Here is a 57,671-nt window from a genome sequence, read left to right as displayed (position 1 = left end):
GGTTGTAGTGCGGGGACAGGAACCGGTTCAGCAGGTACCCGTGGCCGGCGTGCAGTTCGACGCCGTCGAACCCGGCGGCGACGATCGCCGTGGCGGTGGCGAGGTAGCCGGTCACCAGGTCGTCGATCTCGGCGGCGGTGAGCGCGTGCGGGACGGCTCCGGTGTCGTCGCCCCGTACCTGCGACGGGGCGAGGGCCGGTTGAAAGTTGTCCCAGCCGCGTTCGGCGCCGGGGTGGTGGATCTGGCCGACGGCGAGCGCCCCGCCACCGTGCGCCGCGTCCGCCAGTCCGACCAGTTGCTCGTGGGCCGCCGCGAGCAGCACCTGACGGTGCCGGGGGTCACGGACGTGGAACGAGACCGCGTCGGGGTCGGCGTAGCCGTCCGGGTCACCGGCGCAGGCATCCAGCGGGTAGACCGGGTTGGCGTACACCCCCTGGCCTGCCGGCAGCACGATCATGGCCACCCCGCCGGCCGCGCGCTCGGCCACGTAGCGCCGCAGCCGCCGGGGCGGCAGCCGGCCGAGGTGCGGGGTCATCACCATCCGGTTACGCAGCCGGTGCCGGCCGACGGCCAGCGGTGCGGCCAGCGGGTCGCCGCCCGGCCCGCCGGTCATGTCGGCAGCAGGGTCTGCAGCGCGACGCCGAGCCCACCGTCGACGGCGATCACCTGGCCGGTGACGTAGCGTGCGGCGTCGCCGAGCAGGAAGACCACGACCGGGGCGATGTCCGTCGCGGACCCGGTGCGACCCAGCGGTACGGCGGCACCACGGCGCTGCGCGGCCTGCGGGTCGCGGCTGCTGGCCGAGAAGTTGGTGCCGCTGACGATGCCCGGCGCGACGGCGTTCGCCCGGATGCCGTCCGGACCCCATTCCAGCGCCATCTGCCGGGTCAGCGCGATCACCGCTGCCTTGGCGGCGTTGTAGGCGCCGGCGCCGGGCGCGACGTGGATGCCACACAGCGACGAGATGTTGACGATCGCGCCGCCCGACGTCATCGCGGGCAGGGCGGCCTGGCTGCAGTACAGCGCGCTGGCGCAGTCGATCCGCATGATCGCGTCCCAGTCGTCCGGGCCGACCGACCGCAGTGCGCCGCCGCGTACCACGCCGACGTTGTTGACCAGGCCGGTGAGGCGGCCGAGCCGGTCGACGGCGGCGGCCACGACGGCCGCGGCGGCCCGTGGGTCGGCCACGTCCCCGGCGACGGGGTAGGCGGTGCCGCCGTCAGCGACGATCGCGGCGGCGGCGGCCCGGGCGGCGGCCGGGTCGAGGTCGTTGACGGCGACCGCCGCGCCGGCCGCCGCGACCTGCCGGGCGGTCGCCGCCCCGATCCCCGATCCGGCGCCGGTTACCAGCACCGCTCCACCCGCCAGTGTCGTCATCCCGATCCCTCTTTCCCGCCACCCGACGGTCCGCCGGGCGCGCTCATTCGTCGATCGCCAGCAGTACGTTCTTGACCCGGCTGAACTCCAGCAGTCCGGCGAGCCCGCCGACCTTGCCGTAGCCGCTCTGTTTCACCCCGCCAAACGGCGCGAACGGCCCTGCGGGCGCACCGGCCCCGTTGACCCCGACGTTGCCGACGGCCAGCGCCGAGGCGACCCGCATCGCCCGGTCGACGTCGCGGGTGTGCACGTAGCCGGCGAGCCCGTACCGGCTGGCGTTGGCCGCCTCGACCGCCTCGGCTTCGCCAACGAACCGGCAGACCGACAGCACCGGGCCGAAGATCTCCTCGGTGGCGAGTTCGCTGTGCGGGTCGACGTCGGAGAAGACGGTCGGGGCGACGTAGTAGCCGTCGGCCAGTTCGCCGCCGAGTCGGTGCCCGCCGAGCACGAGGTGACCGGTGTCGTTCTCCCGGGCCCGGTCGATGGTCCCGACGACCCGCTCGCAGGCGGCCGCGTCGATCAGCGGTCCCATCCCGGCCGCCGGGTCGAACGGGTCGCCGACGGTCACCGCCCGCAGGCCGTCGAGCAGCCGGCCGAGCACCTCGTCGTACACGTCGTCGTGGACGAACATCCGGGTCGGGATGGTGCAGCCCTGGCCGCTGTTGGCGGTGATCAGCAGCGCGAACCGGCAGGCCCGGTCGAGATCGGCGTCCGGGAAGACCAGCGACGCGCTCTTGCCGCCGAGCTCCAGCAGCAGCGGCTTGAGCGTGGGAGCGGCCGCCGCCTGGATCCGGCTCGCCGTCGCCGGACCGCCGACGAATCCGATCTTGTCGACCTCGGGGTGGCGGACCAGGGCGTCGCCGACCGCCGGGCCGCCGGGCAGGACGTTGACCACGCCGGGCGGCAGTCCGGCCTCGGCGCAGAGTCGACCGAACCGCAGCGCCGCGAACGGCGCCTGCTCCGGTGGCTTGACGATGACCGTGCACCCGGCGGCCAGCGCCGGTGCGACGGTGGTGCCGATGTTGGCCAGCGGATGGTTCCAGGTGAGGATCGCGCCGACCACGCCGACCGGTTCCAGCAGGGTCAGGTCCATCGCGCCGGGCATCCGCAACACGTCTCCGGCGGCCTTGTCCAGCCAGCCGGCGTAGTAGTCGAAGAAGGTCTGGCCGGTGGTGTAGCGGCCGTACGACAGGGCCGCCGGGGTGCCGACCTCGAGTGCGTTGATCGCGGCGAGATCGGCGGCGTTGGCCCGGATCAGGTCGCCGAGGCGGGACAGCACCTGGCGACGGCGGTCGACTGGCCAGCTCCGCCAAGTGGGGGCCGCGGCCCCGGCGGCAGCGACGGCCTCGTCGACCTCGGCGGCTCCGGCCAGGGCGAAGCTCTGCTGGACACGCCCGGTGCCCGGGTCGACGTGGTCGCGTCGACCGCCGGTGCCGGTGTCGCGCCACTGTCCGTCGATCAGAATGCCGGGGCGTAGCAGGCCGGTCGGGTCCGCCGGTCGGTCGATCACCGTCATCGACGGCCGCCGGGGGCCGGGATCGGTGTCGGGTCGGCTGACAGCATCACGATCACCTCACAAGCGCTTGCTTGGCAATCGACCCTACCCCATCCCGCACCGCTGCGAAACCCGTGGTCAGTCCGGTGGCCGGAACGCCGTCACGCCGTCCGCCCGGTGCGACACCAACCGCCCCTGCTCGACCAGCAGGTCGAGATGCAGTGCCGTCTCGTTGACCGCCAGCATCCGGTGGTACGGCGGCAGATCGTCGAGCGCCCGGCGACGTCGGGTCCAGGGCAGGGTCCGCGCCACCTGGTACGCGGTCCGCGCGCCGGCACCGACCGCGGCCGCCATCTCGGCCAACCGGTCCCGGTGGTGGGCCAGCAGTTCGTCCACCCGTCGGTGGACGCTGTCGCCCACCGGCCCGTGCGCCGGCAGCAGCAGCGCGTCCGGCAACGCGCGCACCGCCCGCAGCGACTCCAGATACCGGCCCAGCGGGCGGTGCGCCGCCACCGCCTCGAAGCCGACCGACGGGGTGATGCCCGGCAGCACGTGGTCACCGGCGAAGAGCAACCCGGCCTGCGGGTCACGGAAGACGTAGTGCCCGGCGGTGTGGCCCGGGGTCGGCAATGCCCGCAGCCGGCGGCCGGACAACGCCACCTCGCGCTCACCGGAGAGCCACTCGTCCGGCGGTTGCCAGTCGAGTTCCGGCTGCTCCGCGTCGGTGGTCAGCCGCTGCACCCGGTCGGCGAGGTCGGCCGCCCCGGCGTCGCGCAACTTGGCCAGCGGGGCGGCGTACGGCTCGTCGGTGCCGGCCGCCATGAACTCCAGGCTGGGTCGCTCGCCCGCCCCGAGCGCGATCGGCACCCCTGTTTCCCGCCGGATCGCGACCGCCTGTGAATAGTGGTCCTGATGGATGTGGGTGACCAGGAACCGGCGGATCGCGGCGAGGTCGTGCCCACGGTCACCGAGCGCGGCCTCGAGAGCCGTACGGGCGGCGGGCACCGCCCAGCCGGCGTCGACGAGGACCAGCCCGGCGTCGTCCTCGATCGCGTAGACGTTGACCGCCCGCAGCGCGTCGTCGGGCATCGGCAGCGGAATCCGGTACACCCCGTCCGCGACCGGGTGCGCCCCCGGCGTCATCCAGTCCGACACCGTCGTCATCGGGCACCCCTTCGCGCTGGCCAACCAGCCACCGACCATACCGGTCGCTTGCTCGGTTGGGGATGGCCTCACTCGCTCGGCACCGGTGATCGTGCCCACTTGACTCGGGCGCGGCGGGTCAGTAGCCGCGCCACGCCTGACGGGTGTACTCCAGCACGCGGGGCTCCAGCAACGTCGACGGTGGCACCTGCACCGGACCCCGGTCCGGTGGGAACACCTGCGCCGCCGCCAGGACCTGCGGATGCAGGAACCGCAGCGACGGGGCGTCGGCCGGCACCCGCAACGACGGTGCGGTGACGGTCGGCGACGGCAGACCCGCCAGCACGAAACCCCAGTCGCCGAACGACGGCACGTCCACGTGGTAGGGGCGGGTCACCAGGCCGGCGGCGCGCACCGACGTCTCGATGCACCAGTACGCGTACTGGGCGAAGTACGGCGAACCGGCCTGCACGACGAGCCTGGACTCCGGGCCGAGCACACCGCGCACCAGGCCGTAGAACTCCACCGAGTACAACTTGGCAGTCGCGGTCTGATCCGGATCGGGCAGGTCGACGATCACCACGTCGAAAGGGTCCGGCGCCGTGCGCAGCCAGGCGAACGCATCGGCGTGCACCAGGCGTACCCGTGGGTCGTCGAACGCCGCGGCGTTGAGCGTACGGATCTGCGGCTCGCTGCGCGCCAGTGCCACCACCGCCGGGTCCAACTCGACGACCGTCACCGAGGTGACGTCCGGGTAGCGCAGCACCTCCCGCAGACCGAGCCCGTCACCGCCGCCGAGCAGCAGCACCGTGCCCCGTGGGCCGGCCATCGCCGGGTGGACCAGGGCCTCGTGGTAGCGGTACTCGTCGACCGAGCTGAACTGCAGGTCGCCGTCGAGGAAGAGCCGCAGGTCGGGCTCACCGGCGACCGGTGAGAGCGCTCGGGTGAGGACGATCTCCTGGTACCGGCTGCGCTCGGCGTGGACCACCGGATCCCGGTAGAGCTGCTGGCGGGCCGTGACCTCGAAGTCCTCGGCGACCGTGAAGGCACCGACGAGCACGACCCCGACCAGCGTCGCCGCGACGGCCACCGCCGCCCGGGCGCGTCGGCCCAGATCGGCCCGGAACACGGTGCCGACCAGCAGGACGCCGGCCAGGGCGTTCACCACCCCGACCAGCAGCGCCCCCCGGAGCTGACCGAAGAACGGGATCAGCAGGAACGGGAAGGCCAGGCCACCCAGCAGGGCACCGACGTAGTCGGCGGCGAACAGGTCGGCGACCGCGCTGCCCGCCGACTGCGCCCGGATCCGCTGCAGCAGCACCATCAGCAGCGGAATCTCCGCCCCGATCAGCAGCCCGAGGACGAACGCGGTGACGACCAGCGCCGGCGCGTACAGGTCGAGCCAGGCGAAGGCTGCGTAGAGCAGCAGCACCGACAGACCACCGAGCAGCGCCAGGACCAGTTCGACGGCGGCGAAGGCGACGACGGCGTACCGCTGCAGCGGCTTCGCGGCCAGCGCGCCGACGCCCATCGCGAAGACCATCACCCCCAGCACGATCGACGCCTGCCCGACCGTGTCGCCGATCAGGTAGCTGCCGAGCGCGACCAGGGCGAGTTCGTACACCAGGCCGCAGGCCGCACAGACGAAGACCGCAGCCAGCACCGCCGGCCGGGCGATCCGGGCGTAGCGGCGGCCGGTGCCGGTGCCGGTGGTCCCCGGTGCGGCCACCGGCGGCCCGGATGCGTCGTCCGGTGCCGCCGCCGTGGCGGCGGCGCTCATCAGCTGATCGCCGCCGCCACGATGGCGCCGGTGGCCAGGTGCACGACGGCGCTGACCCAGACCGCTGGGTGCGGTTCACGGTCGACCAGGATGTCCCCGAGGCGTCCCGGGGTGACGGCGTCGAGCAGGACGAAGGAGACCGCCATGACGGCCAGCCCGAGCAGGCCGTACGCAGTGGTGCCGACCAGCCCGGTGACGAAGCTGTTCTCCCCGGCGGTGATGGCGGCGACCACGATGATGCCCACCGCCACCAGGTTCGACGCGAGCAGGATGGTGGCGTTGCGGTTGCGCTCGACCCAGATCAGCTGGTGCAGCTTGCCCGGGGTGACCACGTCGACCAGCAGGTATCCGAGGGCCATCAGCGCCAGCCCGACACCGCCGTAGGCGAGGGTCAGCAGCAGATCGACGACAAGGGTGCGGAACATGTGCGAACTCCTGAGGGGAAAGGGGGTTACTTGCCGGTACCCGGGCCGCCGCCCCGGGTGGTGCTGCCACGCTGCCAGTTCCACGAGTTACCCACAGTGGAGCGGTAGCGTGGATAGGCGGTCACCATCCGCTCGACGAGGATCAGGGAGCCGACGGCGGCCGGCAGGATCACCACCGAGTCGTCGCCGTAGCGCAGGTAGAACCGCTCGCCGTCGCGGTGCTGGTCCTCCGGTCGGAAGCTGCGGCGCAACTCCTCGGCGACCTGCGCCGGCGGCCGTTCGGACCGGAAACCCTTGGCGGAGGATCCGATGTCGTCGCTCACCGAACGGGCGTAGGTGCGTTCGACGTAGCCGCGCGCCGAGAAGGTCCCGGCCGCCAGGCCGCAGCAGGACACGATCACGCCGACCAGGGCGAGCACCACGCCGCCCACGATCCACTTACGGGAAGTCACCGTAACCTCACCACCGTCTCGGTCTCGACCAACTCGCCTGTCTGTGGGTACGCGTGCCAGGTGGACCACCGGATCCGGTGGTCGTCGAAGTCGGCCCGCAGCGCGGTGAGCGCGTCGGGGCTGCCGGGAAAGACGCCGACCAACGCCTGCGGATCGTCGGTCAGCCGGCGACGCAGCCCGCCGACCTCGGCGGCGACATCGACCGGCGACAGCCGCCGTACCCGCGCGGCGAACCGGTAGCCGTCGGCATCGTCGACCGCCGCCGGCAGGTCACGGGGCAGGCCGGGCAGGCAGGCCACCGTCTCGACCAGCACACTGTCACCGGTACGCAGAACGGCCTGGTGGGACGCGCCGAGCAGGCGCAGCCGCAGCACACCTGTGGCGGGCCCGCCGACGCTCGCCGGCAGCGGCAGGTCGAGCACGTGCAGGGCGGGCTGCTCCGGCAGACCGAGGGCGAAGCACAGATCGGCGGCCGTGGTGTCGACGTACGGCGTGTCGAGGGTGACCAGCACGTCACACCGTCCGACCGGCCGACCCCGGACCGCCGGCGGGATAGATCATCACCTCGGCGCGGTGCAGCACCTCACCGAGCCCGATCTCCCACCGGGGCGAGTCGCCGTAGCCCTCGAAGGACAACCGGGCGTCGTCCGGCGCGACGTAGTCGTGGTAGCGCACGCTCCCGCTCGGTGCCAGCCCGGTGGCCCCGACGCTGGTGAACCTCGCCTGGCCGGACTCGTCGAGCCGGTAGCGGCGACCGGCCACGTCGAGCGACCGGGCACCCGGGGTCGGCGCCAGGTCCGCGGGGGCCGACCGCCAGAGCACCAGCTCCAGGTCCGGATCCGACTCCACCGACAGCCACAGCTTGTCGCCGCGCGCGTCGTCGAGGAAGTGTTCGCTCCAGGTCCAGCTGCCCTCGGTGAAGTGCACGCTGCCCCGTACGGCGTACGACTGGCCCCGGAACTCGACGATGTCGCCCGGCCCGAGCCGGCGGGGATCTCCGCGCACCGCGTCGGTGTCGCCGGTGTGGAACGGGTCGACCGGTCGGCCCTTGGCCGCTCCGCCGCCGGCAGTGCCGGAGCGGACCTTCGCCCGCCAGACGCCGACCGCCACGGCCGCGATCCCGGCGACTGCGATCAGACATCCCAGCCCGGTCACCAGGTACGCCACTGTCCCGTTCATTCCTGCCGTCCTCCAGTCGGTCCACCGGTCGACGACCGTAACAAGTGCGTGCACCCCCACCTGCGGGAGATCAATCCGGTGACCAGGGCGTCACGGTGCGCCGTGGCGACCGTGGTGCCGGAGCGTCGGCGGACCGAATACGGTGGGTCGGTGACTACGGCGGACCACCGGGTCGACGCCGTCCGCGCCGCCGTGACCGCCGCCCTCGGCGGCCGGCCGGTCCGGACGGTGACCCTGATCGGCAACGGACTCGACCACGACTGCTACGAGGTCGACGGCGATCTGATCGTGCGGGTGCCGAAGCAGCCGGATCCGGTGGCGACCGACCGTGAGGCACGCCTGCTCGACGCCGTCGCCGGGCTCGCTACGGTGCCGGTACCCCGTCCGGTGCTGCGTACCGGCGACGGCTGGCTGGGCTACCGCAGGCTCGCCGGGACCGCGCTGTCGGACCTGCCGGGGCCGGTACGGCACCGCCACGCGACCACGGTCGCCGCCGCCCTCGGCACGCTGCTCGCCCGGCTGCACACGGCACCGGCGCGTATCTGGGTCGGACTGGCCGAGCCCGACGACCAGCCGCTCGACCTGTGGCGGCAGGAGGCCGCCGGGTACGTCGATGCGCTGGCCGAGGTGCTCCCGCCCGCCCGGCGCGCCGCGATCGGAGCATTCCTGGCGGCGACGCCGCCGTCTCGGCCGCCTCAGCTGGTGTTCAGCCACAACGACCTCGGCATCGAACATGTCCTGGTCGATCCGGACACCGGCGCGGTCACCGGGGTCATCGACTGGAGTGACGCCGCGCTGGTCGATCCGGCGGCCGACTTCGGGCTGATCTACCGGGACCTCGGGCCGGAGGCGCTCGACGCCGCGATGGGCAGCTACCGTGCCGCCGGTGCCGGTGCCGGTGCCGGGCTGCGCCGGCGGGCCGAGTTCCACGGCCGCTGCCGGGTCTTCGAGGACCTCGCGTACGGCGTGCGCACCGGGCGGGACCGGTACGTCGACACATCCCTGACCGCCCTTGCCTGGTTGTTCCCGGGGTGACGTCGGGTCCTCGCCCGGGGCACGCCGGGACGCGGTCAGCTCAGGTGGGTATCGAACCAGCCGGTGGCCTCGTCGGCGACCCGGTCCAAGGTGCCCGGCTCGGCGAACAGATGCCCGGCACCGGGCACCATCCGCAGCTCGTACGGTGCCCGCAGCGCCGTCGCCGCCGTCGCGTTGAGCTGTGCGACCTGCGGGTCGAGTTCCCCGACGAGCAGCAGGGTCGGCGCCCGTACCTGGGCCAGCTGGTCCCCGGCCAGGTCGGGCCGGCCGCCCCGGGACACCACGGCACCGACCTGGTCGGGCCGGGTCGCGGCGGTGCACAGGGCCGCCGCCGCGCCGGTGCTGGCGCCGAAGAGCCCGACCGGCAGTCCGTGCAGCTCCGGCTGCCCGACGGCCCAGTCGACGACCGCGGTCAGCCGCCGGCTCAGCAACGCGATGTCGAACCGCAGCTGTGCGGTGGTTGCGTCGACCTGCTCCTCCTCCTTGGTCAGCAGGTCCGCCAGGACGGTCGCGAGACCGGCACCGTGCAGCCGGCCGGCCACCGCCCGGTTGCGCGGGCTGAGACGGGAACTTCCGCTGCCGTGGGCGAAGAGCACCACCGCGCGGGTCCGGATGGGCACCACCACGTCCGCGTCGAGGACGACGTCGGCGGCGGGTACGCGTACCACGGTTGCCTGATCCACCGGGCCCGCGTACCCGCCGCACGGGCGGTCATGCCTGCACCCACGCGGGTGACCGGTCACCGGACCGACCTGGTCGCCAGTTGGTAGGCGACGAGCAGCGCCCGGGCCTTCAGCATCGTCTCGTCGTACTCGTCGGCCGGATCGGAGTCGAGCACGACGGCGCCGCCGGTGCCGATGGTGACCCCGTCACCGGTCAGCACGGCGGTACGGATCACGATGCTCAGGTCGGCGCCGCCGTCGACGCCGAGGTAGCCGAGGGCACCGGAGTAGATCCCCCGGGCCTGCCGCTCCAGTCCGTCGATGATCTCCATGGTGCGCAGCTTCGGGGCCCCGGTCATCGATCCGCCGGGGAAACACGACCGCACACAGTCGATCACGCTGGCCGACGGGCGCAGCCGTCCTTCGACGGTGGAGACCAGCTGGTGCACGGTGGGATAGGTCTCGGTGGCCAGGAAGCGGGGAACGTGCACCGAGCCGACCTCGCAGACCCGGCCGAGGTCGTTGCGGAGCAGGTCGACGATCATCAGGTTCTCGGCTCGGGTCTTGGCCGAGGTGGTCAACGCCCGGCGCAGCTGCTCGTCGTGGCCGGGGTCGTCGCCGCGCGCCGCGGTGCCCTTGACCGGGCTGGCGTCGACCCGGCCGTCGGGCCGGATCCGCAGGAACCGTTCCGGGGAGGTACTGGCCACGGCGACGTCGTCGAGGCGCAGGTACGCGGCGTACGGAGCGGGGTTGATCCGGCGCAGCGCCCGGAAGTACCCCAGTGGGTCGGGCACCGGCGGCAGCCGCAACTGGTTGGTCAGGCAGATCTCGTAGCTCTCGCCACGGCGCAGCTCGCTCAGGGCCGTGGCGACATCGGCGAGGTAGCGGTCGCGCTCGCGGGCCGGGCTCACCCAGCGCTGCGGATCGGCCGCGCTGCCCGGCGCCGGCGGCGGGTGGGGCGGGACGGGACCCGACGCGCGACGGTGCGGGCCCGGCGGCGTCAGCTGTCGCAGCCGGGTCGCCGTACCCGCCAACCAGTCCTTGGCGGCACGACGCCCGGCGTCGTCGACGCTGAGCGCCACCAGGTAGGTGCGCCGACGCAGGTGGTCGACGGCCACCAACCGGTCGGCGAAGATCCAGACGGCGTCGGGGGTGTCTGCGGGGCGGGCGGTGGTGGGTCCGCAGTCGGCCTTCATCTCGTAACCGAGGTAACCGACGTAGCCGCCGGCGAAGTCGAACGGCAGGTCAGCGGCGGGCAGCCGACGCCGGGCCAACCGCTGGTCGAGCAGGTCGAGCAGACCGCCGGACTCCTGGCGCACCGGCCGGCCGGTGCGGTGCACCTCGACCCGGCCGCTGCCGACCCGGTAGCGCAGCACCTCGGCGAGCGGGCCGCCGGCGTCGCCGAGGAACGAGAACCGGGACCGTCCGGCGGCCACGTCGGCACCGTCGAGCCAGTACGCGTAGCGGGCGTCGGCGTACAACTCCAGGAAAGCCGCCTCGGTGTCGATCTCGCCGTCGACGACCGTGACGTCGCGCCGCCAGCGCGGCCCGCCAGCGGTCACCGGCTGCGCACTCGGCGGCGGTGCCGGCGTGGGCGGCGTGGGCGGCGGTGCCGGGGTGGGCGGGGTGGGCGGACCGCCGGTGGGGGCCGCCGGGCGGGCCATGGCCAGGAAGTTGGTGATCAGCCGGGCGCCGTGCTCGGTGCCGATCGACTCGGGATGGAACTGCACGCCCCACTGGGGCAGCCGCCGGTGCGCCAGCGCCATGACGGTGCCATCGGTGGCCCAGGCCGTCGCGGCGAGGTCCGCCGGTAACGGCTCGCTGACCTGCAACGAGTGGTAGCGGACCGCCGCGAACCCCTGCGGCACGCCGGTGAACAGCCCGTCGCCGGTGTGCCGGATCCGGTCGACCTGGCCGTGCCGGGGCTGACGCTGGTCGACCCGGGCGCCGGCGTGCAACGCGATCGCCTGGTGACCGAGGCAGACCCCGAGCACCGGCAGCTCAGGCCGGCGGTCGAGCAGTTCCCAGCCCCAACCGAGGTCGGTGACCCGGTGCGGTCGGCCGGGGCCGGGCGAGATCACCACGCACCGCACGTCGAGCCGGTCGACGGCGGCGAGCCGGGGGTCGTCGTTGGCCAGCACGGTCGGTTCGCTGCCGGCGACCGCCGCGATCAGCTGGAAGAGGTTGTACGTGTAGGAGTCGTAGTTGTCGACCAGCAGAATGCGCACCCGTCACCTCCGCGCGCCACGGCCACCGTCGAATTGTCCACGATCCGCCACTAGCATGCCCGCTGTGGCCGGTCGTCCGCCGGCACTGCGCCGCAGGAAGGGAAACCGTCATGGCTTTCGACTCCGTCGACGACCTGCGCCACGCGGTCGGCAGCCGCCTTGGACCGGGTCGCTGGATCGAGGTCGACCAGGGTCGGATCGACCGGTTCGCCGCCGCCACCGGCGACCGGCCGTGGACACGCACCGACGCGCCGACGGCCGGTGGGCCTGCCGGTGGCGGCATCGCCCACGGTTCGCTCGTCCTGTCGTTGCTGCCGGCGCTGGTCGCTGGACGGGTCTCGGTGTCCGGGGCGCGGATGTCGGTCAACTACGGGCTCGACCGGGTACGGTTCCCGGCACCGGTGCCGGCCGGGGCCCGGGTCCGGGCGTCGGTCGACATCAACGACGTCGCCGAGGTCACCGGCGGTGTCCAGGTGCGTTACCTGGTCACGGTCGAACGTGACGGCGGCGACGAGCCGGTCTGCCTGGCCGAGGCGGTCACCCGCGTCTATTTGTGACCGGCGCGGGTGGTGGCGGCACCCCGGCGGCGACCCCGGTCTGCCCGCTCACCGGTCGGTGCCCGGCGCGGTGTCGCCGACCAGCCGTTCGACGGTGGCCGGCGCGTACACCCGGGTCCGACCGATCAGAGCGACGACCAGCGGGGCGACGACGGCGACCAGGCCGAGGATCGCGGCCTGCTGGGCATCGGTGAGCGGCAGCCCGAACGCGGTGACGACGGCGAGCACGGCGGTGACTGCGGCGGTGACACCGCCGACCGACCACAGCGGCTCGCAACTGTGCGGACGGGGTGTGACGGTCATGGCGACCTCCAGCTCAGGGTGGATGCCACAGGTGACGCGCCAGCCGGCCCGCCGGTTGACCTGGCTGTCACGCCATGCAGGCGGGCGCGGTCAGTACGCGGTGAGGCTGAACTGGGCGGTCCGGACGGTGCCCGCGTGCTGGAACTCGAAGAACAGTTCGTAGCTGCCCGCCGAGGGGACCTGCACGGCGAAGGCCACCACGGAGCTGGGACTGGCCGCCGGTGCCGGGTGCACGTGCAGGTAACCGAGGTCGCCGTGACGCAACGCGACGAGGTGGCCGTACGCACCGAGGTAACGCTCCAGGTCGAGTACGGGTGTGCCGTCGCGCCCCAACCAGACCAGTACCTGACTGGCCTGACCCGGGCGCAGCCCGCCGTCGAGGGTGACGGTGTAGCCGTCGACGACGACGGTCGCCTCGTCGACCGGGGTGGGCGGGCCGGGTGCCCAGTCTCCGGGCACCAGCAGGTCCGTGCCGAGGGTGACCGGTGTGGTCGCGGCGGCCGGCACGAAGTCGGCGAACATCCGGTAGGCGCCGGCGGTGGGCAGGGTCACCGCGGCCCGCCAGGTGCCGTCGGCGTCGGACTCGGGGTGCAGGTGCTGGTATCCGCGCAGGTCGCGGCCGACCAGCACCAGGTGCAGGTCCCGTTCGTGGTTGGTCCGGTACGCGGTGACCGGCGCGCCGTCCGGGCCGAGGATCGCGAACGCCAGCTCACCGGTGACGCCGGCGGCGGACGGGGCGGACAGCAGGGTGAGTGCGTAACCGTCCTGGGTGACGCCGAGTCCGCCGACGTCGTGTCCGGCGTGCGGGTCGGTACCGGTCGCGGCACGCGCTGCCGACCCGCCGCCGGTGGTGGTCGCTCGACCGGCGACGAAACCGGTGGCGGCGACGAGCACGGCCAGGGTGATCAGCAGGGTGAGCCGGCCAGCGGAGCGGGTCCGGGTGGGCGGTGCGGCGGACCCCGCCGGCGCGGCGGCCGGCGGGGTGGTGTACCGCAGGGGGGACACCGCCATCAGGCGGGTACCCGGCGGTCGACGGTCGTGACGCGTACCGCGTCCGACGACGCCGACCCGTCCAGCGTCGACGGCAGGTTCGGCCGCAGGACGAACAGGCCCTGCTCGATGCCGCTGACCACGACGACGCCGCTGGCGAAGTACGGGTAGACGCTCCACGCGCCGTTCATCGACGCGGTGTTGCTCGACGGGTAGATGTCGAAATAGCCGGCTTCGGTCAGCGTGCCGCTGGCGATGCCGCGCAGGTCGAGGATCCGCAGACCGGCCCGGTAGTTGGCCTGGTAGCTGTAGTTGCCCTTGACGTACTGGTTGTGATCGGTGGCGGCTGCCGACGAGGTGTAGGTGCCGATGTGCCGTGGCGCGTCCAGGTCGTACAGGTCGAAGACGAAGGTCTTCGTCCCTCCTCCGGCGCGGCTCTCGTCGAGCTCGTCGTCGAGGACGAAGTAGCGGTGGTTGTCGGTGAGCCAGCCCTGATGGGTGTACTGCCGGCCGGAGTAGGCGGCCCGGACGATCTGCCGAGGGCTGGTCTTGTTGGTGACGTCGACGATGGTGACGGTGTCCTCGTTGGAGCTGACGCAGATCTCCCGGCCGGTGTAGGCGCTGTCCGGTCCACGGTAGACCACACACTGGGTGTCATGGGTGTAGCCGTCGGAGCTGACGCAGCCGGCGTAGGCGGGCGAGGTCGGGGTCGAGATGTCGACCATGTGCAGGCCGCCGCTGCAGGTGTTCGAGCCGACCGCGTACGCGTACCCGGTCTGTTCGTTGATCGCGATGTTGTGCGAGTTGCCGAACCGGCTGTAGTGCGCGTCGGCGGTGAAGGTCTGCGGGGTGGTGCGGTTGCGCAGCCGGGTCAGGTCGAAAACCTGCATGCCGTGCCCACGCACGTCGGCGACGATGAATGCGTGGTCGCGGTGGACCTTGATGTCGCGCCAGACCGCGCTCCGGTTCTGGTAGGCCGGCAGGTTGCCGAGGTACACCGGTGCCGCCGGGTCGGAGATGTCCACGAAGGAGGTGCCGTTACGGCGCCCGACGATGGCGTACTCCTTGCCGGTCGACGGGTCGGTCCAGCCCCAGATGTCATTGGCCTGGCTGCCGCCCATCTGGCTCAGTGGCAGAAAGGACAACAGGTCGACGTTGCGGCAGGGGTATCCGCTGGCCTGACCGTTGCTGCAGCTGACCTGTGCCATCGCGGCGAGGTCCTGGGTCGGCTCCCGCTGGGCCATGAAGGCCACGGCTGACGACCGGCCGGCGGGAGTGTCCGGGTCGTGCGCCACCGAGGCGCCGGGGAGGCCGGCGAGCAATCCGCCGGCCATGGCGAGGGTGATCGCCGCTGTCGTCCATCGGGTACGCATTCAGGGGCCTCCCGCTGTCGGGGGTGACGACACCCGACGGCCCGGGGCGCGGCGTCACGACCGGCAGCCCAACCCGCACCAAGGCATCGACTCTTGGACATGAGAGTGCATCGTCCGAAGTATCCGGTCAAGGGCAGCGCGATACACCGTTTCGCTCATACCGAACCACCGTTAAGGGGCCACCGCGGCCACCGGCGGGCGACCCACCCGGGCGCGGAACGTCACGGGGTCCAGACCGTACCTCGCGCCTGGTACTCGAGCACCTCCTCGGCGCGCACTGCCAGATCGGCGCCGACCCGACGTCGGACCAGGTGCAGGGCGAGTTCCAATCCGGAGGTGATCCCGGCTGCGGTCACCAGGTCGCCGTCGTCGACCACCCGGGCGTTCTTGACCACTCCCCCTCGGGCGGCCAGCTCCGCCTTGGCACCGTTGTGGGTGGTGCAGGGCCGGCCGCCGGTCAGCCCGGCGGCGGCCAGGACGATCGCTCCGGTGCACAGCGACGAGATGATCAGGCCACGTCGCCGGGCGTCGGCGAGGGCGCGCGGCAGCACTCCCCGGTTGATCTCCGACCAGATGCCCGGGCCGTCCGGGCGGCGGAAGCCGCCACCGGGTACGACGACGACATCGGCGGACCGAGGGGACCAGCCGTGTTCGACGACGACCCTGGTGCCGAACGCGGCCGTCACCGTACGCGGCCCGTCGACGTGGACGTACCGGGTCTGGACGGCACCGCCGCTGAGCCCGCCCGCGAGGGAGAAGACCTCGTACGGGCCGATGAAATCCTGCTCCTCGGCTCCGTCGAACATCACGACGTGCACCCGCAGCGGGTGCTCCGGCGACGGCGTGTGCCGAGGATCGGCGCCTGCCGGGGCGGCGGCCGCCGACGTCGCCCCCGGCACGGCCACTCCGGCGAGCAGTCCGGCGCTGGCGGCGCCCGCCACCCCCAGCAGTTCTCGACGGTCCATCTGCGACCACTCTCCACTGGCTCTCGCCGGCTCGACGTCGGCGGTTGCCGCATCGCTGCCGGCGGCACGACGACCGCCGCACCACCCAGTTGGTCGTCGATGCGACCATATTGGTTCCCGACGATGTCTAGTGGATCGGCCCGGTCGTGGCCGTGGGCAGCCGGACGGTGAACTCGGTGTGCCCGGGCGCGCTGGTCAGCGCCACGGTGCCGCCGTGGGCGGTCACCACCGCGTGCACGATGGCCAGCCCGAGGCCGGTGCTGCCGGCGGCCCGGGACCGGGACGTGTCCCCTCGGGCGAAGCGCTCGAACACGTGCGGCGCCAGCGCGTCCGGGATCCCCGGTCCGGTGTCGACCACCCGCAGCAGCACCATGGCCGGGCCGGTAGGGTCGCCCGCCGGGTCCCGCCCGGTGACCGACACGGTGACCGTGGTGCCGTCCGGGGTGTGGGTACGGGCGTTGGCCAGCAGGTTGACCAGCACCTGCTGCAACCGGGCCGGGTCGCCGGTCACGGTCACCGGCTCGGGTGGCAGGTCGAGCTGCCAGTCGTGGGCAGGGCTGGTGGCGTGCGCGTCGCTGACCGCGTCGACGACCAGCCTGGTCAGGTCGACCGGTTCGGCGACCAGTGGCCGGCCGGTGTCGAGCCGGGCCAGCAGCAGCAGGTCCTCCACCAGCAGGGTCATCCGGCGGGCCTCGGACTCGACCCGGCGCAGCACGTGGGCCGTCTCCGGTGGCGGCACCTCGGCGCTGCGACGGCTCAACTCGGCGTACCCTCGGATCGCCGCCAGTGGGGTGCGCAGTTCGTGGCTGGCGTCGGCGACGAACTGGCGTACCCGGGTCTCGCTGGCGTGCCGGACGGCGAGCGCCTGGCCGACGTGGTCCAGCATCCGGTTGAGCGCCGCGCCGACCTGCCCGACCTCGGTGTGCGGGTCGGTGTCGGCCGGGTCGACCCGGTCCGGCAGCGTCACCTCGCCCCGGTCCAACCGCAGCCGTGACACCCGGCCGGCGGTGGCCGCCATCCGCGACAGCGGGCGCAGCGACCGTCGTACGGTGAGCGTGCCGGTGACGCCGACGAGCAGCAGCACCGCTGCGGTGACCACGGCGACCGTACCGACGACGAGGTAGATCGTGGCCTGTGCATCGGCCAGCGGCAGTCCGGTCACCAGAACCGCGCCGTCGGGCAGTCGCTGCGCGCGCACCCGGTAGTCGCCCCAGGAACCCAGGGAGATGGTCTGTGCTGGCCCGTCGACCGGCACGTCCCCCAGATCCTGCGTGTAGCCACTCAGGTCCGGCTGGTCCTGGCCCTGCTCGACCAGGATCCTGACGTTGGTCTGCCCGTCGCAGAGTCGCGCGGCAAGGGTGCCGATGACCTGACCGGCGGGGAAGTCGGGGGCGCGGTCCGGGTCGCACCCGGTGGCGTCATCGGGCTGCTGGGGTGATGGATAGTCCGGTCCGCCGGGCGGGGCGAGCCCGCGCGGTGCCCGACTGGCGGCCGCGCTCAACTGCTCGTCGATGCTGCCGTACACACTGCGCCGCAGGGTCACCGCCGTGGTCACCCCGACGATCAGGCTGGCGACCGCGAGCAACGTCAGCATGGTGACGACCAGCCGGGTGCGCAGCGACCAGCGACGCACCGACCACCACCGGCGCCGACCGGTCGGGGCCGGATCCGCCACGGCGCGGTCGGTCGGCGGGGGGTCAGTCGGCGGGCTTGAGGACATAGCCCGCGCCGCGCATGGTGTGGATCATCGGCGGACGGCCTGCGTCGATCTTCTTCCGCAGGTACGAGATGTACAGCTCGACGACGTTGGCCTGGCCGCCGAAGTCGTAGTTCCACACCCGGTCGAGGATCTGGGCCTTGCTCAGCACCCGGCGTGGGTTGCGCATCAGGTAGCGCAGGAGCTCGAACTCGGTGGCGGTCAGCGTGATCGATTCGCCGGCCCGGCGTACCTCATGGCTGTCCTCGTCGAGGGTGAGGTCGCCGACGGCGAGGAGGGCGTCCGGCCGCGACCCGACCCCGGCGGTACGGCGCAGCAGGCCGCGCAGCCGGGCGACGACCTCCTCCAGGCTGAACGGTTTGGTGACGTAGTCGTCGCCGCCGGCGGTCAGCCCGGTGATCCGGTCCTCGACGGCGTCCTTGGCGGTGAGGAACAGCACGGGTACCTCGGGGGCGTCGGCGCGCAGCCGCCGCAGCACTTCCAGGCCGTCGATGTCGGGCAGCATGACGTCGAGTACGACGGCGTCGGGGCGGAACTCGCGTGCGGTCCGGACCGCGCCGGTGCCGTCACCGACGCTGCGCACCTCCCAGCCCTCGTACCGCAGGGCCATCGACAGCAGCTCGGCCAGGGTGGGCTCGTCGTCGACCACCAGCACCCGCACCGGGCTGCCGTCGGCCCGCCGCAAGGCGGTACGGCCCTGCGTTCTCGCCATCGTCATGGTTCCGATCATCCAGGTGGTGCCTGTGCCGGCACTTTCCGATCCCTGTGTATCAGCTGTGCGCGGTCCGGCGGCGACATCCGCTCTTGTTGACCGTTCGGTCAACTCCGCGCTACTGTCTTGACCGGAAGGTCAAGACGAGAGGATCGGCGATGGCATCGGACACCCGGCAGCGGCTCGTCACGGTGGCCCGCGAACTGGTGCACCGCTCGTCGTACGCGGCGGTCAGCATCGAGGACGTCTGCAGTACGGCGGGCGTGCACCGGGGCAGTCTCTACCACTTCTTCCCGTCCAAGGAGGCACTCGGCCTGGCCGTCGTGGACGCCAACTGGGTGCTGATGGACGCGATGCTGGCGGAGGCCTTCCGCGACGACGTCGCCCCGCTGGCACGCATCGACCGGTTCGTACACGCTTTCGGCAGCCTGCTCGCGATGACCCGTGAGCAGATGGGCGCCACGCCGGGTTGCCCGTTGGGCAATCTCGCCGCCGAGCTCGCCGGGCACGGCGAGGCGGGGCAGCGGCTGACCGGCATCCTCGATGCCTGGGCCCGGTACTTCACCGCCGCCATCGACGAGGCACGCCGACACGGCGACCTGTCCCGGGCGACGGATCCGGGCGAGGCCGCCCTGCGGGTGCTGGCCTACCTGCAGGGGGTGGCCCTGCTGGCCAAGGCGTACGACCGGCCAGGGCTGGTGGACCAGATGCGGTCCGGGGTGCGGATGCTGCTCGACCCGCCAGCCTGAGCCGCACCGGGACGGCCGCCGGGGGTGTCCGCTCTCCGGCCCGGCCGGCGCAGCACCGTGCCCATCGATTTGACCAATCAGTCAACTACTCAAGGAGAACCACCGTGTCGACCACCGACCCACGGCACCGCACGGCGACGGCCCACGGCACCGCGTACCGCTTCGACCGGTTCCGGCTGCCGCTGCTGCTCGACGACCTGACCTTCGGCCGTACCGCGCCCGGGCCCGGCAACCGGCTGCCCGACTTCGACCTGGCCACGCTCGACGGCGGCCGGTTCCGCAGCGACGCACTCGGCGACCGACCGGTCCTGCTGATCTTCGGCTCCCGTACCTGCCCGGTCACCGAGAGCGCCGGGCCGGCGCTACGGCGGCTGCACGCCGAGTTCGGTACCCAGGTGCGCTTCGTCCTGGTCAACACCAGGGAGGCCCATCCCGGACAGCGGTACCCCCAGCCGCAGACCTTCGACGTCAAGTGGGCACACGCCGAGGAACTGCGCCGCCACCATGAGCTGCCGTTCGAGGTGGCGGTGGACGACATTGACGGCACCCTGCACCGGGCGCTCACTCCCAAACCGAACTCGGCCTACCTGATCCGCTCCGACGCGACGATCCGGTACCGGGCACACTGGGCCAACGACGAGCGGGGGCTGCGTGCCGCGCTCGCCGCCGTCGCCGTCGGCGAGGAACCACCGACGCCGTACGGCAACCGGATGGTCGGCCCCCTGCTGCGCGCCGTCGGACACCTGCCCGGCGTCGTCCGGTTCGCCGGCGGTCAGGTCGAACGGGACGTGTGGCTCGCCGCTGCGCCGCTGGCCATCCTGGGTCGGTTGTCCCGGCTGTTCGGCGCGCTACCGCCCGACGCCCGGGGTCCGGCCGCAGCGCTGCTGGTGGCCTCGGTGGGCCTGGCCGCCAGCGCCGTCGCCGTACTGGGCTGAACCGACGGCGAACCCCCGGTCATCGGCCGGGCACCCGGCTAGGCTCGGCGCGCACGGACCAGACCGACCAGGGCCTTCGTCGGCGTCCCCTGCCGTCGCGACGGTAGGGGACGCCGACGAAGGCGGCATGAAGCAGATCCAGACGGTACGGGGCGGCCTGCACCTGATCCGGCCGGGCGCCCGCGTCGACCGGTTGGAGATCTTCTTCGACCTCGTCTTCGTCTTCGCGTTCTACAACATCACCCGGGTGACCGCCGGTGAGCTCACCGGACACGGTCTCGTCGCGGGAATGCTCCTGCTCGCGTTGCTGTGGTGGGCCTGGTGCTCGCACATGGTGCTGGCGAACCGGATCCGGCTCGGCGAAGGCGTCGCACCACCGGTGATGTTCGTGGCGATGGCGGCGGTCTTCGTCGCCGCGCTGACCCTCCCCCAGGCGTTCAGCGACCAGCCCGGTGGGCTGCCCGGACCGCTGCTCATCGCCGGGTGCTACCTGGCGATCCGGGGACTGCACGTGGCGCTCTACCGGGTGGCGTCGGCCGCCGAACCGGCCGGGCACCCCCGGCTGAGCTCCCTGGCCGTACCGCCGGCGGTCGCCACGGTCCTGCTGGTCGCTGCGGGTCTCGTGCCGTACCTGGGTCAGCCGGCAGGAGTCACGTTCGGTTGGCAGGTCGGCTGCTGGATCGCCGCGCTGGTTGTCGAGTACCCGCCGGCTACACCCTGGCGAGCTCCGGGTGGTCGGTGCTGTCGGCGAACCACTGGGTGGAACGGTTCGAACTGATCCTGATGATCGCGCTCGGTGAGCTGATCATCTCGGTCGGCGTCGGCAGTGACCTGATCGACCGGCCGGTCACCTGGCCGGCCGTGGCCGGTGCCGGCATCGCGGTGGCGATCACCGCCGCCCTGTGGTGGGCGTACTTCGACCTGGTGGCGCCGGCCGCGCTGCAGGTGTTCCACGCCGCCGCGTCCCGCAGCCGTACCGCCCTGGCCCGCGACGCGTACGTCTACCTGCACCTGCCGATGATCGCCGGGCTGATCCTGACCGCACTCGGGCTGGAGGAGGTACTGCACCACCTCGGCACCGCCGAGGTCGACCTCGGCGCACCACTGGGTGGCCCGGCGATGCCGCTGGCCTACGGCGGGGTCGCCGTGTTCCTCCTCGCGCACCTCGGCTTCCAGTTACGGACACTGGGCACGGTGACCCTCACCCGTGTCGCCGCGATCGCCACCCTGGGTACCGTGGTCGGGGTCGCGGTCCGGGTCCCCGCCCTGCTGGGGCTGGGCCTGCTCGGCGCGGTCTGCGTCGCGCTGGTCGGTGTGGAGTTCGTGCTGCTGCGCGGCTCCCGGCGACAACTACGGGAGGCGTCGCTGCGCGAACGGATGACCCACGAGGCACGCGAGTCCGCCTGGCGTCGCCGGCGGTACCAGTGACGGCCGGGTCCCCGCTCCGGCACCGGCGGTGTCGGCGGCTCAGCCCACCTCCCCGGCCGCCATCACCAGCAGCCACTCGAACCGGCGGTCCGGGTCGTCCAGGTCGTCGCCGAGCAGCTCCCGTAACCGCTTGACCCGGTAGCTGACCGTCTGCGGATGCACGAACAGCTCCGCGGCCACGGCCCGGCGGGCGCCCCAGTGCCGCAGCCAGCTGTGCAGGGTCCGCAGCAGCTCGGCGCGCTGGTCGACCGGCAGGGCCGCCAACGGTGCCAGCCGGCGGGCGGTGAGCACCGTCAACGCGTCCGGCTGACCGCCGATCGCCAGCGCGGTGAGGTGGTCCTCGACGAACACGACGTCCACCGGATCGGTGCCGGCGACCGTCGCGGCGAGTTCGGCCAGTCGTACCGCCTGCGGCACCTGTTGCCACGGCAGCGCCGGGCCGACGGCCGCCCCGCGCCCCCGCAGGGTGTCGGCCAGCTCCGGGCGCCCGGTACGGGTACCGGCGCGCAGCAGCACCACGGCATCCCGACCGCGTTCGACCACGATCCCGTCGGCACCGAAGCGGAACCGCGCGTCGCGGGCGTGCCGGGCCGGCAGGACGACCGGGACGACGATGTCGAGGTCCGGCCAGCCGGCGCGGTGCGCGGCGGCCGTCACCACCGGCGGCGCCGTACCTCCGGCGAGCAGAACGTCGGCGAGCCGGCGGCGCAGCCGGTCCCCTTCGCCGGACTGTTCGCGGACCTGCCGGGCGAACCCTTCGGTGCTGGCCGCCGCCAGTTCGTCGACGTACCCGGTGACCGCGTCGGCGGCGTCGACCAGCGCCGCCACGTCGAGGGGTCGCACCTCGGCGAGGGCCGTACCGAGCTCGCGCAGCAGCAGCCGGGACGCCACCCGCAGGGCTGCGAGCAGGGATTCCGGGCCCCGCTGCTCGCGGGCCTCCGCCGCGCCGAGGGCGACGAAGACCTGCCGCACCCCGGGTGGCAGGGCCGGGTCGGCGGTGCCGATCAGGTCGAGGAAGTGATTCAGCGCCACGTCGACGGCAGTGCGTACGTCGGCGCGGAACTTGGCGTCAGTGGCACCGGCGAACCCCGGGGTCAGGTCGGTGACCGCCGCGGCGACGGTGGTGGCCAGCACCGGTAGTCGCGCCCACAGCGCACCGGACAGCTCGGACGGCAGCCGCCGCCAGGGCGTCGCCGTGACTGCCGCTGCCTGCACGCCGTCATCCTGTCATCCGGTGACAACAGCCGGGGCGCGTTGCCAGTACCGACCGACGCGAACCGGCCGACGGATCCCGACTGATTGTCACACAGTGACAAAACGCCGGGCCGATCGTGCTGCCGGCGCGACGGTGGTCCGCCGCCGGTTCCAGGCGAGGATGAAGGACGACACCGCGAACCCGGAGGCCACCGTGACGCAGCACCGCACCTCCCGCCAACACGTCGTCGACATGTGCCGGACCATGCTCGACCGGGGCTACCTGAAGGCCACCGAGGGCAACGTGTCGGTGCGGGTGCCCGGCCACCGGCTCTACGCGGTCACGCCGAGCAACTACGACTACGACCGGATGCGGGTGGAGGACATCTGCCTGGTCGACTTCGACGGTACGCACGTGCCCGACGGCACCGGCGGCGACCTCGCGCCGTCGATCGAGGCCGGGATGCACGCCAACATCTACCGGCAGCGCCCGGACGTCAACGCGATCGTGCACACCCACCAGCCGTACGCCTCGGCCCTGGCCTTCCTGCGTAAACCGATCCCGGCGCTCACCGACGAGCAGGTCCGCTTCCTCGGCCGGGAGGTGGCGATCGTCGACTACGCCCCGTCCGGCACCGGTTTCCTCGCCCGCAACGTGCAGAAGAAGGTCGCCTCCGGCGACAACGCGTTCATCATCGCCAACCACGGCGTCGTCGCGCTGGGCACCGACCCGGACCGCGCGGTGTTCAACATGGCACTGCTGGAGAAGGTCTCGATCGCCTACCTGCTGGCGCTGACCAGCGAAGCCGGCAAGGTCTACACCATCCCGACGGCGATCCGGGAGATCGCCTTCACCAAGCTGCGCAGCGACGAGAAGCGCATCGCCGCGCAGATCACCGAGTCGGTGCCGCCGGTGCGGGTACCGGTCGAGGAGCAGCTACCCAGCGCCGACGCGGCCGCGGCCGAGATCGCCGCGGCCGGCCCGCCGGCCGCCGACACGACCACCGTCGAGACACCGGGCAGCGAGTCCGCGCGACTCGGCTACGCGATCACCGAGTACCTCGACGTCGACGACACGATGCGCCGGCTCAAGGCCCTGGTCGCCCAACCGCTGCGCGGGCTGCGTCACGACGCGATGCTCGATGTGCTCGGCTACTTCAACGACCGTTGCCGGGCCAGCAAGGAGATCACCGACCGGGCGAAGAAGCGGATCCCTGGCGGAGTGCAGCACAACCTGGCCTTCAACTACCCGTTCCCGTTGGCGATCGACGTGGCCGACGGCGCCTACCTGACCGACCGCGACGGCAACACCTACATCGACTTCCTGCAGGCCGGCGGCCCGACGATCCTGGGCAGCAACTACGGCCCGGTCAACGAACAGGTCGCGGCGGTGGTGAAGGAGTCGGGGCCGGTCACCGGGCTGTTCCACGAGTACGAGCTGAAGCTCGCCGAGATCATCCACCGGTACATGCCGCACGTGGAGATGTACCGGTCGCTCGGCTCGGGCACCGAGGCGGTGATGGCGGCGGTCCGCGGTGCCCGCGCCTTCACCGGCAAGCACATGGTGATCAAGGTCGGCGGCGCGTACCACGGCTGGTCCGACACGATGGTGTACGGGCTGCGGGTGCCGGGCACCTACCGGATGAACGCCAAGGGCATCCCGTTCGGCGCCACCGCCAACACCCGCGAGGCGTTCCCGCACGACCTCGGCCAACTGCGCCGCAAACTGATCGAGAACCGGGTACGCGGCGGCACGGCGGCGGTGATCGTCGAACCGCTAGGCCCCGAGTCCGGCACCCGCCCGGTGCCGCACGACTTCAACGCCAAGGTCCGCGCGCTGTGCGACGAGTTCGGCGCGCTGCTCGTCTTCGACGAGGTGGTCACCGGATTCCGGACCGGCCTGGGCGGCGCGGCCGGCTACTTCGGTGTCACCCCCGATCTGACCGTGTTCGGCAAGGCGGTCTCCGGCGGTTACCCGATGGCCGGCGGCGTCGGCGGCCGGTCCGACGTGATGGCGGTCTTCGGCTCCGGACTCGACGGGCGCAGCGGCGCGCACATCCAGGTCGGTGGCACCCTGTCGGCGAATCCGCTGTCCTGCGCGGCCGGCTACTTCGCCATCGCCGAGATGGCCCGGACGAACGCCCCGGTGATCGCCGGACGGGCCGGCGACCGGCTCACCCGGGGACTGCAACGGTTGATCGACAGGTACGGGCTGCCGTACGTGGCGTACAACCAGGGGTCGATCGTGCACCTGGAGTGCAGTGGCGTGATGCTGCTGGACATGCGCAACCCGATCAAGCTGCTGAAGGAGAACAAGGCCCGCAAGCGGCTGATGGAGCAGATCGGGGCGGCGTACACCGCGCACGGGATCATCACCCTGGCCGGCTCCCGGATGTACACCTCGATGGCCGACACCGACGAGGTGATCGACACCGCACTGGAGCGTTTCGACCAGGTGTTCGCACAGGTAGAAGGGGTCTGAGCGGGATGCCGGCCGTCCCGCCGCAGGTGCTGGCGATCGATCTGGGCACCTCCGGGATGAAGGCCGCGCTGGTCGCCGCCGACGGTACGGTGACCGGCTGGGCCGAGCGCCCGGTGCCGCTGCGGGTGCTGCCCGGGGGTGGCGCCGAACAGGATCCGCAGGCGTGGTGGGCCGCGCTGATCGAGGTCGTCGCCGAGCTCGGTCGCGCCCACCCCGAGCACCTGCGGGCGGTCACCACGGTCTGCTCCTCCACCCAGGGTGAGGGCACCATCGCCGTGGACGCCGCCGGGGAGCCGTTGACGCAGTGCATCACCTGGCTGGACATGCGCGGCGCGGCACATCTGCGCCGCCAGTTCGGCGGCTTCCCGGCGTACCAGGGGATGTCGCTGCGGCGGATCGTCCGCTGGCTGCGGCTGACCGGCGGGATGCCTTCGACCACCGGCAAGGACCCGGCCGCGCACATGCTGCTGGTCCGCGACACCATGCCGCAGGTGTACGCGCGGACCGCGACGTTCCTCAACGCGCTGGACTGGATCAACCTCAAGCTGACCGGCCGCACCGTGGCCACCGTCGACTCGATCCTCACCTCCTGGGTGACCGACAACCGGCGGCCGGACCGGATCCGCTACTCCCCCGCGCTGGTCGCCGACTGCGGCATCGACGCCGCCAAGCTGCCGCCGATCGTGGCCTGCACCGAGGTGATCGGCACCCTGGCCCCGGCCGCCGCCGCACAGCTGAATCTGCCGGCGAGCGTGCAGGTGGTGGCCGGGGCGATCGACAACACCGCGGCGGCGATCGGCGCCGGCACCACCGCCGACAACGATCCGCACCTGTACCTGGGCACCTCGTCGTGGATCGCCGCGCACGTGCGCCGGAAGAAGACCGACGTGGCCGCGCAGATCGCCTCGGTGCCCTGCGCGATCGGCGACCGCTACCTGATGACCGCGCTGCAGGCCACCGCCGGGGCGAACCTGACCTGGCTCAAGGACAAGATCGTCGAGTACGACGATCCGCTGGTCGGCGCCGGCCACCTCAGCCGCGACGAGCCGACCATCTTCGACGCGTTCGACGCGATCATCCCGACCGTGCCAGCCGGCGCCAACGGGGTGCTCTACATGCCGTGGCTGTACGGCGAACGCGCCCCGGTCGACGACCCGAACCTGCGCGCCGGGTTCCTCAACATCTCGTTGGACACCAACCGCTCCGATCTGCTCCGGGCGGTTTTCGAGGGGGTCGCGTTGAACACCCGGTGGCTGTCCGGGGCCGTCGACCGGTTCCTCGGCACCCCGGTCGGCTCCCTGACGATCACCGGTGGTGGCGCCCGGTCGGCGGCGTGGTGCCAGATCTTCGCCGACGTGCTCGGCGTCGAGATCGCCCGGGATCTGGCCCCGGTGGCGGTCAACGCCCGCGGTGCCGGCTGGATCGGCGCGGTCGGCGCCGGGATGCTCACCTTCGCCGACATCCCGGGGCTGCTGCGCGTCGACCAGGTCTTCACCCCGAACGCCGCGCACCGCAGCCGCTACGACGAGATCTTCGACATCTACTGTGACCTGCACCGGCGGCTGGCACCGGTGTACCGGCGGCTGCACCGCTGAGGACCGACACGCCGGGCGGTCGGCCCGGTAGTAGCGCAGTCGCCGGGCGGTCGTTCCGCCGGCCGGTCGATCGGCGACGATGGAGCGATGCCACAATCCACAGTCGCCGCCCGCCATGCCGTCGTCATCGGTGGCAGCCTCGCCGGTCTGTGCGCCGCCCGCGCGCTGGTCGACCACGTCGACCGGGTGACCGTCGTCGACCGGGACCGGTTCCCCGACGAGCCGAAGGTGCGCGCCGGTGTCCCGCAGGCGCACCACCTGCACGTGCTGATCACCGCCGGGCAGCGGGCCCTGGACCGGCTCTTCCCTGGGCTGCTGGACGAGTTACGGGCGGCCGGCGCGGTCGAGGTGGCCGCCCCGACCGACGTCATGTATCTGAGCGCGACCGGTTGGCGGGAACGCTTCCCGGCCACCCACCGGATGATCGGGATCAGCCGGGAACGGCTCGACTGGACGGTACGCGAACGGCTGGCCGCCGACCCCAGGGTGCGGTTCCTGCCGGGCCACGAGGCGGTGGGGCTGCTCGGCGCGACCGACCGGGACGCGGTCACCGGCGTCGAGGTGCGCCAGCGTGGCACCAGCGGGCAGGTACTGCGGCTCGACGCCGATCTGGTGGTCGACGCCAGCGGGCGCGGCTCACACTCCCCGCAGTGGCTCGACCGGCTGGGGTACGGGCGCCCGCAGGAGGTCAAGGTCGAGTCAGGGCTCGGGTACGCCAGCCGTCGCTATGTGCTGGCCCCGGAGGTGACCGCCGATTGGAAGAACATCGTGCTGATGCCGCAGCCACCGGACACCGGGCGGGGCGGGGTGATCTATCCGATCGAGAACGACCGGTGGATGGTCACCCTCGGCGGCCTCGGCGGGGACTGCCCACCCACCGACGAGGCCGGCTTCCTGGAGTTCGCCCGAGGGCTACGCAGCCCGGTGCTCTACGAGGCGATCAGGGACGCCACCCCCGACTCGCCCATCCACGGCTTCCGCAACACCGGCAACCACCGTCGCCGTTACGAGTCCATGGACCGCTGGCCGGACGGGTTCGTGGTGGTCGGCGATGCCGCCTGCACGTTCAATCCGGTCTACGGCCAGGGCATGAGCGTCGCCGCCCGGGCCGGCGTGACCCTGGCCGAGCAGCTGCGTACCAGCGGGGGTCGACTCGGCCGCGCGGCGCAGGTGAAGGTGGCGGCCGGCAGCGAAGCGGCGTGGCTGATCGCCACCGGCGCGGACCTGCGGTACCCGACGACCGTCGGCGACCAGCCGGCACGTGGCGGCCGGTTGTCGCGGTGGTATCTCGACCGGGCCGCCGACGTGGCCAACCGGGATCCGTATGTGCTGAAGGTGCTCACCGACGTGTTCCACCTGGTGGAACCGCTGTCGGCGGTGGCGCGACCCGGCGTCGCGCTGCGGGTGCTGCGAGGCCGGCCAGGCCCACGACTGGACACCCCGCCGCCGGCTGCGGTGGCCGGGTAAGGCGGTGGAGTCCCCCCGACGCCGCTGGTTGCTCGTCGCGGCCGCGATCGCCTGGCTGGTCAGCCGCGCCAGCCTGCTCGCCGTACCCGCCGGGTTGATCCCCGGGCTGGACGCCGGTGACGTGTTCGCCGACGTCGAACTCTACCGACGATGGAGCGACGACCTGCGCACCGGGCAGGTGCCGGTCGACGACCCGATGTGGCAGTACCCGCCCGGCGCGGCGGCGCTGTTCGTCGCGATCCGCCACCTCGCTGGCGACTCGGTCCAGGCGTACACCACGGTTTTCGTCCTGTTCGCGCTCTGCGCGGACCTGGCGGTGACGCTCGCCCTGGTCCGCCTTGCCCGTCGGGGTGGCCGGATCGACGGGGTCGTCTACTGGGTGTTCGCCGTACCGTTGCTGACGCTGCTGCCCTACGCCCGGTACGACATCTTCGTCACCGCCCCGGCGGTGGTCGCGTTGGCCCTGCTGGTGCGGCGGCCGGTCCTCGCTGGCGTGGTGCTCGCCGTCGGCGCGCTGGTCAAGGTCTGGCCGGCGATGCTGCTGATCGCCGCCCGGCCGCTGCGCGGGCTACGTCCGGTGGCGGTCGGCTTCGTGGTGGCGCTGGTCGGCCTCGGGGCCGCCCTGACCCTGGCCTACACCGGGGCGTGGTCCGGGTTCACCGGCAACCAGGCCGGCCGGGGGCTGCAGGTGGAGTCGGTGGCCGCGACCGCGTTCGCGGTGGCCCGGCTGGTCCGACCGGACCTCACGGTGTCCTACGTGTACGGTTCGATGGAGTTCCTCCACCCGGTGGCGTCGGTCGTCGCGACGGTGCTGACCGGGACGACGCTGGTGGCGCTCGGGGCGCTGAGCTGGTGGTGGTCGACCGGCCGCCGGCGTACGGACTGGACGGTCACCACCGGCGTCGACCTGGCGCTGCTGGTCGTGCTGGTGACCGTCGTCACCAGTCGGGTCCTCTCGCCGCAGTACCTGCCCTGGCTGCTCGGGCTGGCGGCGGTCTGCCTGACCAGGCGGGACACCACCCAGCGGGTCCCCGCCGTGCTGATCGTCGTGTCGACCGCGTTGACCGGCGCGTACTTCCCGTGGTTCTACGCGACGTGATCGGTGAGCCGGGCTGGCCGGGGGTCGCGCTGCTGGCCGCCCGCAACGTCGTCCTGCTCGCCGCGACCGGCATCGCCGCCTACGGGTTGCTCCGCCGGCCGGTTGCTCCGCAGCCGGAGCCACAGCCGCTTGATCTTGCCGCTATCGCTCCGTAGATTAGGTGAGCCTAACCTTCTAAGGAAGTGGAAATGAGCGTCAACGAGAGCGAGCCGGGCGGCTCGCCGGAGGTCCGCGTGGTACTCACCGACCAGGTGGACATCGCCGAACTGGCTGCGGTCTACCGGCAGGTGCACGCCCGGGACCTGCACCTGCTCGACCATACCGAGCCGTCGGTGGAGCAGCGGCTGGAGTGGACGGCGCAGGCCCCCGGGTTCGCAGCCACCGTCGCCTACGCCGCCGGTCAGCCCGTCGGCACCGTGATGGGTTGCCCGCTGCCGCCGGAGACGCTGTGGTGGCGGGAGTTGCGCTCGGACACCGACCCTGAGCTGGTACGCGAGTGGCCGGGGCGGACCTTCGCCGTCTGCGAGGCGTTCGTGCTGCCGCGGTTCCAGCGTCAGCAGGCCGGGGTGCCACTCTTCTCCCAACTGCTGGCCAGCCGCACCGAGGAGCGGGCGTCACTGGCCGTGGCCGACTCCAACAGCCGGGTGCTGCGCTCCATGCGGGTGCTCGGTTGGCAGCACGTCGGCGACCTGGTGCCGTTCCCCGGCTGGCGCGAGCACGCCATGTTCGTCCGTCCGTCACCCTGGTGACGCCACTCCCGGCAGGAGAGTTACCCTGCGTGATGGAGGACAGTCGGGACATCCGTCCGGACGATATTCCTGTGAGGTATGAATATTCCTCGGTGGAATATCGCTCCGCGGCAGTACCGCCCACCCAGGCGGAAGCGGCGGACCCGGGCGTCGTGGCACCGGCGCGTCCGGCACGGCGCAGGTGCAGCTACGCGGCGTCGCCCGAGGCCCGTACCGGCGAGTGTCGCCGCTGGTGGCGCAGCCCCATGACGACGCCGGCGAGCATCAGCGCGATGGCGGTGGCGGCGACGGGCGGGTAGCCCACCCGGGCGGCGACCGTCAGGCCGACCGCCGCCGCGAGGTAGGAGCAGATCAGACCGAACGACGACAGTACGGTGAAGTCGGTGCCGCCGGACGCCGGCCGCGAGTAGTCCATGTTGACGGTGTACAGCGCGACGTTGGCCACCGTGTACGCCGCCATGAAGCAGCACAGCGCCACGGTGGTGAACCCGGTCGGCGCCCACCCGGTGAGCATCGGCAGCAGCGACGCGGTGCCGACGGCGAGCGAGACGCCGCCGACCAGCAGCACCCCGGATCGGCCGATCCGGTTGATCAGGCCACCGGCCACCAGGCCGGCGATCACCGCCGGCACGCTGGTGACGATGCCGGTGACGAAGCCGATCCGCTGCAACGGCCAGCCGGCGTCGACCAGGGCCGGAGAGACCATCGCGTACGCGGCACCCGCACCGATGTAGAGCAGTGGCACGACACCGAGCACCCAGCTGCGGCAGCCGGGCTGGCGCAGCACCGACAGCAGCGCGCCGTACGCCTGCCGGGTGCCGGCCGGTCGGCCGACCCGGTCGGGCTCGCGGAACCGCCACACCACCAGCAGCCCGACGGCGGTGAGCCCGGCGAGCAGCCCGACGGCGGCGGCCCAGCCGAACCGGTCGTAGACCACGACGCAGGCACCGCCGCCGAGGATGTTGCCGACGTAGCTCGCCGCCACCTGGATTCCGTTACCGGCGCCCCGGTCCCAGCGGTGCAGCAGCCGGACGGCGAGGGCGTCCGCCGCGATGTCCTGAGTCGCCGACAGGATCACGAACATCGCGCAGATCACCACGATCGGGCCGATCCGACCGGTGGCCGGGTCGGCGGCGAGCAGCGCCAGCAGGGTGAGCACCATCCCGGACTGCAGCACCAGCAGCCACGACCGGTAGTGGCCGCCGCGTCGGGGCCCGTACCGGTCGATGACCGGTGCCCAGAGGAACTTGACCGGCCAGATCAGACCGATCAGGTTGAGCAGGGCGAGCGTCTCCAGTGAGGTGCCGCCGGCCCGCAGGATGCTGGTCAGACCGATGGTGATGAACCCGAAGCCGAGAAACTGGGTGACGTAGAGCGCGGTCAGCGTCCGCAACCGCCCGGCAGGCTCGGACGGGATCGGGCGCTCGACGCTCGCGCCCGGCTGGACCAGCGTGCTCACGTGGCCTCCTGGTGTCGAATCCGTTCGATGGGACGCAGGTCACAACCGTGCCGTCGGGCCCTGTCGCAGGCCCGTTTCCGCAGGTGGCGGTCGTCAGCGAGGCCGTCGGCAGGACGAGTCGACCGGCGGCGGCGTGCGCTGAATGTCGGGCCGACGCGCCGTGCCCAGTTCCGTTTCACCGACCCTCCCAGTAGCCTCGCCTAAGTTAGGTTAGGTTACCCTTATGGAGGCGGTCTTGGAGGGGTCCATGTACCCACATCTTTTCGGCCGGCACACGGTGGACGCCTACGTGTCCAGCATCGACCAGACCGCAGCCCGGCTCGCCGACCGCGTCCGCACGGTCCGCCAGCCGTACTCCGGGGCCGGTGTCGCGACGTTGCAGGCCATGGTCGACCGTGTCGACCTCGACACGCCGCTCGGCACCACCGGGGCCGTGCTCGACGAGATCGGCGCGCTCTACCTCGACCACGCGGTCTGGTTCCACGAACCCACCTACCTCGCCCACCTGAACTGCCCGGTGGCGATCCCCGCGCTCAGCGCCGAACTGCTGCTCGCCGCCGTCAACTCCTCGGTCGACACCTGGGACCAGAGCACCAGCGGCACCCTCATCGAACGCCGGATGGTCGACTGGACCGCGCAGCGGATCGGCTTCGGCCCCACCGCCGACGGCGTCTTCACCAGCGGCGGCACCCAGTCCAACCTGCACGGGCTGCTGCTGGCCCGCGAAGACCGGCTGGCCCGCAGCGCCGACGGCGGGCATCCGCCCGGCGACCGGGGCGCCGCCGCCGGGATCAGCCGCGACGCGGTGCTGCCCCGGCTGCGGATCCTGGCCACCGGGGAGAGCCACTTCAGCGTCGGCAAATCCGCCCGACTGCTCGGGCTGGCCGCCGACGCCGTCGTACCGGTCGCCACCGACGACACCGGCCGGATGGACCCGGGCGCACTACGCGCGGCGATCGACCTGCTCCGCGCCCAGGCGTTGATCCCGATGGCGGTGGTCGCCACCGCCGGCACCACCGACCGGGGCTGCGTCGACCCCCTCGCCGCGATCAGTCAGGTCTGCCGCGAGTACGCCGTGTGGCTGCACGTCGACGCCGCGTACGGCTGTGGCCTGCTGGTCTCCGGCCGACGCCGGGCGCTGCTCGACGGCATCGAACGCGCCGACTCGGTGACCGTGGACTTCCACAAGAGCTTCTTCCAGCCGGTCAGCTGCAGCGCCATCGTGGTCCGGGAGGCGGCGGCCATGCGGCGGATCGCCGTCCACGCCGACTACCTCAATCCGCGTACGGCGACCGTACCCAACCAGGTCGACAAGAGCCTGCAGACCACCCGCCGCTTCGACGCGTTGAAGCTGTGGCTGACCCTGCGCACCATCGGTGCCCAGCAGCTCGGCGAGATGTTCGACCGGGTCGTCGACCTGGCCGCCGTCGCGTACGACGAGCTGACCGCGCAGGAGGACTTCGAGGTCGCGATGCGACCGGTGCTCAGCACCGTGCTGTTCCGTTACCGACCGGGTTGGCTCCCGGAGGCCGATTGTGACCGGCTGCTGCCCCGGCTGCGGGCCCGGCTGTTCGGCGACGGCGCCGCGATCATCGCCGGCACCACCATCGACGGCCACTACTGGCTCAAGTTCACCCTGCTCAACCCGAACACGACAGTGGAAGATCTCCGTACCGTGATCGATCTGATCCGCCGGGCCGGCGCCGAACTGCTCGACGCCGAGTGGGACCCGGCCCTGCTCTCCGCCCCACCGACCGCCATCGCCACGGAGGTGGGCGCCAATGCGCACGCATGACTTCGTCGCCATCGGTCTCGGCCCGTTCAACCTCGGGCTGGCCTGCCTGACCGCACCGCTCGACGACCTCGACGGGGTTTTCCTGGAGCAACGCGACGAGTTCGCCTGGCACCCCGGGTTGATGATCGACGGTGTCAGTATCCAGGTGCCGTTCCTGGCCGACCTGGTCACCATGGCCGACCCGACCTCGCCGTACTCGTTCCTCAACTACCTCAAGCAGACCGGCCGGCTCTACCGGTTCTACATCCGCGAGGACTTCTACCCACTGCGCGCCGAGTACGACGCCTACTGCCGGTGGGCGGCGGCGCAACTGCCCGCCATCCGGTTCGGCCACCGGGTCGAACAGGTCACCCACGACGCGGCGAGCGGCGACTACCTGGTGCGCGTACGGCAATCGGGCACCGGGACCGTCGAGACGCTGCGGACCCGGCGGCTGGTGCTCGGCATCGGCACCGTGCCGTACCGCCCGGCCGTGCTGCGCGACCTGCCCGGCCCGGCCATCCACAGCGCCGACTACCTGCCACACAAGGCCCGGCTGCAGGAGATGGAGTCGATCACCGTCGTCGGCAGCGGACAGAGCGCCGCGGAGATCTACCTCGACCTGCTGGAGGAGATCGACACCTGCGGCTACCGACTGAACTGGATCACCCGCTCGCCCCGGTTCTTCCCGATGGAGTACACCAAACTGACCCTGGAGATGACCTCACCGGAGTACGTCCGCTACTTCCACGCGTTGCCGCCGGCCAGCCGCGACCGGCTGAACCGGGACCAGCGCAGCCTCTACAAGGGCATCAGCGGTGACCTGGTGAACACCATCTTCGACACCCTGTACCGCAAGGACGTGGCCGGTCCGGTGCCGACCATCCTGCTGACCGGGACCGCCTTGACCGGCGCCGAATGGGACGCCGACGCCGGCCGGTACCGACTCGCCCTGCACCATCAGGAACAGGACCGCCACTTCACGTTGGACACCGAAGGGCTGGTTCTGGCCACCGGCTACCGGCCGGCCGTACCGGCCATCCTCGACCCGGTCCGCGACCGGATCCGGTGGGACGGGCGGGGCCGATTCGACGTGGCCGTCGGCTACAGCGTCGACCACGGCGACCGGGAGATCTTCGTGCAGAACGCCGAGGAGCACACCCACAGCCTGACCGCCCCCGACCTGGGCATGGGTCCGTACCGCAACTCGGTGATCATCGCGAACATGCTCGGCCGCGACGTCTACCCGGTGGAACACCGGATCGCCTTCCAACACTTCGGCGCACTGCCCGACGACGCACCGTCGACGGCGCCCGACGCCAGGGACACTCAGACGCCGGCCGAGCGGCAGGAGGCACTCACCTCATGAGCACCTTCGCACTGTCGGGTTCCCTGGGCACCATGACCGTCGAGCCACTCGACGTCGCGTCGTACGCCGGACACCTGCACGCCTGGATCACCCACCCCCGGTCCATCTACTGGGGGATGCCCGACGCCGACCTCGACGCGGTCCGGCGCGAGTACGAGCGCATCGACGCCGACCCGCACCACCACGCCTGGCTCGGTCGCCTCGACGGCGAGCCGCTGTTCCTGGCCGAGACCTACGAGCCGGCACACAGCGAACTCGCCACCCACTACCCGGTGCGGCCCGGCGACGTCGGAATGCACGTGCTGGTCGCGCCACCGGCCGGCGGGCAGCGGCACGGACTCACCTCGGCGGTGATGCGTACCGTGCTGGCGTTCATCTTCGCCGACCCGGCACACCACCGGGTCGTCGTCGAACCCGACGTCCGCAACGAGGCGATCGCCGCCAAGAACGCCGAAGCCGGATTCGTCGTCGACCGGCTGATCACGCTGTCGGACAAGCAGGCCCGACTCAGCTTCTGCACCCGGGCCGCGTTCGCCGCCAGCCCGCTCGGCGAGGGCCGGTCCGCGTCACCGGTGACCCTGCCTGCGCACCTCGACCCGGCCACCATCGCGGTCGCCCACCGCCACCTCGTCGCCAAGGCGATCGCCGAGTTCAGCCACGAACGGCTGATCCAGCCGCGACCCGACGGATCGGTGCCGGCCGGCGCCGACGGCGGCAGCTACCTGCTGACCACCGGCGAGCGGATCCACTACCGGTTCCGGGCCCGCCGCTACGCCCTGGACCACTGGCTGATCGACCCGGCATCGGTGACCCGTGAGGTCGACGGCGCACCGGCGCCGCCGGACGCCCTCGACCTGATCATCGAACTTCAGGAGACCCTCGGCATCCCACCGAAGCTGCTCGGCACCTACCTGGAGGAGATCAGCGCCACCCTGGCCGGCGCCGCGTGGAAACACCACCACCGGCGGGAACGCGCCGCCGACCTGGTGCACGCGGACTTCCAGACCATCGAGTCGGCGATGACCGAGGGCCACCCGTTGTTCGTCGCCAACAACGGGCGGATCGGGTTCGGCCTGACCGACCACGCGGCCTACGCGCCAGAGGCAGGCGCCCCGGTACGGCTGGTCTGGCTCGCGGTCCGTCGGGACCTGAGCACCTTCACCGCCGGGCGGGGCGTCGACGAGCAGACGCACTACCTGGCCGAGTTGGGTGCCGACACGCTGTACCGGTTCGCGCAACGGCTGCGCGACCTCGGCCTCGACCCACACGCCTACCGGTACCTGCCGGTGCACCCGTGGCAGTGGGAACACAAGGTCGGCATCACCTTCGCCGCCGACGTGGCGGCCCGGGCCATCGTCCCGGTCGGCACCAGCCCGGACCGGTACCGGGCGCAGCAGTCGATCCGCACCTTCTTCAACATCGACGCGCCACAGCGGCACTACGTCAAGACCGCGCTGTCCATCCAGAACATGGGCTTCATGCGCGGACTGTCCCCGGCGTACATGCGGGCCACCCCGCCGATCAACGACTGGGTCGCCGACCTGGTCGCCGCCGACGACACGCTGCGCGACTGCGGGTTCGAGGTGCTGCGGGAACTGGCGTCGGTCGGCTACACCGGCGACGCGTACCACCGCAGCGGCGCACCCGTCTCGGCGTACCAGCGGATGCTCGCCGCGCTGTGGCGGGAGAGCCCGGTCCCCCGGATCGCCCCCGGGCAGCGGCTGGCCACCATGGCCAGCCTGCTGCACCGCGACCGCGACGGCGCGCACCTGGCGACAGCGATGATCACGGCGTCGGGGCTGACGGCCAGCGACTGGCTGACCCGGTACCTGCGCGCCTACCTGCGACCGCTGCTGCACTGCCTGCTCGGCTACGACCTGGCGTTCATGCCACACGGGGAGAACCTGATCCTCGTGCTGCAGGACCACGTGCCGGTCCGGGTGTTCATGAAGGACATCGGCGAGGAGGTCGCCGCCCTGCACGACCGGCCACTGCCGGCAGCCGTCGAACGGATCCGGATGTCGGTCGACGACGAGTTCCGGGTGCTGGCCATCTTCACCGACGTCTTCGACGGCTTCCTGCGGTTCCTCGCCGCGATCCTGGACGCCGACGGGGTCCTGCCGGCCGGCGAGTTCTGGCGGCTGGTCGCCGACTGTGTCCGTACCCACGGCGTGGACCATCCGCAGCTGCGCGACCGGCTGGACTTCTTCGCCCCGACGTTCCGGCACTCCTGCCTCAACCGGCTGCAGCTACGCAACACCCTGCAGATGGTGGACCTGACCGACCAGGCCGGGTCGTTGATCTATGCCGGGACGCAGGACAACCCGCTCGCCACGGTGGCGGTGCCGACCCGATGAGCGCACCGCCTGCGGACCCCGTCGGCCGGGTGCACCGCGACGGGTACGGCGTACCGCATCTGTGGGCCGACGACGTCGACCAGTTGGCGTTCCTGCAGGGACGAACCGCCGCGACCGACCGGGCCTGGCAGATCGAGGTCGAACGCTGGCGCTCGGAAGGCACGCTGGCCGCCCGGCTCGGCCCGGCCGAGGTCGCCTGGGACCGGTTCGCCCGCCGGGTCCGCCTCGACGACACCGCGCAGCGGTGCTACCAGCGGCTGGACCCGGCGACCCGACGCTGGGTGGACGCGTACGTCGACGGGGTCAACGCCGGACTCACCGAAGGATCGGCGGCGACCCCCGAGTTCGCCGCCACCGGCACCACCGCCGGTGCCTGGCAGCCGTGGACCCCGCTCGGGGTGTTCCTGGTGCAGCACGTGCTCTTCGGCACCTTCCCCAGCAAGCTGTGGCGGGCGCACATCGCCGCCACCCTGGGCCCGGCCGCCGTCGACCTGTTCGCCATGGAGCCACCGGCGTCGTCGGGCAGCAACGCCTGGGCGGTCACCGGGCGGCCCGGCGGGACCGGTCCGGTGATCGCCGGGGATCCGCACCGGATCCTGGAGCTGCCGGGCGTCTACCAGCAGGTGCAGCTGACCTGCCCGGAGTTCGACGTCGTCGGGTTCGCCTTCCCCGGCGTACCCGGGCTGCCGCACTTCGGCCACGCCGGCACGGTCGCCTGGGCGATCACCAACGCGATGGCCGACTACCAGGACCTCTACCGCGAACAGCTGCGCCGGGTCGACGGGCAGGTCCTGGTCCGCCAGGCCGACGGCTGGACGCCGGTGCCGGCGCACACCGAGCTGGTCGAGGTGCGCGACGGCGCGCCGGTGGAGGTGGAGGTGATCGAGACCCCCCGTGGACCGGTCATCGACATCGACCGGCACACCGGGGAGGCGATCAGCCTGCGCACGCCGAGCCGGGTCGACGGGGCGCTCGGGTTCGAGGCGTTGCTGCCGTTGCTGCGCGCCCGCCGGACCGCCGACGTCGAACAGGCGCTGCGGCACTGGGTGGAGCCGGTCAACAGCGTGCTGGTCGCCGACCGGTCCGGCACCGTACGCCGGCTGGTCGCCGGCCGGGTGCCGGTGCGCGACGACCGGTGCCGGCTGGTTCCGGTACCGGGCTGGGCCCCCCGGTACGCCTGGCGCGACGGGTACGTCACGTCGGCCGCGGCCGACGTCGAGACGGTCGCGGTCAACGCCAACGACCGGCGGGTCGGCGACACCGCGCACCTCGGAGTGGACTTCGCGCCGCCGTACCGGGCCCGACGCATGCGGGAACTGGTCGATGCCGGTGCCGCGCCCGAGGCGGTGCAGACCGACCCGGTGGCCCCGGCGGACGGGCTGCGTCGGCTGCTGCGCGGTCTGGACCTCACCGGACACCCCGAGCCGGTACGCGATCTGCACTCGCTGCTGCTCGACTGGGACGGCCGGATGGCAGTCGACAGCGCCGGGGCAGGGGCGTTCGCGGCCTGGCGGGCGGCGCTGGCCCGGCACCTGGCCGACGAGCCGGGTCTGCGGCCGCTGCGGGCCGACACCGGCTACGACCCGCTCTTCGCCCCATGGACCGACCCGGTGGCGCGGATCGGACTGGCCCTGGAACGGGTGATCGACGGACTTGCCGACCTCGGCGGCGACCCGGCCCACTGCGCGATGGCGGCGTTGACCGAGGTGGCTGCCGGCCCCGATCCCGGCGCCTGGGGCGAGCGGCACCGGCTGCACCCCGTCCGGGTACTTCCGGCGGCGGTCGACCCGGCGACCGGCGCTCTCGGTTCACCCGTACCGCTCGCCGGCGACACCGACTGTGTGCTGGCCACCGGCAGCGTTCCGGGCGTTTCCGATCTGTGCTGGCGCGGGCCGGTGGCCCGCTACGTCTGGGACCTCGCCGAACCGGACGCCAGCCGGTGGGTGGTGCCGTTCGGCGCGGCGGGCCGGCCCGACGACCGGCACTTCGCCGATCAGCTTCCCCGCTGGTCGGCCGGCGACCTGGTCCCGGTCGCCCGGGTCCGGTGGACGCCGGCCGGCGTCGGCACCGGCGTCGACAGCGCCGGCCTCCTCGGCGACGACGACGGCCTCGTCGGCGGCGACGCGGACGGTACGCGGCGAATGCTGGCCACCGTCCACTCCCGGCGACTGCCGGGCATCGGCCGGTTCGACCTGACGGTGCTCGACCCTGACCTGCACCTCGACCTGGTGTACGGGTGGGTCACCGAGCCCCGCGCCCGGTTCTGGGGCATGACCCGGCACACCCGGGAACAGGTCGGCGACATCTACCGGTTCATCGACAGCCTGGACTCGCACCACGCGTACCTGATGAGCGTCGACGACGAACCGGTCGGCATCTTCCAGACCTACGAGCCGGCCGAGGACCCGCTCGGCGAGCACTATCCGGTCCGCGACGGCGACGTCGGAATCCACCTGTTCCTCGCCCCGGCCCGGCACCGGATCCCGGGGTTCACCGACGCGGTCGCCGCCGCGTTCACCGGATACCTGTTCAGCGATCCCCGGCGCCAGCGGATCGTCATCGAACCGGACGTCCGCAACGAGCCGGCGCTGCGCCGGTGGAAGCGGCTCGGTTTCGTCTTCGACGCGCAGCTGGATCTGGCGGACAAGCAGGCCCAGCTGGCGTTCCTGGCCCGTACCATGGCCCGATGAGCGCCGCCGACCTACCCGGACCCGACGTGACGGCCCGCGCCCTGGCCGCCGATCCGCAGCTGGCCGCGCTGCGCCGCTCGTTGGAGTTCTACTACGGCGACCCTGACCGCGACGCCGCCATGGACCAGCTCTACCGGCGCTTCGTCGGCCCCGGAGACCTGGTGTTCGACATCGGGGCGCACGTCGGGGACCGGGTGGGCAGCTTCCGGCGGTTGGGGGCGCGGGTGGTGGCGCTGGAGCCGCAGCCGTTGTGTGCCCGCGCCGTACGGGTCGTCTACGCCGACGACCCGGCGGTCACCGTGCTGGAGTCCGCCTGCGGCGAGACGGTCGGATCGGTCCGGATGTTCATCAACTCGGCCAACCCGACGGTCTCCACCGCCTCGGCGGCGTTCGTCGGTGCCGCCGCCGGGGCCGGCGGCTGGACCGACCAGGTCTGGGACGCCGAACTCGACGTACCGACCACCACGCTGGATCAGCTGATCGCCGTACACGGCCGGCCCGGGTTCGTCAAGATCGACGTCGAGGGTTTCGAGGAGGCCGTCCTCGCCGGGTTGACCGTGCCCTTGCCGGCGCTGTCCTTCGAGTTCACCACCATCCAGCGGGACAGTGCGCTGCGCTGCCTGCACAGGCTCGCCGCGCTCGGCGACTACCGCTACGACCTCGCGCTCGGCGAAACCCAGCGGTTGAGCTTCGACCGCTGGGTGTCCGCCGGGGAGATGGCCGGGCATCTGCAGGACCTGCCGCACACGGCCAACGCCGGTGACGTCTACGCGGTGCTGCCGGCGGCTGCCGGCTGACCGGCCGGGTCCACGACGGTCAGCGTGACAACGCGGCCCGCAGCCGGTCGACCTGCGACCGCTCGAACGGTGCCTGGTCGAACGGGACATGGTCGGCGTGCCGCTGTTCCATCTGCCGCTGCTCGGCGTGGGCCGGCTCGACCGGTGGTTTCCGGTGCCGCCACAACCAGCGGACGTCCTGGCCGAACGACCAGAGCAACGCGGCGAGAACCATCGCCACGAGGACCGTCACCAGCGTCGGTGCGACGCCGGCGGCGGCCACCACCAGGACGGTGCCCTGCGTCGCGGCCACCGTCTTGCGGCTGAACCGGGGTGGCAGCGGCGCCCGCAACCAGGGTGCCACCCACGCGGCGGCGGCGAAGACGTACCGGAACACCCCGATCGCCAGTGCCCACCAACCCAGGGTGGCCGCGACGAACACGCTCAGCACGAGGACCAGCGCCGAATCGGTCTCCATGTCGAAGCGGGCACCGAGCCGTGAGCAGGTGCCGGTCCGCCGGGCGACCTGACCGTCGACGCCGTCGAGCGCCAGCGCCACCGCCGCCAACGCGACCAGCACCAGCAGCGGCACCGGGCGGAAGAAGGAGTCGGCCACCAACGCGGTGACGCCACCGACCAGGGTGCCCCGGGCCAGGGTGACGGTGTCCGCCGGGCCCCATCCGGTCACGTCCGGCTGCTGCATCGCCCGGATCAGCAACGCCCAGGTCGCAGCACCGTACGCCAGACCTGCCAGCCACCCGGCGACCCCGAGTCCGCTGGTCGCCGCCAGGGTCATCAGCACCGCGATCTGCGCCAGCAGACCGATGCTCGGCGCGTGCACCGAACGGACCGTTTCGTTCCCTACGCCTACCGTCACTGTTCCTCCGTCGCCGACTGGTCACCGGTGCCGCCCGCATCGGTGCCACACCCCCACCAACGGCGATTCGGCACGAACAGTTCACCGGCAGGGGCAAGATTTCTCCCCGACGGGTGGAACTGACCGAAGGTCCGACGCGTTCAGCGGACCGCCACTGTCAGTAGCCGGTCCATACCGCCTTGGCACCCGAATCGCCGGCACGCACGACGAAGTAGAGGCTTACCCCGGCCGCCACGATCACCACACCCTTGACCACGAGAACCAGGACCCGGTTTCCCCGTACCCCGGAGCTCGCGGCACCGTGCGCCGTGGCGGCGACCCGTGGTCCCACCAGATACACCAGGGCCAGGGTAGCGAGAGCCAACACGAGCGCGGCGACCAGCGTCAGGTTCCCCAGCTGCTCGTGCTCCTGGATCACCGGAAGGAAACCCTCGGTGATCCTGCCGGCGGCGTCCATCCGGTTGAAGAACGCGTCGCCGGACAGCTTCGTGACCAGGGCGGCCAGTGGCGCGACGACCGCCAGGGCGGCCAGCACCCACCGGGTGTGCGGCCGGATGAACGGCACCAGGGCGTACCCGACCGCCAGCAGTGCCAGCAGCGGGACGAAGACCACTGCGGCGTGCACCAGCAACGGATGGGCGGGGATCCCCGCGACTTCCTCGAACATCTGCGTCTCCTCGGGCGTTGCGCGCCTGTCGGCACGGTCAGGGATCGGAGGCTAGCGCAACGGCCGCCTCAGCTGGCAGTGGCCACCCGGCAGCGCGCGGCACAGCCGATCACCGGCCGATCACCGGGCGCCGGTTGAACAACAGGCCGAGGGCCAGCATCCCGAGCCCGAGACCGAGATGCAGCCAGTTGTCCTGGTGGTTGACCGGCAGGAAGTTCGCCGCGCTGGCGTGGTCGATGGCCAGCCCGTACAGCCACAGGACGAGATAGAGTGCGCCGCCACCGACCAGGTACAGACGCGCGGTGGACACGGTGCGCGCCAACGCCAACCCGCCGACGCCGAACAGCAGGTGCACGATGTTGTGCAGCGCCGATACCTGGAACAGGCCGAACAGGTAGGCGTGCGAGTCGTGCCCGGCAAAGCTCATCTCGCCGTACTCGGTGGTGATCCCCGGAATGAAGCCGGCGACCCCGATCAGCAGGAAGACCCCGCCGACAGCGGCCGCAGCGGACTGCACCGGTTGCCGGGCGGTGGTCTGGTCAGCGGTCGCGGTGCTGGTACGGACCATTGTCGTCCTTCCTCCCGTGGTGGCCCACGGTGCGCCGGTGCGGTGCCACGGCGGCTGTCCGCCGCCGTGGCGGTCGCGGGTCAGGCCCGCTCCGGAGGGTCGTCGTCGGTGGCCGACGACGGTCGCTGGTCGTGCGGGTCGCGTTCGGCACCGAGTACGTTGCGCGGCTCGGTGGTGTGCTCGAAACTCGGCCGGCGCAGTCGCTCCGGCCGGGGCACCTCGATGGCGCGGGCACCCGTCACCGGGTCGGGCCGGACCGTGGTCAGGTCGGCCGCCGGTGCCGTCCCCGGGCGGACCGCGTGGTCAGTGACCCGTTCCCGGTGCAGTTCGTCGACGAGGTGCTGCGGTGGCGCGGTGTCCCGCTGCGGCAGGTCCCGGCCAAGGTCGGCGACGAGGGTGCCGTACTTGACCTCGAACGCCGGCCGCTCGGACCGGATCCGGGGCAGCCGGTCGAAGTTGCGCAGCGGCGGCGGGCAACTGGTGGCCCATTCGAGCGAGTTGCCGAAACCCCACGGATCGTGTGCGGTCACGACCTCGCCGAACCGGTAGGACTTCCAGACGTTCCAGATGAAGAACAACGTCGACGCGCCGAGGACGAACGAACCGACCGTGGAGATCATGTTGAGGGTGGTGAACCCGTCGCTGGGCAGGTAGTCGGCGTACCGGCGGGGCATGCCCTCGCCGCCGAGCCAGTGCTGCACCAGGAACGTCAGATGGAACCCGATGAACATCGTCCAGAAGTGCGCTCTACCGAGCCGCTCGTCGAGCAACCGGCCGGTCATCTTCGGGAACCAGAAGTAGACCCCACCGAAGGCGGCGAACACGATCGTGCCGAACAGCACGTAGTGGAAGTGGGCTACCACGAAGTAGCTGTCGGTGACGTGGAAGTCCACCGGCGGGCTGGCGAGCAGGACGCCGGTCAACCCGCCGAGCAGGAAGGTCACCAGGAAGCCGACGGCGAACAGCATCGGGGTGTCGAAGGTCAGCTGCCCCTTCCACATGGTCCCGATCCAGTTGAAGAACTTGATCCCGGTGGGGACGGCGATGAGGAAGCTGAGCAGCGAGAAGAACGGCAGCAGCACCTGACCGGTGCCGAACATGTGGTGCGCCCAGACGCTCATGGACAGCGCGGCGATCGCGATCGTCGCGGCGACCAGGCCCTTGTAGCCGAAGATCGGCTTGCGGGAGAAGACCGGGATGATCTCGCTGATGATGCCGAAGAACGGCAGCGCGACGATGTAGACCTCGGGGTGGCCGAAGAACCAGAACAGGTGCTGCCACAGCAGTGGGCCGCCGGTGGCCGGGGCGTAGACGTGCGCGCCCAGCAGCCGATCGGCCAGCAGCGCCAGCAGGGCGGCGGCCAGCAACGGGAACACCAGGATCACCAGCAGCGCGGTGATCAGAATGTTCCAGGTGAAGATCGGCATCCGGAACATCGTCATGCCGGGGGCCCGCAGCGTCAGGATGGTGGCGATCAGGTTCACCGAGCCGAGGATCGTGCCGAGCCCGGAGACCACCAACCCGACGATCCACATGTTGGCGCCGACGCCGGGGGTGTGTTCGGTCAGGCTCAACGGGGTGTACGCGAACCAGCCGAAGTCGGCGGCACCACCCGGAGTCAGGAAGCCGCCCATGACCAGCAGCCCACCCAGCAGGTAGAGCCAGTACGCCAGGGCGTTGAGCCGGGGAAACGACACGTCCGGGGCACCGATCTGCAACGGCACCAGGTAGTTGGCGAAGCCGAAGACCAGCGGGGTGGCGAAGAGCAGCATCATGATCGTGCCGTGCATGGTGAACAGCTGGTTGTACTGCTCGGGCGACAACAGCTGCATCCCGGACTGGGCCAGCTCCGCCCGCATCAGCAGGGCCATCACCCCGCCCACGACGAAGTAGCCGAACGACGTGACGAGGTAGAGCAGCCCGATCTGTTTGGCGTCGGTGCTGCGTAGCAGCCGGGCCAGCGAGTTGCCGGGGACCACTGACCGCACCGGGCCGGGGGAACCGCCGGTCGACCCGAGGGCGGTCGGACGGATGCGCGCCGCCGGGCGCGTACCGGCCGTGATCTGATCAGCCATGACCACCCCTCCCGCCGGCGCTTGCCTGACATTAACCTGATAAGCCGTCCTTAGATGAGCTAAATCCGGATTAGGTGGTTGCTGTCCGTCGTTCCCTTTACCTCACGGAGCCGGTACGGAAGGATCGTTGCCGACCCCCTGATCGGCGACGGGAGCCGCATGAGCGCGACGACGACCGACCACCGGACCCCCGACCACCTTGTCGAGGTCGTCGATTCGCATCTGCACCTGTGGGATCCCGACCGGCTGGACTATCCGTGGTTGGCCCAGGTGCCCGGCCTGCACCGCAGCTACCTGCCGGCGGATCTGCTGGTCGCCACCACCGGTCTGGACCAGACCGGATTCCAGCTGGCGGGTGCGGTCTTCGTCGAAGCGGGCCGCACCGACCGGCATGCCGACGCCGAAGTGGACTGGGTGGAGCAGCTCGCCGCCGAGTGGCCCGTGCTACGTGCCGTCGTGGCCCACGCGCCGCTGGAACGCGGCGACGCGGCGGCCGCCCAGGTCGCGGCGCTGAGCCGCCGCCGGTTGGTCACAGGGGTGCGCCGCAACATCCAGGACGAGGCTGCCGGCTTCAGCGTCTGCGACGATTTCGTCGACGGAGTGCGGCTGCTCGCCGCCAACGGGCTCTGCTTCGACCTCTGCGTCCGGCACCACCAGCTGGCCGAAGTGACGTTGCTGGCGGCCCGGGTACCGCAGGTCACCTTCGTACTCGACCATGTCGGCAAACCGCCGGTCGCGGCCGGACCGACCAGTTCGTGGCGTGACGACCTGTCCCGCCTGGCCGACCTGCCGAACGTGGTCTGCAAGCTCTCCGGACTGGCCACCGAGTCCGCGACCGGCTGGCTCGGCGCGGACCTGCTGCCGTACCTGGAGCACGCGCTGCGCCGATTCGGCGCCGACCGGTGCCTTTTCGGCGGTGACTGGCCGGTCGCCACCCTCGCCACCGGGTACCGCCGCTGGCTCGGCATCGTCCGAACGGCCTGCGCGGGACTCCCGGCGGCGCAGCGTCAGGCGGTCTTCGCCGACACCGCCCGACGGGTCTACCGGCTCGGCTGAGGCTGATCAGCGCCGCGCGCGCCGCAGGAACGTGGCCAGCGCGGCGCCGGTGACGGCGGCCGCCACCAACGTCAGGACCAGCAGGCACAACCCGACCGGCAGGTGGGTGACGTGCGGTGCCAGCGCCCCGCGCAGCGCCTCGGCGGCGTACGTCATCGGGTTGACCGCGGTCGCCACCTGGAACCAGGGCATCTCCGCCAACCGCTGCCACGGATAGTGCACACAACCGGTCCAGATGATCGGGGTCACGAACAGCGAGAAGGTCGCCTGGATCCGCTGCAACGGCAGCACCGTCGCCAGCATCATGCCCAGCGCCGCGCCCACCCAGCCGGCGAGCAGCACCACCAGCACCGTCAACGGCAGCGCCGACCAACTGCCCGGAGCAGCGCCGACGACCAGCGCACCCAACGGGTACACCACCGCCGCCGCGAACAGCCCCCGCAGCGTCGCGACCACCAGTTTGCCGACCGCCACCAACGTCGTCGGCAGCGGCGCCAGCAGCCGGTCCTCGATCTCCCGGGTGAACCCGAACTCCTTGACCAGTGGCACCGCGACGCTCTGCAGCGAGGCGGTGAACGTGGCGAGTGCGACCGTACCGGGCAGCAGGATGTCCGCGAACCCGGCACCGACGATGCCCTGCATGGTCAGCACCCGGGTGAAGATGAACAACATGAACAGCGGGGTGAGCAGGACCTGGGCCAGGACGAACCAGATGTCCTTGCCGGACACGAACAGGTCCCGCAGGAGGATGGCACCGAAGGCCCGCGCCACCGGCGGCCGGCCGGGCGAGCTCGGCGGGGATCCGGCGGCGGGCCCCACCGGTACGGCCGTGGCGTCGATCAGGCTCAACGGATCTCCTTGCCGGTCACGGTGAGGAACAGGTCTTCCAGACCCGGCTTGCCGATGTGCACGTCGGTCAGGGTTGCGGCGCGCGTCGCCAACACAGCCAACGCCGGGCCGAGGACCACGGCCACCTCCGCGTCCAGCCGCAACCGCAGCCGGACCTCCGCCGCCGGACCGGCCGCCGCCGCGCCGAGCAGCTCGGCGAGGCGCGGGTTGCCACGGGCCGCCGCGATCTTCGCCGCGATCGCCGGATCGGACTTGGCCGCCGCGATCTTCGCCGCGATCCGGGGGTCGGCTTTCGCGGCCGCGATCTTCGCCGCGATCGCCGGATCCGCGGCGAGCGCCGCCAGTGCGGGACGACCGGCACCGGCCGGTCCCGGCCCGGCAGCCGGCTCCCCGGCCACGCCGACCTCCCCGGTACGCACCCCGTGCAGCCCGGTGAGCGCGGCGAGGAGGGCGGTTGCGTCGTCGCCCGGCCCAGGTCGCACGGTCAGGTCGAGCACCGTGCGCCCGGCGAGCCCGCGCAACAGGTTCGCGGGTGTGTCCAGGGCCAGCAGCCGACCATGATCGACGATCGCCACCCGGTCCGCCAGCTCGGCGACCTCGCCCATCTCGTGGCTGGTCAGCACTACCGTGACGCCGCGCTCGCGGAGCTGCCGGATGCGGGTCCGGATCAGCAGTCGGGCCTGCGGCTCCAAACCGTTGGTCGGCTCGTCGAGGAAGACCACCCGGGGGTCGTGCATCAGGGCACGGGCGATCATCAGCCGCTGCGCCATCCCACCGGAGAAGAAGTCGACCCGGGAATCGGCCTGCCGCTCCAGGCCGAACTCGGTCAACAGCCGCTGCGCCCGGCGCAGCCGCTCGCTACGCCGTACCCCGTGGTAGGCGGCGTGGTAGAGCAGGTTCTGCCGGGGCGTCAACGACCGGTCGAGGTTGTTGTACTGGGGCACGACCGCGAACCGGGTCCGGGCGACCACCGGGTGGCGGGACACGTCCACCCCGTCCACCCTGGCGGTTCCTGAGCTCGCCCCGATCGTCGTGGTGAGGATGCCGACCGTGGTGGACTTGCCGGCACCGTTCGGCCCGAGCAGCCCGAGAACCTCCCCCGGCCGTACGGTGAAGGAGAGTCCGTCGACCGCGTTCACCTCCTGCCCGGGATAGCGCTTCACCAGGTCGACGACCTCGACCGCCGGTGTGGCGCCGTGCTGGCGCGGGGCCGGCACCACGGGTGCCGCGGTGGTGGATTCGTCGATCATCGGTGGGGTGCCGGTACTCGACATCTGGCCTCTCCTGATCAGGCGGGTCTGGGATGGGAGGCGAAGAACTGCCAGCCGGTGGCGGTGGCGTCCAGCTCCGTGGCGGGTCGGTCGAGCCCGAGCAGCCGGCCCGCCGGCCGCTGCCGGGAACCGGGCCACTGGTGGCCGGCACCGGCGATGGTGATCAGAGTGACCGCCCGGCCCTCGGGGCAGCTGGCCGTCACCGTGGTGACGGTCCCCTCGGTGCTGGTCCGGGGGGCAGCGCACTGGTCGATCTGCCGCCAGCGCTGCGCCAGATCGGGTACGGGTGGTCCGTCGACGGTGCCCGGTACCCCGTCGCGACCGGCACCGTCCCATCGCCCCGGTCCCCCGGTGTACGGAATCGTCTCGTCGGCGGTGCCGTGGATGTGCAGCACCGAGATCGGTTCGGGTGCCGGGCAGTCCCCCAGCATGGTCGACGACACCGCGACGACCGCAGCGAAGATCGACGTGTCGCAGGCCAGCCGGTAGGCGAGCATGCCGCCGTTGGAGATGCCGGCGACATAGGTCCGACGCGGGTCCACCGGCAACCGGCCGCGCAGTGACTCCACGACCGCCGCCACGAACGCGGTGTCGTCGACTCCGTCCCGCGCCGACACGCCACAGCACTCCGGCGACACCGCCCACGCCCGGTTGCGCGAGTCCGGGTACGCCACCACGAACCCTCCCGCGTCGGCGGCGGAGTTCCAGCCGTACCAGGACTCGGCCTGTTCCCCGCTGCCGAGCAGGCCGTGCAACATAACCACCAGCGGAACCGGGCCGTCGGTCGGCAGGTTGGCAGGTCGGTACACCCGGTAGGTCCGCGCGTAGCCGTCAACCGTGATCTCCTGCGCCGACGACCCGGCCGGAGGCGGCGTCCCGCCCGGCCCGGTCGGGTCGGTCGGTACGCCGCCCGACGGCGCCGAGGTCGGTGGCGGTGCCGGGTCCGGCGCCGACGTACAGCCCGCGACCGGTGCCACCAGTGCACCTGTCACGACAAGGACGGCCAGCCTGCGCCGGTACCACGACATCGCCCACCTACTTCTTCGGACCGTGTTTCGGGGTCAACTTGAGCAACTCCCAACCGCCTTCCGGGACATCGTCTGTCAGGTCAGTCCGCAGATTCATCGGGTTGGCCGTTCCGATGTATACCGTGGTGCCGTCGACGACCATGCTGCGGACCCCGTAGTTGAGGTAGTTGCCGAGGCCGGTGGTGTCCACGGCGGTGGCTGCCTTGTGGGTGGACTCGAAGACGTACAGGTCCGCACCGAAATCCGGTTCCTCGTCGTCGGCAGCGGCCGGCGGAGCCTCCGGCTGCTGCAACTCCTTGGCCAGGTAGGCCCAGTCCATGGTGCCGACGTAGAGCCGGCCACCGGCCACCACCATCTTCCAGGTGTAGTTCAGGAACGGATTACCGAACCCGGACGGCCCGTACAGCGGGGTGTACCCGGTCGAGGTGGTGACCCACTGCCCCGCGCCGTCGTTCGCCGCCGGATCGTAGGCAGGCAGCTGCGGCGCCCCGTACAGCAGCTCGACCTGCTGGTGATGGCCGTGGAAGCTGCCCCGGAAGATGCCGATCGCCCGTTGGGTGTTGCGAACCGAGTCGCGGACCCCCTGCTCATCGGTAGGTGGGTAGACCGCGAGGTGTACGGTGGTCGACTTCAGTGGCACGTGCATCGTGCCCCAGTAGAGTTTGCCGTTGTAGGAGGCCAGGCCGCCCAGACCGTAGGTCCGGGCGATGATCGGATCCGGCTCGTAGTCCAGCACGCTCCACACCCGGGTCCACCCGTCGGCGTCCCGCTCGTCCAGCCCTGGGCCGTTGTTGGACAGTTTCGGGCTCATCCAGACCCCGGCGACGTTCGGTGGGGTCGGGTCGTCGGCCGTCGGCGCGTCGGCGATGTCCGCCGTGGGTGACACCGGGCCGGCCGAGGTGGCCACCGCGGCCTCCGCACCGACCCAGGTGGTGACGTAGATCCGGCCCTGGTGGGCGGCGAGGTCCACCGCCTGCGCCGGCAGGTTCGCCACCTCGGTGAAGCTGAACGGATCCGACTTGCTGCCCGTCCAGCGCAGCACCAGGCCGCGTTCACCACCGTTGGGTCCCACCCCGACACCGGTGTAGAGCTCACCGTCGGCGACGAGGAAGTGCCGGATGTTGCCGTACTCGGTGTAGTTGCGCGAGCCCAGGAAAGCACCGGTGTCGGCGTCGAACGCGAACAGGTTGAGCGTCGCGCCGAGCGCGGGACCGCCGAACAACACCACGCCGCGGTGGTTTCCCGCCGCCCGGATACCGGCGGTGGTGGTCAACCGGTTGGCGTCGTCCGGCGAGGCGGCGCGGACCGCGTCGGTGCGTTCGATCATCTGCCGGCTCTTCGTGTCGTACGTGTAGAGCCTGGGGGTACGGTGGTCGCCGAGAGTCGGCGGCAGCTGCGGGTTACGGCGGGCGATCTCGCTCTGGCCGTACTCGCAGACCCAGTCGGCGTTGCGGGTCGGGGTCGTGTTGCGCAGATTGTTGCCGCTGGTCATACAGTTGATGTTGGCCCCGGTGCCGAACCACAACCGGTGCTTGTGGCGGGTGAGTCCCCAGACGTACGACTGGTTGACCTTGGCCTGCCCGGTCTCGCACGGCGGCCCGGCCGGATAGTCGATGCCGATGTCGACGAAGCATTCGTCGACCGGGGCCTTCGCCAACAGGGTCCGCTCGTGCCGGAGCCCGCCATGGCCGCCATGGCCGCCGCCCGCAGCGTCGGGCCCGGCGACCGGTGCCGCCGCAGCCGGACCGGCCGCCAGCAACAGTCCGACGAGCAGTACCACCGCTGTCGGCCGAGCAGCGGCTCCCGGCTGGACGACCGGCCGGCCTCGACCCGCGAAGGGACGCAACCTACGCATCACACACTCTCTCCCTCTACTGTGGTTTGCTGGTGCGGAATGTCTGCGGGTCACACGGCGGCGGTCTGCCGTACCGCGCCCCTGCCCACCCGGCCGGCGACCTGTCGGGCCCAGCCGGACGGGTCGTCGAACTCGAGGAACTCACCCAGCCGGGCCAACTGCGGCTCCGGGTCGGCGACCAGGTCCTCGTAGGTCATGGTGAGCAGGTGCGCCGGCGGGTTGTCGGCGAGTGCCTGCTCCGCCTGCGCCGCCATGAACGCGCAGAGCCCGAGGTAACGGGTGCTGTCCTCGCCCCGCTCGCGGAGCAGGTCGGCGGTGATCCGGTCGGGTAGCAGATGCTCGAGATCCGCCGGCACCCGCTGGTCCGGGCCCATCTGGAAGGGGTCCACGCCGCACCGGGAGACGAACTCCAGCCGCAGCTGGATGAGCTGGAACGACGAATGCCTGCTCATCGACCGCGCCGTGTCCGCCCAGTTGCGGGTCAGATAGACGATCCGGGTGTCCGGGAAGGACCGCAGCAGGTACGGGGCGATCTGGCTTGATCCGCCGGAGCGCTCCACCCAGCGACGCCGGCCGGTCAACCGGGCGAGCAGGTCCAGGAACATCCGGTGGTGGTCGACGAAGGGCTGCTCGGGGAAGTCCGGTACCTCTCCGGCGAGCTGGTCGAACAGGCCGTCCGGATCGTCGGTGAGCTTCGGCAGGGTGATCGCCAGCAGCTGCGGCAACTCGGTCAGGTTGCCGGCCCACCGGCCGTCCGCCGGATAGCGCACCTCCTTCGGCGGCAGGCCGATGGCGAACAGGGTGGCAAGTTCCGGCTTCGGGCTGCTCAGCACCTGCCAGTACGCCGCCCCGGTGATCGGCTCAGTGGCCTTCGCCCACGACGGGGTGGCCATGAAGAACTCCTGGACGGACAGGGTCGACGGCTCCTCGACGATCAGGTCGGACAGCAGCGTGGAGCCACACCGCCCGCTGCTGATGATGATCGCCCGGCCGGGCGCCTCGAACTGCATCGGAACCTCCTGGGTGAGAACGACGACGTCAACCACGCAGGGCGGGCCGTCCGGTGTCGGCGAGTTGCCGGGCGAGCCAGGGCAGCACCTGGCTGCGGACCTGGTCGCGGGCGGTGATCAGCACCGCGTGCCGGTGCCCGGGGACGATCACCAGCTCGGTCTGCGGCAGTAGCTCGACCAGTGCCGGCGCCAGATCGGCGGCGGACGAGTCGCTACCGAAGATGCCGAGCACCGGGCAGGTGATCGCCCGTATCGCCGCCGGATCGGCGGGGGTGCTGGCCGGCAGGTCCCGACCGGCGGTGGTGGCGACGACAAGCTGGCGGACCGCCGCGGCGTAGCGGGCACCCCGCTCACCGCCACGGGCGGCCATCTCCAGCGGACCGCCGTCGCCGTCCGGCTGCGCGGCCCGCACCAGCTGCCGGCCCACCCGGGCGAGCCACTGGGCGGTCGCCGGTGCCGACTCCACCGCGACCACCGAGGCGACCCGGTCCGGGTACCGGGCCGCGTATCCGAAAGCGATGGAACCGCCCAGCGAGTTGCCCAGCAGATGCACGGGTACGTCGACGCCGAGCCGGTCCAGCAGCCCGACCAGGTCGTCGACCAGGTCGTCCATCCGGTAGCCGGTCGGCGGCCGCTCGGTCCGTCCGTGGCCCCGCAGGTCGTACATGATCACTCGGAATCCGGCGTCGGACAGTGGGTGCGCCAGGCTGAGATACCAGCTGGCCAGGCTGTCCGGCCCGATACCGTGAATCAGGACCGCGACCGGCCGGCCGGCGACGGCTTCGGCAGCCGGACCGCCACCCGGGTTGGTGGCCGGTCCGCCGGCCGGCGGATCGGCCACCACCGCCGGCAGCTCCTGGACGTGCGTCACCAGGCCGTTGACCTGGACCATTGTCACTGGCCGGCCACCTGCGCCACCGTCGCCGGCGGTCCGTCCAGCGCCGCGCAGATGTGCCCGACCAGCTCACCGACCCGCAGCGCGCGCAGCGAGTCCACGTCGAGCCCCGCGACGAACTGGGCGAAGTTGACGGAGTCGCCGTACCGGGCCTGCAGCCGCCCGGCCAGCGAGATGACGTCGATACTCTCCATCTCCAGGTCGTCACGGAAGCTGGTGTCCATCGTGATCTCTTCGTCCGGATCGATCCCGGGCAGCACCGCGCGCAGCATCTGCGAGATCTCCGTCAGGATGGTGTCGTGGTCGGCGGGCATGATGCGGGTCTCCTTGTCGGGACGTCGGTCGGCTTGTCAGGGCGTCGATCAGCTTGTCGGCACGTCGATCGGCTTGTCGGCACGTCGATCAGGGCCTGGTTCAGGCATGCCGGGCAGGTTCCGGGCCCCAGGTCCAACCGACGACGTAGCGTCGCTGCGGCAGATCGGGCGGGTTCTCCAGACTCCGGCAGGTGACCCGGTAGGACCTGCCGGAAGGGACCTCGACCAGCAGGGTGCCGGTGTCGACGGCGACCACCCTCAGCCGGCGGGGCGCCGCGTCCAGTCCCGTCCCCTCCGCCTTGCCGGCGGCTTCCTTGGCAGCCCAGAAGCAGGCGAACCAGAACTGCCGGTCCCCGCCGGCGCAGACCTGGTCGAGCAACGCGGTCTCCGTACCGGACAGGGCGTAGTCGATCGTGCTGGCCGGCCGGTCGGTGACCTCGACGATGTCGATACCGACCCCGGGGCCGTCCGGCGTCGACCGGGCCGGGCCGGCGATCGCCACGGCGGCCTCGGCACAGTGCGCCAGGGAAAGGTCGCAGTCCCGTAGTCCCCGACCGGGGCGCAGGTCCACCCGCGGCCGGCCGTTCGGATCGTTGGCGATGGTCAGCTCGATCGGGTAGACGTCGGTGTGCCCGGCGTCCCACTGCCGGAAGCGCACCGCGTCCTTCGCCGCGATCCGCCCGAGCAGCCACTGCTTACGGGCCTTCCCCGGCTGCCGCTCGTAGTCGACGGACGCGGCGGTGCCGAGGATGCCCCGCGCGGCCATCGACTGGGTCACCAGATCGGTCCAGCAGTCGAAGACGGCGGTCCACCCTTCCGGCTGACGGACCGACATCGGGAAACGTTCCGGGAAACGTTCGGCTGGCCGTGCCTGCGGATGGCTGTCGAACCGACGGTCGACCGCGCCGTCGATCTGCGCCCAGACCCGGCCGCCGACGGAGAGCTGGGTGTCCGCGACCAGTTGGGCGTCGTCGATCGACCGGACCCGGGCGACGCACTCGAACGCCGTACCGGGCTCGGGCGGTGGGCCGAAGAACCGGACGTGGCCGAGCCCGACCGGTAGCGCCACGGTCCGCATCGGCTGGGTGGTGATGAGCCAGTTTCCGATCAGCTGCAGGGCGTTGTCCAGCAGCGCGCCCGGCGGAACGGGCGCGGTGACGACGCCGCGTACGTGCATCTCGCCGAGGGCGTGCACCGTGGTGACCCCGTGGAACTGCGGACCGTGGAACATCAGCCGCTCCGCGTACATCTCCTCGGCGCTGATCCGGGGAGCGGTCTCGGTGGCCGGGTCGTGTGTCCACGGCGCGCTGACCGGGGCCGGATAGTCGGCGGCCACGTCGACCGTCGCCCGGGCAAAGCTGCCGAAGTTCACCGCGTACGAGTCCGGACCGGCTGCCCGGACCACGATCTCGACGTCCTGCGCCGGTGCGGCGATGGTCCACCGGTTGAACCGGGCGTCCCGTACACCGACCACCCGCAGACCGGGGACGGCCTGCGCGACCGCGTCCATCATGTGCGTGACGACGGTCGTCGCCGGTACCACCGGCCACCGGTCCTCGGGGTTGGGCCAGTCGGCCGGCTGCACGAAGAAGCAGTGGTCGAGCAGGTAGGGCATGGTCTGTACGGAGACCCGCAGGGTGGTCCGGGCGATCTCGGTGCGGGGCGGCGGGCCGACCTTCGGTGCCGCTGCCGTCGTGGTCGGTGCCGTCGTGGTCGGTGCCGTCGTGGTCGGTGCCGTCGGTGCCGGCCCGGCGGCGGCCGGTACGGTGGCCGACCGGGTCTCAGCCGCCGGTACGGCAGCCGACCTGGCCGGGGGCGCCGGCACCGGATCGGCTGGCCGGGTGGCGGCGTCCAGCACGGTCACCGCGCCGTCCGCCGTGTCCCGTAGCAACGCGGCAAGCTCCGCGGCGGCCTTGGACCGGCCGGCGAGCCGGTGCAACGCGCTGAGCGAACCGGCCGCCGGCTCGGCGACAGCAGACGGCCGCGCGGCAGCCGGCGGCTCGGCTTCGACCGACGGCTCGGTCCCGACCGACGGGCGGGGCACAGCCGGTGGCACAGGTGGTTCCTGAGCGGTGCTGGCCGGCGGCAGTGCCTGGCCCGACGGCGGGCCGGACGGCTGGGGCGCCGGCCGGTCGGGCAGGCCGAGCAGGGTGTCGGCACCCGGTCCGAGGCGCACCAGCGGACCGCCCAGGTCCAGCTGGATCTTCGGCCCTCGACGCGCCGGAGCAGCCGGTGGCGCCGGAGCCGGAGCGGCCGGTGCGGCGGCGGGTGGCCGCAGCGCCCGTAGGTCCGGTGCCGCGCCCTCCACCCACAGCGCGGTGGCGACCCGGCGCAACTGGTCGAGACCGGTACGGTGGCCCACGTTGACCGGCATGGCGAGATGTTCCCGACCCCGCAGGTTGTCGCTGACCAACGACGCCAGCTGTCCCGCGCCGACCTGCAGAAAGACCCGGAAACCGGCGTCGTACATCGCGGCGGTCAGCTGCCGGAACCAGACCGGCTCCATCATGTGCCGGACGAAGATCTGGTTGACCTGCTGTTCGTCGGTGGGGAACGGCGCCGTCAGGGTCGCCGACCAGACCGGGACCGTCGTCGGATGTACCCGCCAGGACTGCAGGGCAGCCCCAATCGACCGCAACCCGTCGGCGAACGCCGGGGTGTGGAAGGCCGACCGGAACGGCAACTTCTGACACAGCACGTTGCGCCGACGCAGTTCGTTGACCAGCCGGTCGACCTGCTCCTCGGGACCGTTGACCACCGACTGCGCTGGCGCGTTGTCGTGCGACAGGACCACTCCCGGAAAGTCGCCGAGCACCGGCGTCACCTGGTCGGCACCGGCGCCCACGGCGGCGAAGACGTAGCCGGACACCGCCACCGAGTCGGCGTCGAACAACTTGAGAAAGCCGTCCATGTCGGTGGTACTGACCTGCCCGGTCACCGCTGCGGCGGACCACTCCCCGATGCTGTGCCCGGCGACCGCGTCCGGGCGGATCCCGATCCGGCCGAGCACCTCGTCGAGGAACTTGCCCACCTCGATCAGACCGGCACCGTGCCGGCCCAGGTCGGCGGCGGACCATTCCCGGTCCGCCAGCCCGAAGTGCGCGGCCAGATCCTTGGTACGCGGCGTGAACTCGGCCTCCAGTCCAGGAAACACGAACGCCAGTTTCCCGCCGGCGGTCAGCAGCCCAGCCGTGGTGAACCAGATGTCCCGGGCACCACGCCAGGGCTCTCCCCGACTCACCGCGCGGCGGGCGGTGGCCAGCCGCTTGTCGGTCGGGTCCACCACCCCGATCCGGCACGGTGGCGCGCCGTGGGCCTGCGGACCGTCGGCGAACGCGGCACCGTCACGCCGTACCGTCGAATCGTCGCGGTCCAGCAGTGCGGCGAGGCCGGCCGGTTCGGCGGCGGCCAACCACAGCACCTGGTCCGGTTCGGCGACCTCGACGGCGGCCGAGCGGGCCGGTTGCCCGGCCGTGCCGTTCGGCACGGCCGCCCAGGCCGACGGGGCGGACGGCGGCTGTTCGACGATCAGGTGGGCGTTGATCCCACCGAAGCCGAACGCGTTGACCCCGGCCCGGCGCGGTCCGTCGCTCTCCCATGGCTGTGCGGCGGCGATCGGCGCGAACCGGGTCGCGGCCATCTCGTCCCGTGGCTGCCCACAGTGCAGGGTGGGCGGCAGGACGCCGCGGTGCACGGCGAGGGTCGCCTTGATCAGGCCGGCGATCCCGGCCGCCGGCATGGTGTGCCCGATCATGGACTTGACCGAGCCGATCACCGGACGTGGCCCACCCTGGTATCCACCGAACACCTCGGCGACGGTGACCAGTTCGGCGGCGTCCCCGGTCGGCGTGCCGGTGCCGTGGGCCTCGAGCAGACCCAGCGCGTCCGGCGCGGTCGGATCCAGCCCGGCGGCCTGCCAGGCCCGCCGGATGGCCAGCGACTGTCCGCTGCTCGCCGGGTTGAACATGCTCGCCGACCGGCCGTCGCTGGAGACGCCGCTGCCGCGGATCACCGCGTACACCCGGTCGCCGGCGTCCAGCGCGTCGGACAGCCGCTTCAGCACCACGATGCCGGTGCCCTCGCCGATCAGCAGGCCGTCCGCCGACGAGTCGAACGGACGGATCTCACCCTGCCACGACAGGGCCCGGAGCTGGCTGAACACCGACCAGAAGCTGATGTCGTGCACGTGGTGCACCCCACCGGCGAGCACCGCGTCCAACCGGCCGGCCCGCAGTTCGGTCATGCCCTGGTCGACCGCGATCAGTGACGAGGCGCAGGCGGCGTCGATGGTGTACGACGGACCACGCAGGTTCAGCCGGTTGGCCACCCGGGAGGCGGCGAGGTTGGGCACCAGCCCGATCGTGCCCTCGGGTTGCTGCGGGCCGAGCCGCTCGTCGAACTTGCGCCGGACCCGGTCGAGGCTCTCCGGCGGCAGGTCCGGGATCAGCTCCTTGAGGATGCCGATGACCTGGCTGGACATCCGGACCCGCTGGGCGTACCGCGCCTGCGCCGGGCTCAGGATCCCGCCCCGGCCGAGCAGTACGCCGATCCGGTCCCGGTCCGGCAGACGGTCCTGGCCGCCGGCGTCGTCGATCGCAGCGGCCGCCACCTGCAGGGTGATCAGCTGGTCCGGTTCGATGTCGCCGATCGAGGTCGGCATGATGCCGAACCGCAGTGGCTCGAAGGTGGC

49 protein-coding genes and 1 pseudogene (2 of these 50 cut by a window edge) are annotated in these 57,671 nt (G+C 72.0%); 19 read left to right on the top strand and 31 right to left on the bottom strand.

All coding sequences use genetic code 11. The features are described 5' to 3' along the window. The 9 genes from O7608_RS18805 to O7608_RS18765 all read right to left on the bottom strand — a co-directional run. Positions 1 to 613, bottom strand: partial view of an oxidoreductase gene (locus O7608_RS18805; RefSeq protein WP_289205834.1) — the 5' end (the start) only. Its footprint begins 1,457 nt before the window's first position; 613 of the gene's 2,070 nt are visible here — the first part of the coding sequence; the start codon lies at positions 611 to 613; the stop codon falls past the left edge of the window. Next, entirely contained in the window at positions 610 to 1,377 is a 768-nt protein-coding gene (locus tag O7608_RS18800) for an SDR family NAD(P)-dependent oxidoreductase (RefSeq protein ID WP_289205833.1), read from the bottom strand. Before O7608_RS18800 ends, O7608_RS18805 begins: the two co-directional genes overlap by 4 nt. Positions 1,378 to 1,420: 43 nt before the next feature. Then, positions 1,421 to 2,893: an aldehyde dehydrogenase family protein gene (locus O7608_RS18795; protein WP_289205832.1), complete on the bottom strand. Its 1,473-nt coding sequence runs from the start codon at positions 2,891 to 2,893 to the stop codon at positions 1,421 to 1,423. Positions 2,894 to 3,010: 117 nt separating this feature from the next. Beyond that, positions 3,011 to 4,036, bottom strand: coding sequence for an MBL fold metallo-hydrolase (locus O7608_RS18790; protein ID WP_289205831.1), 1,026 nt, complete (start codon positions 4,034 to 4,036; stop codon positions 3,011 to 3,013). 118 nt (positions 4,037 to 4,154) lie between these two features. Continuing rightward, complete coding sequence (locus tag O7608_RS18785) at positions 4,155 to 5,795, bottom strand: polyamine aminopropyltransferase (RefSeq protein WP_289205830.1); 1,641 nt, start codon at positions 5,793 to 5,795, stop codon at positions 4,155 to 4,157. Continuing rightward, complete coding sequence (locus O7608_RS18780; RefSeq protein ID WP_289205829.1) at positions 5,795 to 6,220, bottom strand: DUF350 domain-containing protein; 426 nt, start codon at positions 6,218 to 6,220, stop codon at positions 5,795 to 5,797. Before O7608_RS18780 ends, O7608_RS18785 begins: the two co-directional genes overlap by 1 nt. Positions 6,221 to 6,246: 26 nt before the next feature. Beyond that, positions 6,247 to 6,672 carry a DUF4247 domain-containing protein gene (locus O7608_RS18775; RefSeq protein ID WP_289205828.1) on the bottom strand — a complete coding sequence of 142 codons (426 nt, stop codon included), beginning with the start codon at positions 6,670 to 6,672 and terminating at the stop codon, positions 6,247 to 6,249. Continuing rightward, positions 6,669 to 7,184: a DUF2617 family protein gene (locus O7608_RS18770; RefSeq protein WP_289205827.1), complete on the bottom strand. Its 516-nt coding sequence runs from the start codon at positions 7,182 to 7,184 to the stop codon at positions 6,669 to 6,671. The genes O7608_RS18775 and O7608_RS18770 overlap by 4 nt, the downstream gene beginning before the upstream one ends. A 1-nt stretch (position 7,185) precedes the next feature. Next, positions 7,186 to 7,851, bottom strand: coding sequence for a DUF4178 domain-containing protein (locus O7608_RS18765; protein ID WP_289205826.1), 666 nt, complete (start codon positions 7,849 to 7,851; stop codon positions 7,186 to 7,188). Positions 7,852 to 8,001: 150 nt separating this feature from the next. Here O7608_RS18765 and O7608_RS18760 point away from each other — a divergent pair, with 150 nt between their 5' ends. Then, complete coding sequence (locus O7608_RS18760) at positions 8,002 to 8,886, top strand: phosphotransferase family protein (protein ID WP_289205825.1); 885 nt, start codon at positions 8,002 to 8,004, stop codon at positions 8,884 to 8,886. 35 nt (positions 8,887 to 8,921) lie between these two features. On the opposite strand, the gene O7608_RS18755 is transcribed toward O7608_RS18760, so the two are convergent. Both O7608_RS18755 and pabB read right to left on the bottom strand, forming a co-directional pair. Then, complete coding sequence (locus O7608_RS18755) at positions 8,922 to 9,569, bottom strand: dienelactone hydrolase family protein (protein WP_289205824.1); 648 nt, start codon at positions 9,567 to 9,569, stop codon at positions 8,922 to 8,924. 56 nt (positions 9,570 to 9,625) lie between these two features. After that, positions 9,626 to 11,776 carry an aminodeoxychorismate synthase component I gene (gene pabB, locus O7608_RS18750; protein WP_289205823.1) on the bottom strand — a complete coding sequence of 717 codons (2,151 nt, stop codon included), beginning with the start codon at positions 11,774 to 11,776 and terminating at the stop codon, positions 9,626 to 9,628. 110 nt (positions 11,777 to 11,886) lie between these two features. Here pabB and O7608_RS18745 point away from each other — a divergent pair, with 110 nt between their 5' ends. Then, positions 11,887 to 12,333 carry a MaoC family dehydratase gene (locus O7608_RS18745; protein ID WP_289205822.1) on the top strand — a complete coding sequence of 149 codons (447 nt, stop codon included), beginning with the start codon at positions 11,887 to 11,889 and terminating at the stop codon, positions 12,331 to 12,333. 48 nt (positions 12,334 to 12,381) lie between these two features. Here O7608_RS18745 and O7608_RS18740 read toward each other — a convergent pair whose 3' ends face one another. The 6 genes from O7608_RS18740 to O7608_RS18715 all read right to left on the bottom strand — a co-directional run bounded on the left by O7608_RS18740 (position 12,382) and on the right by O7608_RS18715 (position 18,399). Continuing rightward, on the bottom strand, positions 12,382 to 12,636 hold the full coding sequence (locus tag O7608_RS18740; protein ID WP_289205821.1) for a hypothetical protein: 255 nt from the start codon (positions 12,634 to 12,636) through the stop codon (positions 12,382 to 12,384). Positions 12,637 to 12,726: 90 nt separating this feature from the next. Continuing rightward, entirely contained in the window at positions 12,727 to 13,647 is a 921-nt protein-coding gene (locus O7608_RS18735; RefSeq protein WP_289205820.1) for a DUF8832 domain-containing protein, read from the bottom strand. After that, the gene (locus tag O7608_RS18730; protein WP_289205819.1) at positions 13,647 to 14,999 is read right to left on the bottom strand and encodes a choice-of-anchor B family protein; all 1,353 of its coding nucleotides are present in this window, start codon (positions 14,997 to 14,999) and stop codon (positions 13,647 to 13,649) included. Before O7608_RS18730 ends, O7608_RS18735 begins: the two co-directional genes overlap by 1 nt. A gap of 221 nt (positions 15,000 to 15,220) precedes the next feature. Further along, entirely contained in the window at positions 15,221 to 15,964 is a 744-nt protein-coding gene (locus O7608_RS18725) for a DJ-1/PfpI family protein (RefSeq protein ID WP_289205818.1), read from the bottom strand. Positions 15,965 to 16,091: 127 nt separating this feature from the next. Further along, on the bottom strand, positions 16,092 to 17,684 hold the full coding sequence (locus tag O7608_RS18720) for a sensor histidine kinase (protein WP_421360887.1): 1,593 nt from the start codon (positions 17,682 to 17,684) through the stop codon (positions 16,092 to 16,094). After that, positions 17,662 to 18,399 (bottom strand): response regulator transcription factor, encoded by a 738-nt coding sequence (locus O7608_RS18715; RefSeq protein WP_289205816.1) that lies wholly within the window; start codon positions 18,397 to 18,399, stop codon positions 17,662 to 17,664. The genes O7608_RS18720 and O7608_RS18715 overlap by 23 nt, the downstream gene beginning before the upstream one ends. Before the next feature lie 152 nt (positions 18,400 to 18,551). On the opposite strand from O7608_RS18715, the gene O7608_RS18710 reads away from it, so the two are divergent. From O7608_RS18710 to O7608_RS18695, 4 genes are all read left to right on the top strand, one after another. Then, positions 18,552 to 19,142: a TetR/AcrR family transcriptional regulator gene (locus O7608_RS18710; protein ID WP_289205815.1), complete on the top strand. Its 591-nt coding sequence runs from the start codon at positions 18,552 to 18,554 to the stop codon at positions 19,140 to 19,142. 104 nt (positions 19,143 to 19,246) lie between these two features. Next, complete coding sequence (locus O7608_RS18705) at positions 19,247 to 20,077, top strand: redoxin domain-containing protein (protein ID WP_289205814.1); 831 nt, start codon at positions 19,247 to 19,249, stop codon at positions 20,075 to 20,077. A gap of 127 nt (positions 20,078 to 20,204) precedes the next feature. Continuing rightward, positions 20,205 to 20,855 (top strand): low temperature requirement protein A, encoded by a 651-nt coding sequence (locus O7608_RS18700; protein WP_289205813.1) that lies wholly within the window; start codon positions 20,205 to 20,207, stop codon positions 20,853 to 20,855. Continuing rightward, positions 20,837 to 21,505 (top strand): low temperature requirement protein A, encoded by a 669-nt coding sequence (locus O7608_RS18695; RefSeq protein ID WP_289205812.1) that lies wholly within the window; start codon positions 20,837 to 20,839, stop codon positions 21,503 to 21,505. The genes O7608_RS18700 and O7608_RS18695 overlap by 19 nt, the downstream gene beginning before the upstream one ends. 39 nt (positions 21,506 to 21,544) lie before the next feature. Here O7608_RS18695 and O7608_RS18690 read toward each other — a convergent pair whose 3' ends face one another. Further along, entirely contained in the window at positions 21,545 to 22,720 is a 1,176-nt protein-coding gene (locus O7608_RS18690) for a PucR-like N-terminal domain-containing protein (protein ID WP_289205811.1), read from the bottom strand. Between the two features lie 160 nt (positions 22,721 to 22,880). Between O7608_RS18690 and O7608_RS18685 the strand changes: the two genes are divergently transcribed. The 6 genes from O7608_RS18685 (at position 22,881) to O7608_RS18660 (ending at position 30,091) form a co-directional block, all read left to right on the top strand. Then, complete coding sequence (locus O7608_RS18685) at positions 22,881 to 25,181, top strand: aminotransferase class III-fold pyridoxal phosphate-dependent enzyme (RefSeq protein ID WP_502959219.1); 2,301 nt, start codon at positions 22,881 to 22,883, stop codon at positions 25,179 to 25,181. A gap of 5 nt (positions 25,182 to 25,186) precedes the next feature. Beyond that, a complete protein-coding gene (locus O7608_RS18680; RefSeq protein WP_289205809.1) occupies positions 25,187 to 26,776 on the top strand; it encodes a xylulokinase in 1,590 nt (529 codons plus the stop codon). Positions 26,777 to 26,863: 87 nt separating this feature from the next. After that, positions 26,864 to 28,243 carry an NAD(P)/FAD-dependent oxidoreductase gene (locus O7608_RS18675; protein WP_289205808.1) on the top strand — a complete coding sequence of 460 codons (1,380 nt, stop codon included), beginning with the start codon at positions 26,864 to 26,866 and terminating at the stop codon, positions 28,241 to 28,243. A 4-nt stretch (positions 28,244 to 28,247) separates the two neighbouring features. Further along, the gene (locus O7608_RS18670; RefSeq protein WP_289205807.1) at positions 28,248 to 29,342 is read left to right on the top strand and encodes a glycosyltransferase 87 family protein; all 1,095 of its coding nucleotides are present in this window, start codon (positions 28,248 to 28,250) and stop codon (positions 29,340 to 29,342) included. Continuing rightward, a complete protein-coding gene (locus O7608_RS18665; protein WP_289205806.1) occupies positions 29,324 to 29,497 on the top strand; it encodes a hypothetical protein in 174 nt (57 codons plus the stop codon). The genes O7608_RS18670 and O7608_RS18665 overlap by 19 nt, the downstream gene beginning before the upstream one ends. Before the next feature lie 33 nt (positions 29,498 to 29,530). After that, the gene (locus O7608_RS18660; RefSeq protein ID WP_289205805.1) at positions 29,531 to 30,091 is read left to right on the top strand and encodes a GNAT family N-acetyltransferase; all 561 of its coding nucleotides are present in this window, start codon (positions 29,531 to 29,533) and stop codon (positions 30,089 to 30,091) included. A gap of 187 nt (positions 30,092 to 30,278) precedes the next feature. Here the strand turns inward: O7608_RS18660 and O7608_RS18655 are convergent, their stop codons facing one another. Continuing rightward, entirely contained in the window at positions 30,279 to 31,550 is a 1,272-nt protein-coding gene (locus O7608_RS18655) for an MFS transporter (protein WP_289205804.1), read from the bottom strand. 247 nt (positions 31,551 to 31,797) lie between these two features. Here O7608_RS18655 and O7608_RS18650 point away from each other — a divergent pair, with 247 nt between their 5' ends. The 6 genes and pseudogenes from O7608_RS18650 to O7608_RS18625 all read left to right on the top strand — a co-directional run bounded on the left by O7608_RS18650 (position 31,798) and on the right by O7608_RS18625 (position 40,537). Then, positions 31,798 to 33,345 carry a pyridoxal phosphate-dependent decarboxylase family protein gene (locus O7608_RS18650; RefSeq protein WP_289205803.1) on the top strand — a complete coding sequence of 516 codons (1,548 nt, stop codon included), beginning with the start codon at positions 31,798 to 31,800 and terminating at the stop codon, positions 33,343 to 33,345. Beyond that, complete coding sequence (locus tag O7608_RS18645) at positions 33,332 to 34,693, top strand: lysine N(6)-hydroxylase/L-ornithine N(5)-oxygenase family protein (RefSeq protein ID WP_289205802.1); 1,362 nt, start codon at positions 33,332 to 33,334, stop codon at positions 34,691 to 34,693. The genes O7608_RS18650 and O7608_RS18645 overlap by 14 nt, the downstream gene beginning before the upstream one ends. Next, positions 34,690 to 37,050 (top strand): GNAT family N-acetyltransferase, encoded by a 2,361-nt coding sequence (locus tag O7608_RS18640; RefSeq protein ID WP_289205801.1) that lies wholly within the window; start codon positions 34,690 to 34,692, stop codon positions 37,048 to 37,050. Before O7608_RS18645 ends, O7608_RS18640 begins: the two co-directional genes overlap by 4 nt. Next, positions 37,047 to 39,083, top strand: a pseudogene (locus O7608_RS18635) (penicillin acylase family protein); the annotation flags it as partial. The gene O7608_RS18640 and the pseudogene O7608_RS18635, both read left to right, overlap by 4 nt. 108 nt (positions 39,084 to 39,191) lie before the next feature. Continuing rightward, positions 39,192 to 39,740: a GNAT family N-acetyltransferase gene (locus O7608_RS18630; protein WP_289210947.1), complete on the top strand. Its 549-nt coding sequence runs from the start codon at positions 39,192 to 39,194 to the stop codon at positions 39,738 to 39,740. Beyond that, positions 39,737 to 40,537 carry an FkbM family methyltransferase gene (locus O7608_RS18625; protein ID WP_289205800.1) on the top strand — a complete coding sequence of 267 codons (801 nt, stop codon included), beginning with the start codon at positions 39,737 to 39,739 and terminating at the stop codon, positions 40,535 to 40,537. The genes O7608_RS18630 and O7608_RS18625 overlap by 4 nt, the downstream gene beginning before the upstream one ends. 19 nt (positions 40,538 to 40,556) lie before the next feature. Here O7608_RS18625 and O7608_RS18620 read toward each other — a convergent pair whose 3' ends face one another. The 4 genes from O7608_RS18620 to ctaD form a co-directional block, all read right to left on the bottom strand. Next, positions 40,557 to 41,357 (bottom strand): CDP-alcohol phosphatidyltransferase family protein, encoded by an 801-nt coding sequence (locus O7608_RS18620; RefSeq protein ID WP_289205799.1) that lies wholly within the window; start codon positions 41,355 to 41,357, stop codon positions 40,557 to 40,559. Between the two features lie 193 nt (positions 41,358 to 41,550). Then, positions 41,551 to 42,060: a hypothetical protein gene (locus tag O7608_RS18615; protein ID WP_289205798.1), complete on the bottom strand. Its 510-nt coding sequence runs from the start codon at positions 42,058 to 42,060 to the stop codon at positions 41,551 to 41,553. Positions 42,061 to 42,169: 109 nt separating this feature from the next. Next, on the bottom strand, positions 42,170 to 42,628 hold the full coding sequence (locus O7608_RS18610; RefSeq protein ID WP_289205797.1) for a DUF4383 domain-containing protein: 459 nt from the start codon (positions 42,626 to 42,628) through the stop codon (positions 42,170 to 42,172). Between the two features lie 80 nt (positions 42,629 to 42,708). After that, positions 42,709 to 44,703, bottom strand: coding sequence for an aa3-type cytochrome oxidase subunit I (gene ctaD / locus O7608_RS18605; RefSeq protein WP_289205796.1), 1,995 nt, complete (start codon positions 44,701 to 44,703; stop codon positions 42,709 to 42,711). A gap of 159 nt (positions 44,704 to 44,862) precedes the next feature. On the opposite strand from ctaD, the gene O7608_RS18600 reads away from it, so the two are divergent. After that, positions 44,863 to 45,759, top strand: a complete 897-nt coding sequence (locus O7608_RS18600; RefSeq protein WP_289205795.1) for an amidohydrolase family protein — start codon at positions 44,863 to 44,865, stop codon at positions 45,757 to 45,759. Between the two features lie 6 nt (positions 45,760 to 45,765). Here O7608_RS18600 and O7608_RS18595 read toward each other — a convergent pair whose 3' ends face one another. The 8 genes from O7608_RS18595 to O7608_RS18560 form a co-directional block, all read right to left on the bottom strand. After that, positions 45,766 to 46,608, bottom strand: coding sequence for an ABC transporter permease (locus tag O7608_RS18595; protein WP_289205794.1), 843 nt, complete (start codon positions 46,606 to 46,608; stop codon positions 45,766 to 45,768). Next, positions 46,605 to 47,882: an ABC transporter ATP-binding protein gene (locus O7608_RS18590; protein WP_289205793.1), complete on the bottom strand. Its 1,278-nt coding sequence runs from the start codon at positions 47,880 to 47,882 to the stop codon at positions 46,605 to 46,607. Before O7608_RS18590 ends, O7608_RS18595 begins: the two co-directional genes overlap by 4 nt. Positions 47,883 to 47,896: 14 nt before the next feature. Further along, complete coding sequence (locus O7608_RS18585; RefSeq protein ID WP_289205792.1) at positions 47,897 to 48,856, bottom strand: CE1 family esterase; 960 nt, start codon at positions 48,854 to 48,856, stop codon at positions 47,897 to 47,899. 58 nt (positions 48,857 to 48,914) lie between these two features. Further along, entirely contained in the window at positions 48,915 to 50,762 is a 1,848-nt protein-coding gene (locus O7608_RS18580) for a hypothetical protein (RefSeq protein WP_289205791.1), read from the bottom strand. Between the two features lie 50 nt (positions 50,763 to 50,812). Beyond that, positions 50,813 to 51,772, bottom strand: a complete 960-nt coding sequence (locus tag O7608_RS18575; protein WP_289205790.1) for a sulfotransferase domain-containing protein — start codon at positions 51,770 to 51,772, stop codon at positions 50,813 to 50,815. A gap of 28 nt (positions 51,773 to 51,800) precedes the next feature. After that, positions 51,801 to 52,664, bottom strand: coding sequence for an alpha/beta fold hydrolase (locus O7608_RS18570; RefSeq protein WP_289210946.1), 864 nt, complete (start codon positions 52,662 to 52,664; stop codon positions 51,801 to 51,803). A 2-nt stretch (positions 52,665 to 52,666) separates the two neighbouring features. Beyond that, on the bottom strand, positions 52,667 to 52,981 hold the full coding sequence (locus tag O7608_RS18565; RefSeq protein ID WP_289205789.1) for an acyl carrier protein: 315 nt from the start codon (positions 52,979 to 52,981) through the stop codon (positions 52,667 to 52,669). Between the two features lie 100 nt (positions 52,982 to 53,081). Further along, positions 53,082 to 57,671 carry the 3' portion of a type I polyketide synthase gene (locus tag O7608_RS18560; protein ID WP_289205788.1) on the bottom strand. 225 nt of this gene lie beyond the right edge of the window, so only the last 4,590 of its 4,815 coding nucleotides appear in the window; the start codon falls outside the window, past its right edge — the gene reads right to left on this strand; its stop codon occupies positions 53,082 to 53,084.

Origin of the sequence: Solwaraspora sp. WMMA2056 (assembly GCF_030345095.1) — a bacterium.
Classification (GTDB): Bacteria; Actinomycetota; Actinomycetes; order Mycobacteriales; family Micromonosporaceae; genus Micromonospora_E.
This window is presented reverse-complemented; position numbering and strand designations above follow the sequence as displayed.

Bases quoted from the DNA above. Each gene is read 5' to 3' on its own strand.
- O7608_RS18675 (WP_289205808.1), top strand. From the start codon at position 26,864: ATGCCACAATCCACAGTCGCCGCCCGCCATGCCGTCGTCATCGGTGGC.
- O7608_RS18650 (WP_289205803.1), top strand. From the start codon at position 31,798: ATGTACCCACATCTTTTCGGCCGGCACACGGTGGACGCCTACGTGTCC.
- O7608_RS18600 (WP_289205795.1), top strand. From the start codon at position 44,863: ATGAGCGCGACGACGACCGACCACCGGACCCCCGACCACCTTGTCGAG.
- O7608_RS18660 (WP_289205805.1), top strand. From the start codon at position 29,531: ATGAGCGTCAACGAGAGCGAGCCGGGCGGCTCGCCGGAGGTCCGCGTG.
- O7608_RS18730 (WP_289205819.1), bottom strand. From the start codon at position 14,999: ATGCGTACCCGATGGACGACAGCGGCGATCACCCTCGCCATGGCCGGC.
- O7608_RS18740 (WP_289205821.1), bottom strand. From the start codon at position 12,636: ATGACCGTCACACCCCGTCCGCACAGTTGCGAGCCGCTGTGGTCGGTC.
- O7608_RS18790 (WP_289205831.1), bottom strand. From the start codon at position 4,036: ATGACGACGGTGTCGGACTGGATGACGCCGGGGGCGCACCCGGTCGCG.
- O7608_RS18630 (WP_289210947.1), top strand. From the start codon at position 39,192: ATGCTGGCCACCGTCCACTCCCGGCGACTGCCGGGCATCGGCCGGTTC.
- O7608_RS18580 (WP_289205791.1), bottom strand. From the start codon at position 50,762: ATGCGTAGGTTGCGTCCCTTCGCGGGTCGAGGCCGGCCGGTCGTCCAG.
- O7608_RS18710 (WP_289205815.1), top strand. From the start codon at position 18,552: ATGGCATCGGACACCCGGCAGCGGCTCGTCACGGTGGCCCGCGAACTG.
- O7608_RS18725 (WP_289205818.1), bottom strand. From the start codon at position 15,964: ATGGACCGTCGAGAACTGCTGGGGGTGGCGGGCGCCGCCAGCGCCGGA.
- O7608_RS18795 (WP_289205832.1), bottom strand. From the start codon at position 2,893: ATGACGGTGATCGACCGACCGGCGGACCCGACCGGCCTGCTACGCCCC.
- O7608_RS18680 (WP_289205809.1), top strand. From the start codon at position 25,187: ATGCCGGCCGTCCCGCCGCAGGTGCTGGCGATCGATCTGGGCACCTCC.
- O7608_RS18640 (WP_289205801.1), top strand. From the start codon at position 34,690: ATGAGCACCTTCGCACTGTCGGGTTCCCTGGGCACCATGACCGTCGAG.
- O7608_RS18575 (WP_289205790.1), bottom strand. From the start codon at position 51,772: ATGCAGTTCGAGGCGCCCGGCCGGGCGATCATCATCAGCAGCGGGCGG.
- O7608_RS18590 (WP_289205793.1), bottom strand. From the start codon at position 47,882: ATGTCGAGTACCGGCACCCCACCGATGATCGACGAATCCACCACCGCG.
- O7608_RS18735 (WP_289205820.1), bottom strand. From the start codon at position 13,647: ATGGCGGTGTCCCCCCTGCGGTACACCACCCCGCCGGCCGCCGCGCCG.
- O7608_RS18625 (WP_289205800.1), top strand. From the start codon at position 39,737: ATGAGCGCCGCCGACCTACCCGGACCCGACGTGACGGCCCGCGCCCTG.
- ctaD (WP_289205796.1), bottom strand. From the start codon at position 44,703: ATGGCTGATCAGATCACGGCCGGTACGCGCCCGGCGGCGCGCATCCGT.
- O7608_RS18610 (WP_289205797.1), bottom strand. From the start codon at position 42,628: ATGGTCCGTACCAGCACCGCGACCGCTGACCAGACCACCGCCCGGCAA.
- O7608_RS18720 (WP_421360887.1), bottom strand. From the start codon at position 17,684: ATGTCCTCAAGCCCGCCGACTGACCCCCCGCCGACCGACCGCGCCGTG.
- O7608_RS18645 (WP_289205802.1), top strand. From the start codon at position 33,332: ATGCGCACGCATGACTTCGTCGCCATCGGTCTCGGCCCGTTCAACCTC.
- O7608_RS18685 (WP_502959219.1), top strand. From the start codon at position 22,881: ATGAAGGACGACACCGCGAACCCGGAGGCCACCGTGACGCAGCACCGC.
- O7608_RS18570 (WP_289210946.1), bottom strand. From the start codon at position 52,664: ATGGTCCAGGTCAACGGCCTGGTGACGCACGTCCAGGAGCTGCCGGCG.
- O7608_RS18700 (WP_289205813.1), top strand. From the start codon at position 20,205: ATGAAGCAGATCCAGACGGTACGGGGCGGCCTGCACCTGATCCGGCCG.
- O7608_RS18780 (WP_289205829.1), bottom strand. From the start codon at position 6,220: ATGTTCCGCACCCTTGTCGTCGATCTGCTGCTGACCCTCGCCTACGGC.
- O7608_RS18800 (WP_289205833.1), bottom strand. From the start codon at position 1,377: ATGACGACACTGGCGGGTGGAGCGGTGCTGGTAACCGGCGCCGGATCG.
- O7608_RS18745 (WP_289205822.1), top strand. From the start codon at position 11,887: ATGGCTTTCGACTCCGTCGACGACCTGCGCCACGCGGTCGGCAGCCGC.
- O7608_RS18715 (WP_289205816.1), bottom strand. From the start codon at position 18,399: ATGACGATGGCGAGAACGCAGGGCCGTACCGCCTTGCGGCGGGCCGAC.
- O7608_RS18565 (WP_289205789.1), bottom strand. From the start codon at position 52,981: ATGCCCGCCGACCACGACACCATCCTGACGGAGATCTCGCAGATGCTG.
- O7608_RS18785 (WP_289205830.1), bottom strand. From the start codon at position 5,795: ATGAGCGCCGCCGCCACGGCGGCGGCACCGGACGACGCATCCGGGCCG.
- O7608_RS18765 (WP_289205826.1), bottom strand. From the start codon at position 7,851: ATGAACGGGACAGTGGCGTACCTGGTGACCGGGCTGGGATGTCTGATC.
- O7608_RS18615 (WP_289205798.1), bottom strand. From the start codon at position 42,060: ATGTTCGAGGAAGTCGCGGGGATCCCCGCCCATCCGTTGCTGGTGCAC.